Genomic DNA, 56343 nt, shown 5'->3' with positions numbered 1-56343 from the left:
CCGGGCTTGCCTGCACGCTGGGCAGTCCGGTACCGCCGCAGCTTCTCCTCCTCGACGAGCCGACCAATCATCTCGACCTCGACTCGATTGCCGCGATCGAGGCGGCGTTGTTGGCTTATGACGGCGCGCTGCTGGTGGTCAGCCATGACGAAGCCTTTCTCGACGCAATCGGGATCATGCGGCGTGTCGAACTGGCGGCTTGAGCCGTCACACCATGCGAGCGATCGCCAGTACGGCGTCGGCGAAGGCTGCGGGCGCCTCTTGCGGGAGATTGTGGCCGATGCCGCCGCTAATCGAACGGTGCTGGTAGCGGCCGGTAAAGCGCGCCCGGTATGCCGCCGGCTCTGGGTGCGGCGCACCGTTGGCGTCACCCTCCATGGTAATTGTCGGCACCGCGATCGGCGGGGCTGTCGCAAGCGTCGCTTCGGCCGCTTCGTAGCGCCTCTCGCCTTGAACGAGGCCCAGCCGCCAGCGATAATTGTGGATGACAATCGCGACATGGTCGGGATTGTCGAAGCTGCTGGCCGAGCGTTCGAAGACGGGATCGTCGAAATGCCATTGGGGAGAGGCGGTCTGCCAGATCAGCTTGTTGAACGACTTACGGTTCTTCTCATAGCCGATCCGGCCACGCTCGGTCGCGAAGTAGAATTGATACCACCACGCGAGTTCGGCCTTTGGCGGCAAAGGCGCAGCATTGGCCTGCTGGCTGCCGATGAGGTAGCCGCTGACCGAGACGAGGCCCGAACATCGCTCCGGCCAAAGCGCGGCCACGATATCTGCGGTGCGCGCGCCCCAATCGAAACCGCCTAATGTCGCGCGACGAATCTTCAGAGCATCCATCAGCGCGATCACATCGAAGGCGAGCGCTGCTTGTTGGCCGTTGCGGACGGTGTCGACCGAACGGAAGAACGTGCGACCGAACCCCCGTAGATACGGAACGATGACGCGGTGTCCGGCCTTGGCGAGCAGGGGAGCGACCTCAGCAAAGGCGTGAATGTCGTATGGCCAACCGTGGAGGAGGATTACGGGCGCCCCACCTATCGGCCCCATCTCTGCATAGCCGATCGAAAGCGGGCCGGCGTCGATCTCGCGGAGTGGGCCAAAGTCAACGCTGGCGACCGCCAACGTCGCGGCGCGGGTGGCAGTTGAAAGCAAGCCGGACTGGCTCGCACCGACGGCCATGGTGACCACGCCGAGCAGGCTGCGGCGATTGAGCTCGGTCGCCTCCGAGATGGATTGGGTCATGGCGATCACTCCTGAAGACAAGCATTTGGGGGTCGATCTGCTCAATTATCCGAAGGATGATGCTGCCTGGAAATCCGTCGAGCAGCTGAGTGTGTACCACTGATGCAGCTCGTCCATGCGGGCCTTGTCCATCGCGTCGGCCCGTTCGAACGCATCGCTGCCCAGCACTAGCCGCAACGGCGGCGCTGGAAGCGCGGCGAGGGCAAGGATCGCCTTTGCCGCTTTTGCCGGATCGCCCGGCTGATTGCCGTCATAAGCGCGCTGCCGTGCGGCGACGGTTCCGACGGTTTCGGCATAATCGGGAGGACCGTCCTCGATCATCGTTGAGGCGCCGGCGAAATCGGTACGAAAGCCGCCCGGCTCGACGATCGTAACGTGAACGCCGAACGGTCGCAGCTCCTGCGCCAGCACCTCCGAAAAGCCTTCGACGCCGAACTTGGCGGCGGAGTAAGCCCCGCGTCCAATCGCTCCGGCGCGTCCGCCGATCGACGAGATCTGGATGAAACGCCCCGAGCGCCTCTGCCGGAACAGGGGGATGGCCGCCCTGGTCACAATGATCGTGCCGAACAGATTGGTTTCGATCTGCCGACGGAAGCTCTCAAGGCTCGTGTGTTCGATCGGAGCGACGTCACCATAGCCTGCGTTGTTGACGAGGATATCGAGCGCGCCGAACCGCTCGACGGCGAGCGCCACGGCATACGTGGCCGCGTGTTCATCGGTGACGTCGAGGGCCGCTGCCACCATTGTACCAGCAAAACGCTCGGCCAAGTCGGCAAGCTGTTCGGGTGTGCGCGCGGTCGCAACGAGATTATGCCCTGCCTCGAGAACAGCTTCGGCGAGTGCGCGGCCAAGACCGCGTGCGCTGCCGGTAATAAGCCAGGTCTGGGCCATGATTACCTCCGGATGATCTGGAGCTCGCGAGATAGATTAAGGCTATGATCCCGATAAGGGGCACGATACTCATCATTTTATGCCAAGAAGCGGGATAATCAGGGCAGGACGCTTGCGTGAGCTCGAAGCGATCGCCGCCGTCGCGCGCCAACGCAGCTTCCGCCTCGCAGCGCTCGATCTCGGTCTATCCACGACGGCGCTCAGCAGAATCGTTGCAGGCGTCGAGGAACGATTGGGCGTGCAGCTCTTCGCGCGTACGACCCGCAGCGTCGCGCTCACGCCTGCAGGCGAGCGCTTCGTCGCTCGAATGGTACCGGCACTCCGCGAGATCGGCGCGGCGATCGACGATGCCACCGATCAGCGTGATGCCCCATCCGGCACACTGCGGATCAACTGCTCGTCGGGTGCGGCCCGCCGAATCCTGGAACCGCTCGTCCTGCCGTTCTTGGAACGGTATCCCGCGGTGTCGATTGACTTGGTCACCGAGAGCCGGCTCATCGACATAGTCGCTCAGGGGTTCGATGCCGGGATTCGACAGATGGGCTTGGTGCCGACCGGGATGACTGGCGTGCCGATCTCAGGCCCGGTCCACTTCCTCGTCGTGGCGTCACCGGCCTATCTTGCCGGCAGAGAGGCACCGCGTGTTCCGGCCGACCTTCTCGATCATCGGTGTATCCGTATCCAGCTCGCCAATGGTGCCGGCTATCCTTGGGAATTCCAGGAGGGAGCCAGACAATTCGCTATCGACGTACCGGGTGCCCTGACGCTTGACGACCCGGCGCTAATGCGGCGTGCCGCACTTGCCAATGCCGGCCTCGCCTACATGGCGGAGTGGCGCGTCGAGGCCGATATCGCGGCTGGCCGCCTTGTATCGTTGCTGGATCAATGGATGCCGACCGAGGAAGGCCTCTGCCTCTACCACCCAAGCCGGCGGCATCCTTCCGCAGCGCTTCGGGCCTTGATCGAAATGCTGAACCGCAATTGATCGCTGCCGGTGCCAATGGGCGGCTTCGCGCCCCGTGGCAGTCATTCTGCATCCGCCGCAGCGCTCCCAGCACATGACATACCACCCGGCCGGCCTATTCTTGCTTGCGATGCTCGACCGGTCGGCTGACGTATCCGGCGGTCATGCGGGCTCCACGCTCGGAACAGCGGTCGGCTAACTGCGGGGTGTGCGGCTGCAACAGGATGGCGAAGCGAACGGATTCCTCCATCACATCGTCGGTGCGGTCATACCGCATGCTGCTCGCGACATATTCCGGGACCGCTGGCGTTCAAGCTAGATTCTCTCGTGTTGCTCCATAAGTGCATGCGGTGCATCAAGCCCTATTCGTAACCATACCCGCGAATCGGTCACCCAGCGCACCGCTGCCGCGGACTGAACTGTCGGCAGCGGGACGCATTGGCGGGGGCTATTCTTGCTATTGCGCTTTGGCGGTGCGCCGTCTCTCCTCAGGGTCGGCAATATATTCGAGCTTCGAGTTTGCCAGCAACCACGGGGCGGCTCCGTCCTTCTTGGGATTCTCGGTCTGCGAAAGGTTGAAAACTAGATTGACCGTGTCGTCGGGCTGAAGATCGCCGAACATCGGGTCGTCAAGTTTGTCCATGGATTTGAGCGCCTCCATGAACATCCGCGAATGGGTCACTTCGCGGGTGGCAAGGTGGATGAGCGCTTTACGTGTCCCCTCATCAGGCGATTTCGGGATCATCGCCTCATAGCTGGCGAGCGCGCCGGCTTCCGCCGCGATGTCGGCCCGCAGGTCGCGCACCGGGCTGGCACCCTCATCGACATAGGCGCCTGTCCAGGTAGTCCCCTGGCTATCCAACAGGTGCGGCCCCTTGCCCCGGATAGAGAAAAGCGTGCTCTCGAACGCCTTTTCTTCCACGGCGCCGCTGGAATGCGCCTCGATCAGGTGCGCAACAATCTCGAGATGCCCCATCTCCTCGGTGGCGATGTCCATCAGCATGTCACGCAGTTGCGGATCGTCAGTATGCTGGGCCTGGGTAAAATACTGCAGCGACGCCTTCAGTTCTCCGGTCGCTCCACCGAACGCGTCCAGAAGGAACTCGGCAAATTTCGGATCGGGGCTGGTGACGTGGACAGGGTGTAGCAATTCTTTTTTGTGAATGAACATGGCGAAGCTCTCCTGGCTGATGCGCCCCCGCACACCGGCGCGCGGCCGGCAATTTCTTAGCGCGTCGCCCATTCGATAGTTCCCTTCAAAGGACATTTCCGTGGGCGACGCGAGATGAACTGAAGAATGGTGACCTGCTACCCATTTCGGATCGCTGACGATCGGCGTGGTTCTACCGGCACGTGGTAGGGCTGTCGGTGAATCCGGTTGCGAGTGCGCCAAGGTCACTAGCTGGCGCACGATATTATAGCCTGTCCGCCATGCGATGGCCCATCTGACTGCGGCCGGCGACGGGAACAGCTGCTTGATCAAGCCAGTTCAAGCTCGCTGATGGCCCCATCGCAGCCTCATGTGGCCGAACTCGTGCGCGACGCCGAAGCGTCGTGGCTATCGGCGCGCTCGGTCGTCGACGCTGTTGGGCGCACGGTTGCCGAGGGCGAACTGCGACCCGTACATCGCCGAAGTTTGCCTAGGAGAAACGTCCGCTTCTCCTGGCGACCCCATTTGAGAGCGGACAGCCCACCACCGGCCCAGTCGCCGTCACCAGTCCGTACCTGAATGTACGGCAGCTCTCATCGAGCTAATTCGCGGCAGGGAATGGCCGGTTTGTCGGCAGGAGCCGTCGGGCATCGGCGATAGATGGGAGGCATGCGGCGCTTCGCGAAGCGGTCGGCGACGTCGATTGGCTGTCCGTTCAAGATGAGCACGAAGCCGCGGACCCACAAGCGGACGTTCAGACCACTCAGTTCGCTACCCAGTTACGGACGATCGTTCATGTCTGCCGCGACCTCGACCACTCACCGAGATGAACGACGACCCCGAGATTTGCGCCTCGAACACGGCGCCCGGGGAAGATGTGCATGTTAAAACAAGAACTTAGCGCGCGTTGGTCGGGCAAATGAACACCGCGATTGGAACCACCCGTTGCGCCAAGCACCACTCACCGCGTGCCGATGATCGGTCATCCGCATTCTGCGACGCAGCAGACAATATGCTGCATCGCGGCGTTATTCGATCTGACACCAATCGGCAATGCAAGCGTCACAAACCGCGCCTACCCGCCCATCATCAAGCATCGATGCTAACGAGGGCCATCCATGAAGTACCGGTTTGTCGTCATTCTTGCTGCACTGCAATGTGGCGTCTCCCTGCCAGCTGCCGCCCAAACGGAGTCGGCGAACGCCACGCCTGACGCCGCTTCCACGGCTGGCGACACGATCGTGGTTACCGGCACCCGCGAAGTCGGCCGTACACAGTTCGACAGCTTGGCGCCGGTCGACGTGCTGTCAGGCAGCGCGGTCAATCAAGTGGTTTCAGGCGACCTTTCGGACGATCTCGCGCAACTGCTGCCGTCGTTCAACGTCCAGCGGCTACCGGCCGCCGACGGGCAGGCATTTGTGCGGCCCGCGACGCTACGGGGCCTGTCAGCAGACGAGACGCTCGTGCTGGTCAACGGCAAGCGTTACCATCGCTCGGCGCTGCTCGGCACGCGCGGCGCGCAGGCGTCGGACCTGTCGTCGATTCCCAATTTCTCGATCGGCCGGATCGAGGTGCTGCGCGATGGTGCCGCCGCGCAATACGGCTCCGATGCGATCGCCGGCGTCATCAACATCATCCTCGACGACAAGCCGGGGATGCACGCCTTTGGCCAGTTCTCGCGCTATTATGCCGGCGACGGCAACGAATACCAGACCGGCCTGCGCGGTGGGATGGCGCTGGGTGATCGCGGCAGCGTGGTGTTCTCCGGCGAATATGACCATGCCGAGGCGACGTCGCGGACGCGCCAGCGGCCCGACGCCATTGCCTTCCAGGCAGCGCATCCGAACCTCGACGTGCCCAATCCGGTGCAGCGCTGGGGCCAGCCCGATCTCGAGTCCGTCGCAGGCACGGTCAACGCGCATTACCAGCTCACCGATGCGGTCGACCTTTACGGCTTCGTCGTCGCACGCGATGGCGAGGGCGTGACCGATTTCAACTGGCGCAACCCCGACGGCACGGCGAGCGTCTATAGCGCCAGCCCCGCTTTCCCCGGCTTCAGCTTCACCAGCATCTATCCGGCCGGTTTCTCGCCAAAATTCGGCACGCAATATAGCGACCTGCAGAGCACCGTCGGCGCGCGCGGCGACATCACCGACGCTTTTTCCTACGATCTGAGCGCCTCGGAGGGTCGCAGCCGCATCCACTACACGCTCAATCAGTCGCTCAACGCCTCGCTCGGGCCGGCCAGCCCCACTTCCTTCTACCTCGGCCGGCTGGAACAGCGCGAATTCAACTTGAATGCCGATTTCGTCTACAAGCTCGATCTCGGCATGTATCGGCCGGTGAACGTCGCGTTCGGCGCGGAGCGGCGGGTCGAGACCTATGGCATTCGCGCCGGCGACCCTGCCTCCTATGCGATCGGACCGGGTGCGAGCAGCGGCCTTGCCCCCAATTCGAACGGCTTCCCCGGCTTCACGCCGCTCCAGGCCGGTGATTTCGGGCAGCGCAGCTACGCCGGCTATATCGATGTCGAGGTGCAGCCGGTCGAGCAACTGACTCTCGGTGCGGCGGGGCGCTACGAAACCTATTCGGTGTTCGGCGACACGTTCAATTACAAGTTCTCGGGCCGATATGAGCTGACCCACAATTTGGCGCTGCGGGCGACCTATTCCACTGGGTTCCGCGCGCCGACGCCGGGCCAGCTCTATTCGACCAGCACTTCGCAGGGCCTCGACACCAAGACGCTGCAGGTATTCAACAGCGGGCGCCTCGCGTCCAACGATCCGATCGCCGTCGCATTGGGGGCCAAGCCGCTCAAGCCGGAGAAGTCGGACAGCATCACCGCCGGCCTTACGTTCCGCTCAGGTTTCGGCCTGTCGGGCAGCATCGATGCCTATCAGATCAAGCTGCGCGACCGCTTCGGCCAGTCGAATTCGTTCGCGGTGCCGGCATCGCTGCCCAACCCCAATCATTATACCTCGGTCAGCTTCTTCACCAACGACTTCGATACCCGCACACGCGGCATCGATGCGGTGGTGAGCTATACCCACCCGGTCGGCCCCGGCCGCGCGACGGTAAGCCTCGCTTACAATTACAATCAGACCAAGGTGACCAGCGCGCCGAGCGCCAGCATTCCGAGCGACACGCAGCGGATCGTGTTCGAGGAGCGCCTGCCGCAGCACAACGCGACGGGGTCGCTGAACTATGCGATCGGCCCGGTCGGGCTGATGGTACGCGGTCGCTATTACGGGCCGTGGACCGACTCGAGCGGCAACGCGACCGGCGATATCTTCCAGCGGTTCAGCGGCCGCGCCTTCATGGACGTCTCGGCGACCTACCGCTTCGCGGAGCATTTCTCGATCGAAGCGGGCGCCGACAATGTGCTCGATACCTATCCCGACGAGGCGACGTTCCAGGCCAACCGCGGCCTGATCTATTCGCGCAACGCCCCTTATGACACCGACGGTGGCCAGTATTTCGTCCGCCTGAATATGGATTTCTGATGACAGCGTCATTTCAAACGAGGGCCAGCCGCCGTGCCGTGCTGGCGGGGACGGCAGCAATCGCCGGATCCGCCGCACTACCGGTCGGGGCGCAAGTCCCGTCCGGCGCCGGCAAGACGCCCGACGATGCCGCTTATTGGGCCGCCGTTGCCGACCAATATGACGTCGTGCGCGATGTCGTTCAGCTGGAAAACGGCAACTGGGGCATGATGGCGCGCCCGGTGCTGGACGAATATCGCCAGCGCGTCGGCTTCGTGAACCGGCTGAGCAGTTATTATGCGCGCCGCGGCATGATCGACGACATCCGTGCGGTCTATGCGCGTCTCGGCCAGGCGCTGGACGCCGATCCGCACGACCTGGTGATGACGCGCAACGCCACCGAGGCGTTGAAGGGGCTGATCGGCGGCTACAACCGGCTGAAGCCGGGCGATACGGTGCTTTATGCCGATCTGGATTACGACAGCATGCAGGCGTGCATGCGCTCGCTGGCGAAACGGTGCGGCGCCCGCGTCACCACCATCGCCCTGCCCGAACCCGCCACCTATCAGAGACTGATCGATGCCTATGCCAAGGCGTTCGACGCCGATCCGCGCATCCGCCTGGTGCTGCTGACGCACCTCAGCCATCGCACCGGGTTGGTCATTCCGGTGCGCGAGATCGTCGCCATAGCGCGCCGGCGCGGGATCGACGCGATCGTCGACGCCGCGCATAGCTGGGGCCAACTCGATTTCACGCTGCCGTCGATCGATGCCGATTTCGTCGGGCTGAACCTGCACAAATGGATGGGCGCGCCGCTCGGCGTCGGTGCGATGTACGTGCGCCGCTCGCGGTTAGACGCGATCGATCCGGACATCGCCAACGAAGGCACGGCAACCGGCATCCAGGCGCGGGTACATACCGGCACGGTCGATTTCGCCGCGCAGTTGGCCGTCCCCACGGCCCTCGATTTTCAGGAGAGGATCGGCGGCTCGGCGCGCGAGGCGCGGCTGCGCTGGCTGCGCGACCGTTGGGTGGCTAAGACGTGCGACATCGACGGGCTGGATATTCTCACCCCCGACGATCCGCGGCTGCACAGCGGCATGACCTCGTTTCGCATTCGCGGTCTGACCAGCGACGCCGACAATATCCGCGTCGCCAAGGCGCTGCTCGACCGGCACCGCATCTTCACCGTCTATCGCGACGGCGTCGCCAAAGGTTCGTGCGTGCGCGTGACGCCGGCGCTGCACAATAATGCAGACGACGTCGATCGCCTGGCCGAGGCGCTCGCCGATGTCGTCCCTCGACTGCGCGCCTGACCGCTCAGTCCGACGCCTCGAGCAGCGTCTCGACCCGGGCCGGCACCAATGCACTTGCCGGTCCGAGCCGCATCTCGCGGAAATATGCCCTGTCCTCGGCATGGAGGGCGCGAGCGGCGCCCCTAGAATGCGGTTCAGAACCTTGGCCCCAAGCGTCCGCTAAAGCCCAGCGATATCTGGGCCATCCGGTTCTATCTCGATGAGCACAAGCGGTTGCGTGATCTGGCGCTGCTCGATCTCGCCATCGACAGCAAGCCGCGCGGCTGCGACCTCGTGAAAATCAGGATTGACGATGTCGTCTGCGGCGGAAACATTCGCCAGCGCTCAACGGTCATTCAGCAACAGACGGCAGACCGGTGCAATTCGAGATCATGTCTGAAGCACGAAAGAATCTAACAGCTTGGCTCGATGGTCATTTCAATTCAACATCATAGAGCGGCAAGGAGCGGGTGAGAGGTGCCAGCTGGCCCTCCCGATCACTCTCCACCTGTCTCGGTTGATACACCAATGTGTCTGACCACCGTCGAGGCAGCCGCTTATGTTGGGCTAGCCAAGAACACGCTCGAGAAGATGCGCTCGTACGGCGACGGGCCTAAATACATAAAATATCGGCGCTCGGTCCGGTATCGGATCAAATATCTCGATGCTTGGGTTTTGGCTCACATGGCATCCAACACGAGCGAATATGAGCGCCATTGAATCCTGGTAGCTTTTGGCGGCGAGGCCGAGTCACGGCCGCCCCCGCCAAAACGCTACAGCAAACTCCAACGTCAATTGATTGTCCGGCCGTTGTCCGCGAATTTCGGACTCGGGAATTGCCTGCTTAAGCAGCTGGTTGCGTGGCGGAGAGGGTGGGATTCGAACCCACGGTACCCGTAAAGGCACAACGGTTTTCGAGACCGTCCCAATCGACCACTCTGGCACCTCTCCGCAGAGGATGTCGCGCCGCGCCCGAAAAAGGGCGATGGGACGGCGCGTCGGCCCGATTGAGCGGCGGCCTCTAACGCAATCATTGCCCCCTCGCAAGCACCATGCTTGTGCAGCGCAAAACAGCGACTAGATTAGGTGCATGAGTCCCTCCAGCGTGCCCGTTCCGCCGTTCGACGGCAGCGTCCCCCTCCCCTCGATCGCCCATGCCGATTTCGCGATTGGTGACGTCGTGCGTCATCGCCTGTTCGATTTTCGCGGCGTGATCTTCGATGTCGATCCGATCTTTGCCAACACCGATGAATGGTATGAGGCGATCCCGCAGGATCTGCGCCCGCGCAAGGATCAGCCCTTCTACCACCTGCTCGCCGAGAATATGGAATCGAGCTACGTCGCGTATGTCAGCCAGGGCAATCTGATGCTTGACGACAGCGAGGAGCCGATCGACCACCCGGCGATCTCCGGGCTGTTCACCGATTATCGCGACGGTCGCTATACGCTGCGCCGCGAGCACCGGCACTGAGAGTGTCGCCATGCTGAACTCGGTTCAGCATCCATCGCGCACCGCCAACCGTCTCGCGTTGCGGTGATGGAGCACCATGGACCCTGAAACGAGGTCGCCGGTGACGGTTCGATCTCGATGCAGCGACGGTCGTTTCCACCACATCAGGTCTTGCGAACGAACCGGTACCTGCGGCCTCTTAATCCTCCACCGCGATCCGCACGCGAATCCCGTCCAGCGCGGCGCTGAACGGGATCTGGCAGGAAAGCCGCGAATCGGCGTCGCGATCGCTCGACGAATCGAGCAGATCGTTCTCGTCCTCGCTCATCGGCGGCAGTTTGGCCGCAAATTCCGGATCGACATGAACGTGGCAGGTGGCGCAGCTGCAGCAACCGCCGCACAACGCCAGGATTTCGTCGATGCCGTTATCCCGCATCACTTCCATCAGCGACAGACCGGTCTCGCCTTCGACCTCGCGCACTTCCCCTTCACGGGTCGTGACGATAACCTTCGGCATGAACATCTCCTCTGTTCGCTGGACAGCGCCGCCATGCCGTCTCAGCGAGCGCATATCAAGGATCATCGCATGGGCCTGAGCGCCGACCAACTGCGTATCTCGCTCGATGCGATCGCCGCGATCGAGCCGGCGATGGCGGCGGCGCTGGCCCGCGTCGGCTATCCCGAGCCCCGGATTCGCGAGCGCGGCTATGCCACCTTGCTGCGCACGATCGTCGGCCAGCAGGTCAGTGTCGCCGCCGCGCAGTCGATCTGGAACAAGCTCGAGGCGGCGCTCGGCGACCTCACCGATCCCGCCACCGTCGCGGCCGCCGACATCGAAACGCTGCGCGGGCTGGGCCTGTCGCGGCAAAAGGCGAGCTACGCGCTCAGCCTCGCCGACGAAGTGGCCAGCGGCCGGCTCGATCTCGAAAACCTGCCGGCGGATGACGAGGAAGCGATCGCCCAGCTCGTCCACGTCAAGGGGATCGGCCGCTGGTCGGCGGAAATCTACCTGTTGTTCGCCGAAGGGCGCACCGACATCTGGCCGGCCGGCGATCTCGCCGTGCAGATCGAGATCGGCCGCATCATGGGTCATGACGATCGCCCCGGCGAAAAAGCGGTCCGCGACCTCGCCGAGGCCTGGCGCCCGCACCGCGGCGCCGCCGCGATCCTCGCCTGGCATCATTACAAGACCGACATGGACGTGATCTGACGCCGCGCGTCCCCCTCACCGCGCCTTGCGCTCGCGCGCCGGCCCGTGCTGCATTGTCAGGTTGAGCGCCGAGACGACCAGAGACAAATGCGACAGCGCCTGCGGGAAATTGCCGAGCTGCTGCCCATAACCATATTCCTCGGCAAGCAATCCGACATCGTTGGTAAGACCGCACAGCCGCCCGAACAGTTTCTCCGCATCCGCCGCGCGCCCCTGCAGCGCCAGCACGTCGACCAGCCAGAAGCTCGCGGCCAGGAACGCCCCCTCCCCGCCGCCGACTCCGTCGTCGGTTTGCTCGGTCTGGTAGCGTTTGACGAAGCCGTCCTTCATCAGCTCGCGCTCGATCGCGGCGACGGTGCCGATCATGCGGGGATCGTCGGCCTCGATGAAGCCGGTCAACGGCAGCCGCAAGACGGCAGCATCCAGCGCCGGATCGCCATAAGCGCCGGTGAAACTGTTCTGTTCGGCGTCAAATCCCTTGTCGAGCACTTCGGCGCGCACTTGCTCGGCCAGCGCGCGATATTTTTCGGAAGCGTCGGCATCATTGCCCTCGAACCACCGCGCGGCGCGATCGAATGCCACCCAGCACATTGCCTTCGAATAGACATGGCATTTCGGATCGCCCCGGCTTTCCCAGATGCCGGCATCGGGCTTGTCCCAATGTCGTTCGAGATCGCCGACCAGCAACCGGAACAGCGCATCGGCCTCGTCGCTCGGCGCGACGTCGTGATTGGCGGCGACGAACAGCGTGTCGAGCACTTCGCCATAGATATCGAGCTGCAACTGCCCCGCCGCGCCATTGCCGAACCGCACCGGCTTGGCGCCGCCGAACCCGTCGAGCCAGTCGGCTTCCCATTCGATCATCCGCCGGTCGCCGCCCACCGAATAGAAGGGGCGCAGATCGATCGGCTCGCCGGCCACCGCGCGGCGCAGCCAATGCACCCAGGCATCGGCCTCGTCGAACAGCTCGGCGCCGATCAGCGCCAGCAGCGTGAAGGTCGAATCGCGCAGCCAGCAGAACCGGTAATCCCAGTTGCGCGCCCCGCCCGGCCGCTCGGGCAGCGAGGCGGTCGGCGCCGCGACGATCGCGCCGGTCGGCTGGTGGATCAGCGCCTTCAGCGTAATCAGCGATCGCATCGCCTGATCGCGATACTCGCCTTCGTAACAGGCCTTTGCCGCCCACTCTTCCCACCACGCGCAAGTATCGGCCAGCGCCGTTTCCGCGTCGACCGGCTGTGGCGTCTCGCGATAGCTCTCGAACCAGGTCATCACGAACGTCACGCGCTCGCCCTCGCCGATCTCGAAGCGGCTCATGCCCCAGCGATCGTCGAATTCGATCCCGACATCGAAATCGAGCCGTACCGCATTGGGGCCGGCGATCGCCATCGTCAGCCCGTCCTCGCGCCGGATCAATGGATGGACCTGGCCGTAATTGAAGCGGATCGCGAGAGCCGATCGCATCTTCACGCGGCCCGATCGCCCTTCGACGATGCGCACGATATCCGGCGCCTCGCCGCGCATCGGCATGAAATCGGTCACCGCGACCACGCCGCTTTCGGTCGTGAACTCGGTTTCCAGCACCAGCGTGTCGCCAAGGTAGCGCCGCCGTGTCGATGTCACGGCGTCGTCGGGCGCGATCTGCCAGCAGCCATTGTCCTCGTCACCGAGCAGTGCTGCGAAACAGGCTTCGGAATCGAACCGCGGCAGGCACATCCAATCGATCGCGCCCTCGCGGCTGACCAGCGCGGCGGTCTGGCCGTCGCCGATCAGCGCATAATCCTCGATCCGCTTCGCCCCCGTCGCGCTCATGCGGCCGCCCGCCGCCGCGCGATCAGCGCCCCGGCGCCGGCCAGCCCCGCCAGCGCCAGGCCGGCCAGCGTCTTGGGATGCGTCGTCATCCACAATTGCGAGCTGTGCCGCCGCGCGACATCGTCGAAGCGGCCGTGCGCGCCATGGTCGCCGGGCACCGGATGGTAGAGATTGTCGGGCCTGTCGGGCGCCACCGGCTGCTTGCCCTGCTGCCCCGAAACCCCGGTCTTGCCGAGATAATAATCGAGCGCGCGCGAGGCGAACCGGTCGCCCCACACCGCTTCCTGCGTCGGCCAGCCGAGCTTGATGCTCTTGCGCCGGTGATGCGCGGCAAAGTGGATCGCGCGCGCCGCGATCTCGGGCTGATAGGGCGGGCTCGCCGGCTTGGGCTGTTTCGGCATGTTGGTCTTGATCCAGTCGAATTGCGGCGTGTTGACGCCCGGCAGCTGCACCATCGAGACATGCACCTTGCTCTTGGCGTGGACCAGTTCGGCATCGATCGAGTCATGAAATCCCTGGATCGCATGCTTCGCTCCGCAATAGGCCGATTGCAGCGGGATGCCGCGATAGGCGAGCGCCGAGCCGACCAGCACGATCGATCCCGAATCGCGCGGCAGCATCCGTTTCAGCGCGGCGTAGGTGCCGTGCACCTGCCCCAGATAAGTCACCTCGGTGACGCGCTTGTAATCCGCCATCGACATGTCGACGAAGCGCGACAGCACGCCGGCGAAGGCGACGTTGATCCAGATGTCGATCGGCCCGAAGCGATCCTCCACCTTCTGCGCCGCGTCCTCCACCGCCGCCATGTCGGCGACGTCGGCGGGCAGGATCATCGCCTCGCCGCCGGCCTGCTTCACTTCCTGCGCCGCGGCCTTCAGCCCGTCGAGCCCGCGCGCGATCAACGCGATCCTCGCCTTGTCCTTGGCGAACTCGCGCACCACCGCGCGGCCGACGCCGGCCGACGCACCGGTGATGACGACGACGGGCGGCTTGCTGCTCTCGGTCATCATTCCTCTCGTCATTGAAGATGCTGGGATTAACCGGGTCAACCGATCGGATTGCGACATGTTCCGTTGAGGCCGCCGCCCGCGCCTGCTAGGCGATCCGGCCATGGCAGAGACTCAAGCCGCCGCCCCCCGCCCGCAACCCCGGCTGGGCAACCTCCGCATGGTCTGGCATTTCGCCGCCCGCTATCCCGGTCATATCGCCGCCGCTCTCGTCGCGCTGCTGCTCGCGGCGGGCGCGACGCTGTGGATCCCGCGCACCTTCAAGCAGGTGATCGACAACGGCTTCGCCGCGCACGCCACCCATGCCGATATCGGCCGCTATTTCGGCGAGCTGGCGATGGTGGTGATCGTGCTGGCGATCGCCTCTGCCTCGCGCTTCTATTTCGTCTCCTGGCTCGGCGAGCGCACCGTCGCCGACGTGCGCATCGCCGTCGAGCGCAACCTGCTGCGCCTCGCCCCGCGCTGGTTCGAGGAGAACCGCCCGTCCGAAATCGCGGCGCGCCTCACCTCGGATACCGCGGTGGTGGAGATCGTCGTCGGCACCACGCTGTCGGTCGCCATCCGCAACCTCCTGGTCGGCGTCGGCGGCATCGCCTATCTGTTCGCGCTGGCGCCGCGCCTCGCCTTGTGGATGATCATCGGCATCCCCGTCGTCATCATGCCGATTGTCATGCTCGCGCGCCGCGTGCGCACCTATTCGCGCTCGAGCCAGGATCGCATCGCCGATATCGGCGCGATCGCCGCCGAGACGCTGGGCGCGATGAAGATCGTTCAGGCGTTCGGCCAGGAAGACCGCGAGGGCCGTCGCTTCGAAACCGCCGTCAACGCCGGCTTCACCGCCGCCAAGCGCCGTTTCGGGATGCGCGCGCTGCTCACCGCGATCGTCATCGGCCTGATGTTCGGCGCGATCACCCTCATCATGTACGATGCCGTCACGCTGGTCGCGAGCGGCCGGCTGACCGGCGGCGCGCTCACCGCTTTCGTGATGACCGGCGGCATCGTCGCCGGCGCCTTTCAGTCGTTGAGCGACGTCTATGGCGATCTGCTCCGCGCCTCGGGCGCCGCTGGCCGCTTGTCGGAGCTGCTCGCCACCGAGCCGGAGATCGCCGCGCCGGCCAATCCCGTCGCGCTCCCCACGCCGGCGCGCGGCGCGATCGATTTCGATCACGTCACCTTCCATTATCCCACCCGCCCCGATGTCGCCGCGCTGGAGGATTTCTCGCTGGCGATCGCGCCGGGCGAGACGCTCGCCGTGGTCGGCCCCTCGGGCGCCGGCAAGTCGACGCTGTTCCAGCTTGTCGAGCGTTTCTACGATCCGCAGGCCGGCGCCGTCCGGCTTGACGGCGTTGCGCTGCCCGAAGCCGATCCCGCCGACATCCGCGCGCGCATCGCGATGGTGCCGCAGGAAACCGTGATCTTCGCCGCGTCCGCGCGCGACAATCTGCGCTACGGCCGCTGGGACGCCTCGGACGCCGACCTCTGGGCCGCCGCCGAAGCCGCCAACGCCGCCGACTTCCTCCGCGCATTGCCCGAGGGGCTGGACACCTTCCTGGGCGAAGGCGGCGCGCGCCTCTCCGGCGGCCAGCGCCAGCGCCTCGCGATCGCCCGCGCGCTGCTCCGCGATGCGCCGGTGCTCCTGCTCGACGAGGCCACCTCCGCGCTCGACGCCGAGAGCGAGCGGCTGGTGCAGCAGGCGCTCGAACGGCTGATGGACGGCCGCACGACGATCGTCATCGCCCACCGCCTCGCCACCGTCCGCGCCGCCGGCCGCATCATCGTGATGGACGAGGGCCGCATCGTCGAAAGCGGCACCCACACCGATCTGATCGCCCAAGACGGCCTCTACGCCCGCCTCGCCAGCCTGCAATTCAGCGAAGCGGCGTGAGGGGGCGCTACGGTCGACCGAAAACCGCCACCCCTCGCCCGTCATCCCGGACTTGATCCGGGATCCCGCTCCTTCTTTCTATCGCCAGTTGAAAGAAGGCGCCCCCCAGCTCAGGGCCGGGGTGACAATAATTGTAACGTCCGCCATGGGTGGGAAACGGTCTGGCGGCTTTCAGAAATCGCAGCCGGTTAGCTGCCTTTGATGAACATCGCTGCGAGCACTGCGCTTGCCGGTGCGCCGACAAGGAAAGCGATAGACACTAAAGAGCAAACACGCAGCCAATGGCGCAGAGGTAGCGATTTTGCGAGCAAGACGATCAAATTCTCGATCATTATCAAAATCAGCACTGCACTGATGATTGACATGCTCAAATTTGACCACGACGCCATCAACAACGCCACTAGCCAACAGTAAATAAATTCAAGGGTCGCCAACACAATAGCCACGCCGGCCCACGCGCGTTGCGCGACCGAAGGGAAATCGTCGCCGTATGCCACAGTTTAATTGTGCGCGAAGACGGCGGATCACGCAACCAAGCATGTCGCCTTTCAGACGCTTGCGGCAAACCAACGGCGGCAACGACTGGGGCGCTTGCCGTCGGCGGTTCACACCCCTGTTGCGGACGGCGGTATGTCTAGGCATGATATCCACATGCCGAAGCGCCCCAAAACGCCGCAAGAAAAGAAGGCCCTTAGCCTTACCCGCGATCGGCGCAACACTTACGGCAATAACCAGAAGGCGGCACGCAAGGCGATCCCGTTGAGGAAGGCGCTTGAGAATAGGCGCGTTCGCCACAAAGACAACCAGGCGGTGTCGATTGGCTCCCATCTCAATGAGGCTGCGCTCGACATTGCCGAAAGCTCAGCGCGGCACGGCGTCAATCGGCTTAGCGGCTGGAAGAAGTGCGCAGACGAGCCGCTTGGCGAAGTTATCGGACGTGCTCTAAAATCTCGCGAACAGCGCGAGGGGCGGAAGCTTCGCGCTCGCTTCAATTACGATAACGACAGGTAACCCAGCCAAATCGCGAGCCCTTGCCTCCCGGCTAAGTGCCGTCCGCTTTCGGGAACGCTGATGATCCGACTGATCGACTGCAATGTCGGCGTGAGCGGTCATTTGCCAGCCCGCCCCATCAGCGCGCCATCCTCGCCGCTCAGAAGCGCTGTCCCGCAAACACCGGCAGCATGACTCACTTTCGCCGCGGCGCGTAAGAAATCGACCAATGCCAGCCGCATGACCACAAAATCGTCATGCTGAACTTGTTTCAGCATCCATGGCGCGACGACAGCCGGCGCCGTGACGGCGAATCGAGCCTCACCATTTGCCGACGATGATCCTCGCCCAGCGAACCGAACCCGAATTTTCACCATGTTACCGCAGGCGGCGTGTGCGCGACGTGAAGGCGACCGCCCCACCAACGCCCCTTCACCGTTCGCGATAGGCCACGCGCCACATCGTCAACGCGATGCCGCCGGCCAGCGCGGCGGTCAGCAGCGCGGCGCCCAGGATGCGCGGCCAGGTGTCGGCGGTGCCGCGCCCCAGGTCAGCGGCCAGCATCAGCAGGAATCCGATCCCCGCGCCGGACAGCGCCGCCGCCGCCGGCCCGCGCCGCCCGCTCAGGTGCAGGATCAGCCACACCGGCCCGGCGATCGCGGTGATCGCCAGCGCGGCGAAGATGGTGCCGAACAGCAAGGCGACCAGCGCCGCCCGGCCACTCGCCTCGCCGCCGATCGCCACCAGCAGGCACGCCGTCAGTCCGGCCAGCCCGGCGCCACAGGCCAGCGCCAGCCCGACACGATCGACGCTCGTGCGGTAATCCCCCCGATCACTCATCCATTATCTCCCCCGGCCAATCACATAGCATTGTTGCCTGCCCACGCAAAATTGAAACAGAGCGGAAAAAATCTGCGGCAGACGGTGCATTCTGCCGCCGAGGCGCTATGAGGCGTGCATGCCCCGATCGAGACCCCGCCCCGCGATCCGATGAAGCGCTGGACCCAAGCCCGCGCGCGCGCGCTGTTCCGCCATCACGGTCCGCGCTCGCTGATCTTCCGCCGCCGCGTCGCGATGGTCGGCGGCGCGATCAGCATCGGCTTGATCGCCTTGCTGTTCGCCGCGATCTCGGACGACGCCAATCACGCTTTCATCCTGTTCTATCGCGAGCATCCCTATTGGCCGCTCGTCCTCACCCCGTTCGGTTTCGCGATCCTCGTCTGGCTCACGCGCCGCTTCGCGCCGGACGCGCGCGGCTCGGGCATTCCGCAGGTGATCGCGGCGGGCGCCGATCCCGATGGCGCGACGCGCAACCTGATCTCGATCCCCACCGCGATCATCAAGGCGGTCCTCACGTTCGCCAGCCTGCTGGTCGGCGCCTCGGTCGGCCGCGAAGGCCCGACGGTGCAGCTCGCCGCCGCGCTGATGGCCGCCTGGCACAAGGTGCTCAAGGTCGAGCTGCGCGCGTCGATGATCATCGCCGGCGGCGCGGGCGGCGTCGCGGCGGCGTTCAACACGCCGCTCGCCGGCATCGCCTTCGCGATCGAGGAGCTCGCCGCCGCCTACGAACAGCGCATGGCGCTGCTGGTGATGATCGTCATCCTGATCTCGGGTGCGGTCGCCTCGGGTCTTGCCGGCGACTATCTCTATTTCGGCGCGGTCAGCGCCTCGATGGGCGTGCGCCAGGCGATCGTCGTCGCGCCGGTCGCCGGCATCCTCGGCGGGCTTGCCGGCGGGCTGTTCTCGCGGCTCGTGCTCGGTGCCGCGCTGGCCGAGTTCCGCTGGATGGAGGGGCTGCGCCGCCGCCCGATCGTGTTCGCCTTCCTGTGCGGCTGCGTCGTCGCCGGGGTCGGCTGCTACACCGGGCTCACCTGGGGGCCGGGCTATTCGCCCGCGCACGCGATGATCATCGGCGTCGATGCGCCCTTCTGGTTCGGCTTCGCCAAGTTCGCGACCACCGCCGCCACCGCGATCGCCGGCCTGCCCGGCGGCATCTTCGCCCCTAGCCTCGCCGCCGGCGCCGGCTTCGGCAACATGCTGCGCTGGCTGTTCCCCGACGACGCGGCGAGCGCGGTGGTGCTGCTCGGCATGGTCGCTTATTTCACCGGCGTCGTTCGCGCGCCGCTCACCGCGGTGTTCATTCTTACCGAGGCGACCGCGAGCCGCGGCCTGTTGCTGCCGATGATGGCCGCCGCCCTGGTCGCCGATCAATCGAGCCAGTGGGTGTGCAAGGAAAAGCTCTACCACGGCCTGTCGCGCACCTTCTCGACCCGCGCCGCCGAGGCGTGATCGTCCAACCGTCACCCTGAACTCGTTTCAGGGTCCATGGTGCACGATCGGCGCGGGCATGACGGCCGCGCCGGCCACGGATGCTGAACCACATCCAGCATGACGGAAAGCTCGGCGCCCCCCAAAAAAACGGGCATGGCGGGCGGACCCGCCATGCCCCGAGCGCGGTGCGCGACTCGCGTGAAGCGCACCGTCGTCGTCCCTGGGAAGGCAATTCGGCAGGACGACAAAATCCGGGCGATCCGGCGGCTTTTCGAAAACAAATTGCCAAAAAGCTTCCCGATCGGTGATGTGATCGCTATCACTCCTGCGCAGGCGATGCAATCGGCCTTGTTCCGCCCGCCGCGATCGGCAATGGCAACAGCCGCGACCAACATCGCATGAGTAAAGCGAGAGGAGACCCGATGGAGCGCACCAAGTCGGCCGGCGCCGCATTCGCCGCCGTCACCACCCTGTTCTTCGCCTGGGGGTTCATCACCTCCATCGTCGATCCGCTGGTCGCCGCGGTGAAGAGCATCTTCAGCCTCACCAATGTCGAGGCGCAGGTCTCCACCTTCGCTTTCTTCATCGCTTATGGCGTAGTCTCGATCCCCGCCGCGATCCTCGTCTCGCGGCTGCGCGCGGTGCCCTCGATCATCCTCGCGATCGCCATGATGGTCGCCGCCTGCCTCATCATGCTCGCCGGGGCAGACGCTGCCGCCTACACCGGCGTGCTGATCGGCCTGTTCGTGATGGCCAGCGGGATCACCATCCTGCAGGTCGCCGCCAACCCGCTCGCCGCCGCATTGGGCGTGCCGGAGCGCAGCCATTTCCGCCTCACCCTCAGCCAGGCGTTCAACTCGTTCGGCACGGTGCTCGGCCCGCTGCTCGGCGCCAGCCTGCTGCTGCGCGGCATCGACGTGAAGCCGGGCGAAACGCTGACTCCCGCCGCGCGCACCGCCGCCCTCGGCTCGATCAACACCAGCTTCCTGATTATCGCCGTGCTGCTGGCGGTGCTCGGCGGGTTCATCTGGCTGATGCGCCGCCGCATCACCGAGGCCGCGCCGCCGCTCGACGTCGCGCATGGTTTCGGCGAGACCCTGAGCCAGGTGTTCGCGTCGCGCTGGGCGCTGCTCGGCGGCCTCGCCATCTTCCTTTATGTCGGTGCCGAGGTCTCGATCGGCAGCCAGATGGCGCTGTTCCTCAACAGCAAGCCGATCTGGGCCATGCCGCTGCAACAGGCCGGCTTCTACGTCAGTCTCTATTGGGGTGGCGCGATGATCGGGCGGTTCATCGGCTCGGCGCTGCTTACCCAGGTCAAGGCCTATCGCCTGCTCGCGATCAACGCCGCGATCGCCACCCTGCTCTGCCTGTTCGTGGTGCTGACCCGCGGGGTGCCGGCGGGCTGGGCGGCGCTCGGTATCGGTCTGTTCAATTCGATCATGTTCCCGGTGATCTTCACGCTGACGCTCGAGCGCTCGACCGCCAGCACCGAAGCGACCTCGGGCTTCCTGTGCACCTCGATCATCGGCGGCGCGCTGGTGCCGTTGCTGGTCGGCAAGGTCGCCGATATGAGCGATTACGCCACCGCGCTGGCGGTGCCGCTCGCCTGCTACGTCGTGCTGTTCCTGTTCGCGCTCGCCGCCGGCCGCGCGCCGATCCACGCCGCGGGTGTCGACGAGGCCAAGCCGACGCTGCACTGATCGCCCCCGTCATGGCGAGGAGGGCAGCGACGAAGCAATCCGGTGTCTCGCGCGGGACACTGGATTGCTCTGCTCGCCATGACGCGGCTTATTTCAGCGCCCGCACCGCCGGCGTATCGAGGCATTTGAGCAGCGCCGCCCGGTCGATCGCCGGCCCTGCCGGCGGCGGCGCATAGGGCGGCACGGAAACCGGCGCCCCGATCGTCACCGGCGCGAAGCGCTGCGGGTCGAGCCCGGCGCATTTCATCGTCGCATCGAGCAATCTGGGCGGCGTGTCATAGGCTTCGTAGGAAAGGCGGAACGTCCCCCAATGCACGGGAATCGCTCGCGCCGCGCCCAGCCGCTCGAATATCTCCACCGCGTCCACCGGCCCGATATGGCTGCCGATCGCCATCTGCCCCGGCACGAAGCGGAACGCGCCGATCGGCAGCAGCGCCAGCCGGATCGGCCCCAGCGCCCGCGCCTCGTCCACCCAGCTCAGGTCGCCCGCGCCGGTATCGCCCGAATAGAACAGATTGCCGCCCGGCATCGTCACCGCGAAGCCGGACCACAGCGCCCGGTTGCGATCGGTGAACCAGCGGCTCGACCAATGATGGCTGCGCGTCACCACCACATCGACGCCGGGCTTCACCGTCACTCGCCCGCCCCAGTCGAGTGCCTCGGCCGGCACGCCCGCCTCGCCGATCACCGCGTCGTTGCCCAGGCTGGTGACGATCAGCGGCTTGTCGCGTTCCCACAGCCGCTTGAGCGTCGCCAGATCCATGTGATCGTAATGATTGTGGCTCACCAGCACGAGGTCGATCCTGGGCAGGTCGTCGAACCGCACGCCCGGCTCGGTCACGCGCTTGGGGCCCAGGCCGAACGGCCCGGCATTCTCGCTCCACACCGGATCGGTCAGGATGTTGAGGCCCTCAGTCTGCACCAGCACGCTGGCGTGGCCCACCCACGTCACCGTCATCGCCTCGCCCTCGACCCGCGCCGCCGGCTTGCCGGGCGTGACGGGCACCTGCTTTGGCCATTCGGGCCGCTTGTCGCGATTGGTGATGTATCGCCACAGGAAACCGCCGCGGCTGTTTCCGGTCGGCGGCGCGACGGTGTCGTCATGGCCGGGATTGAAAAAGCGCTGGCCGTCGAAATGGTCGCTCACCGGCCCGCGATAATAAACCCGGTCCAGAAACCGCGGGACGATCGTGATCGCCAGGCACGCGGCCACGATCGCAAACAGCAGGATAACCAGAATCCAGCGCACCAATGTCATGAAATGTCCCCGCCCTTGCAGTGTCACTTACGTAGATTGCGCAAGCGATTTGCCAAGGGTTTGGAAAGGACTTGGCGGCTAATCCCTCCCCCATGCCGCCCCGCCCCCTCGATCGTGCCGAGTCGCCGCCCGGCCTGCTTGCGCTGTTCGCGCTCACCGATGCGGACCATCGCGGCGGCGTGCCGGAGGATGGCGGCCCGCTGCATCAGCTCGGCGCGAGCTGGTCGGTCGCGCTGGTCGCGCAGCTCGTTGCGCTGATCGCGGTGATCGGGGGTGCGGCGATCGCCGGCCCCGCCCCGCTCGCGCTGCCGGTCGTGATCGACGCCGGCATCGCCACCGCGATCGGCGTCGCCATCCTCTTCATCCTGCGCCTCGGTGCCGCCCGGCGTTGGCGGCCGCATATCCAGACACGCGCGCTGACGCTGACCAGCGCCGCGCTCGTCGTCAGCCTGTTGTGGCTCGCTCATCTCGCCAGCGGCCTGGCGGACGAGCGCTGGCGCTTCGCCTGCTTCGTCGCAGCGTTCGGGTCGATCGCCGTCACCGCGATCGCGCTCTACGCGGTCCGCGCCGCGATCCTCAGCTTCGCGCTCGGCATCGTCGGCGTCACCATCTCGCTCTCGGGCATCGGCATCGCCAGCAGCATCGCCATCGTGTTCATGCTCGCGCTGGCGATCGTCGCCTATCGCCTCGCGCTGCTCGATCATCGCGCCGCGCGGGCGCGCGCTCATGCCGAAAATGACGGCCGTCTCGCCGCCCGGCTGGTCGAGGAATTCGAGGCGCATGGCTCGGGCTGGTTCTGGCAGACCGACAGGCAGGGCCGCCTCACCTATATTTCGGAAAAGGTCGCCCGCCAGCTTGGCGCCGGCGCCGATCCGATCGGCGCGCCGCTTGCCGCGCTGTTCTGCATGAAGGAATGCGCCAGCCAGCGGACGCTCGGCTTCCACCTCACCTCGCGCACCGCCTTCTCCGATCATTCGGTACAGGCGGCGGGCGCCGGGGAGAGGGATCGCTGGTGGTCGATTTCGGGCCGCCCGGTATTCGACGAACGCGGCAGTTTCCACGGCTTCATCGGCTCGGGCAGCGATCTTACCGAAAAGCGCCGATCGGAAGCAGAGATCACCCGTCTCGCGCTGTTCGACGATCTCACCGGCCTCGCCAACCGCCAGCGGATGAAGCAATCGCTCGATCAGGCGCTGGCGCAGGGTGCCAGCCGCTATACGCCGACCGCGCTGTTCCTGCTCGATCTCGATCGCTTCAAGGCGGTCAATGACACGCTCGGCCACCAGACCGGCGATCTGCTGCTGCAACAGGTCGGCAAACGGTTGCTGCGCGCGGTCGGCGATAACGGCCTGGTCGGCCGGCTCGGCGGCGACGAGTTCGAGGTGGTGTTGCCCGATCGCTCGAACCGCGACCAGTTGAGCGAGCTTGCCAAGCGCATCATCGAGTCGCTGTCGCAGCCCTATTTCATCGATGGCGCGTCGATTTCGATCGGTTGCTCGCTCGGCATCGCGCTGGCGCCCGATGATGGGGAAGATTCCGAATCGCTGGTGCGCAACGCCGATCTCGCGCTCTATGCCGCCAAGGCCGATGGCCGCGGCATCCACCGCTTCTTCCGTTCCGAGCTGCTGCGCGGCGCGCAGACCCGCAAGCAGCTTGAAGACGATCTGCGCCACGCGCTGGCCGCCGATCAGTTCCACGTCGCCTACCAGCCGGTCGTGTCGACCGCCGACGAGCGCATCGTCGGCTATGAAGCCCTGCTGCGCTGGGATCACCCGACACGCGGCAGCGTCTCGCCCGCCGATTTCATCCCGGTCGCCGAGGATTGCGGCCTGGTCGAGGCGATTGGCGAATGGGTGTTGCGCACCGCCTGCATGGAAGCATCGCGCTGGCCCGAGAATGTCCGCGTCGCGGTGAATGTCTCGCCGATCCAGTTCGCCAACCCGGCGCTGCCCGGCATCATCACCAGCGCGCTCGCCAAATCAGGGATCAGTCCGCGCCGGCTCGAGCTGGAGATCACCGAAAGCGTGTTCGTCAACGACGACGCCCAGTCGGAAGCGATGTTCAAGGCATTGAAGCGGCTCGGCGTCCGCCTCGCACTCGATGATTTCGGCACCGGCTATTCCTCGCTCGGTTATTTGAAGAAAGCGCCGTTCGACAAGATCAAGATCGATCAGTCGTTCGTCCGCGGCGCGATCCAGCCCGGCACCCGCAACGCCGCGATCATCAAGGCGATCGTCACGCTCGCCGATACGCTGGGCATGGAAACCACCGCCGAGGGCGTCGAGGTGCAGGACGAGATCGCGCTGATCCGCGAATTGGGCTGCAGCCATATCCAGGGCTATGTCTACGGCAAGGCGGCGCGTTCCGAGGACGTGATCGAGCAACTCCACGCCGCCGGCGGCCACGCCACCGCCAGCGGCTACAAGGTCAGCCGCAGCCCGCGCGTGTCGATGCTGCGCTCGGCCCGGATCGAGATCGGCGGCGAAGTTGGCGAAGTGCGCATTCGCAACATCTCGTCGACGGGCGCGATGATCGACGGCATCGAGATCGACGGCCAGGCGGTCGGCCTCGATCTGCTGATCGAATTGCTCGACGACGAGATGTTTCCGGCCAAGCTGCGATGGGCCAAGGGCGGCAAGGCGGGGATCGAATTCGCCCGCAATTTCAATCTCGAACGTATCAGCCAGCCCGCCTCCCGCTCGATCCGCCGCGCCTCCTGAACCCGCCCACGGTTCTCACCGTCGCGCTTTCCGGCCGGCTAAGGGGAATCGGAGCTCGCCTCACACGCATCGTCACCCTGAACTTGTTTCAGGGTCCATGGTGCTTCATCACCGTCGAGTACGCCGGTCGGCGTTGCACCATGGATGCTGAACCAAGTTCAGCATGACGACTCTTATGGCACGAGCTTCAGAATCAGGTAACTGGTCGCATGACTGAAATGACCCCCATCGAACGCGACACGATCGCGCACATCGGCGACATCCCGATGCTCGAATCCGTGCGGGCCTGGGCGGCGATCAACAGCGGCACTGCCAACTTCGAAGGCCTGGTGCGCACTTCCGAGGCACTTTCGCAGGCTTTCGGCACGCTCCCCGGCACGTTGGAAATGGTCGCGCCAGATCCCGTCGAACGCGTCACGCCCGCCGGCCGCGTCGAGCCGCTCGGCCATGGCAAGCACCTCCATCTCACGGTCCGTCCGGAGGCGCCGGTGCAGATGCTGTTCACCGGCCATATGGACACCGTCTACCCCGTCGATCATCCCTTTCAGGAGCAGCGCTGGATCGACGACAACACGCTGAACGGCCCCGGCGTCGCCGATATGAAGGGCGGCCTCGCGGTCATGCTCGCGGCGCTGAAAGCCGTCGAAACCAGCCCGCTCGCCGCGCGCCTTGGCTATGAAATCGTCATCAATTCCGATGAGGAAACCGGCTCCTTCTCTTCCGCTTCCCTGCTCGCTCGCGCCGCTCGCGGCAAGGTCGCGGCGCTGACCTACGAGCCGGCCTTGCCCGACGGCACGCTCGCCGGCGCGCGCGGCGGCACCGGCAATTTCTCGATCGTCGTCACCGGCAAGAGCGCGCATGCCGGCCGCAATCCCGATGACGGCCGCAACGCGATCGTCGCTGCGGCCGAGATCGCACTGCGCCTCACCGAAGCCCGGTCGCCGACGCTCTCGGTCAATCCCGCCCGGATCGATGGCGGCGGCCCCAACAACGTCGTCCCCGACAATGCCGTGCTCAGGGTCAATTTTCGTCCGCAATCGCAGAACGAAATCGATCGTGCTCAAGCCTATATCGAACGAACCTGTCACACCGTCTCAACCGAACGCGACGTCCAGGTCGCCATTCACGGCGGCTTCAATCGCCCGCCCAAGCCGATCGATCCCGGCGCCGCCGCCTTGTTCGATCTCGTCAAGCGATCGGGCGCGGATCTCGGCCTCGACATTGCCTGGCGCGCGACTGGCGGGGTATGCGACGGCAACAACATCGCCGCCGCCGGCGTGCCGGTGGTCGACACGATGGGCGTGCGCGGCGGCGCGATCCACTCAGCCGACGAGTTCCTCCTCGTCGACAGCCTTGCCGAGCGCGCCGCGCTGTCGGCGCTCACCATCCTTCGCATCGCCGAGAAAGGCCACGCATGACGTTCCGCATCCGCCCCGCCCGTGACGAGGATCTGCAGGCGCTCTACGAAATGGCCAAGCTGACCGGCGGCGGCTTCACCAATCTGCCGCCCGATCGCGATTCGCTGAAGGCCAAGCTCGATCGCAGCCACGCCTGCTTCGATCGCACCGACGATACGCTCGCCGACGATCTGTTCGTCCTGGTGCTGGAGAACACCCAGACGAAGGAGGTTCGCGGCACCTGCCAGATTTTCACCCAGGTCGGCCAGAAATGGCCCTTCTACAGCTATCGCCTCGGCACGCTGACCCAGCATTCCGCGGAGCTGGATCGCACTTTTCGAGCCGATATGTTGAGCTTGTCGACCGATCTTGAAGGATCGAGTGAAGTCGGCGGCCTGTTCCTCCATCCCGGTGAGCGCGCCGGCGGCCTCGGCCTTCTCCTCGCCCGCAGCCGCTATCTGTTCATCCGCGCCCACCGCGCCCGCTTCGCTGATCGCATCCTCGCCGAGCTGCGCGGGGTGATCGACGAGGCCGGTGGTTCGCCTTTCTGGGACGGCCTGGCGGGACGCTTCTTCGGCATGAACTTCCAGGATGCCGACCAGTTCAACGCCACTCATGGCAACCAGTTCATCGCCGATCTGATGCCTAAGCACCCGATCTACACCGCGATGCTCACCGAAAGCGCGCGTCACGTCATCGGCCTGCCCCATCCCTCGGGCCGCGCGGCGATGCGGATGCTCGAAAAGGAAGGTTTCCGCTTCGAAAACTACATCGACATCTTCGATGGCGGCCCGACGATGACCGCGCGCACCGACAATGTCCGCACGATCCGCGAGGCGCACGACGCAACGATCCTCGCCACCGATCACGACGGCGGCGAGGCGTCGCTGGTCGCGACCGGCCACCTGCGCGATTTCCGCTGTGCCTATGGCAATATCCGCCGGCTCGATGGCGATCGCGTGGTGCTCGACGTGCCCTGTGCCAAGGCGCTCGGCATCGGCGACGGCGCGACGATCAGCTACACGGGCCGCGCCTGATGCTTACCGAGATCAATTTCGACGGCCTGGTCGGCCCGAGCCACAATTATGCCGGGCTCAGCCTCGGCAATCTCGCCGCGACCAACAACGCCGGCAAGGTTTCCCGCCCGCGCGCCGCGGCGTTGCAGGGCCTCGCCAAGATGCGCGCCAACGTCCGCCTCGGCCTCGCGCAAGGCATCCTCCTGCCGCCGCCGCGCCCCGATCACCGCTGGCTGGCAAGCCTCGCCACCAGCTATGCCGAGGCGGCGCCGCACCTGCAGGCGCAGGCGCTCTCCGCCTCGTCGATGTGGGCCGCCAATGCCGCGACGGTCTCGCCCGCGCCCGATACGGTCGACGGCCGCTGCCACCTGACGGTCGCCAATCTCGTGACGATGCCGCACCGCAGCCACGAATGGCCCGATACGCTGGCGCAGCTTCGCACCATCTTCGCCGACGCCGCCTTCGCGGTGCACGCCCCCGTCCCCGCCCCGTTCGGCGACGAGGGCGCCGCCAACCACATGCGCCTCGCCCGCGATCACGCCAGCCCCGGGGTCGAGGTGTTCGTCTACGGCGTCTCCGGCGGCCCCTTCCCCGCGCGCCAGCACCGCGAGGCCAGCGAGGCCGTCGCCCGCGCGCACGATCTCGATCCCGCCACCGTGCTGTTCGTCGAGCAGAACCCCGAAGCGATCGCCGCCGGCGCCTTCCACAATGATGTGGTCGCGGTCGCCAACGGCCGCGTGCTGTTCGCGCACGAACAGGCCTTCGCCGACAAGGCCCGCTTCTTCACCGCCCTGCGCGCGCGCCTGCCCGAGGTCGAGATCGTCGAAGTGCCGGCCGATCGTGTCAGCCTGGCCGACGCCGTCTCCTCCTATCTGTTCAACGCGCAATTGGTGACGCTGCCCGATGCCAGCATGGCGCTGATCCTTCCAGGCGAAGCGCGGGACAATCCGCGAGTCTGGGCCTGGCTGCAGGAGCATGTCGCCGGCAACGGCCCGATCCGCCGGCTCGAGGTGGTCGACGTCCGCGAATCGATGGCCAACGGCGGCGGCCCCGCCTGCTTGCGGCTGCGCGTCGTCGCCGATCCCGCGACGATCGATCCGCGTTTCCTGGTCGATGAACCGCGCCTCGACGCGCTTGCCGCGGTCGTCGAGGCGCATTGGCCCGAAACGATCGACGCCACCGCGATTGCCGATCCCGCGCTGGTCGGCGCGATCGAGCGCGCGCATCAGGCGCTGCTCGAGACGATGGATTGTGTCGGGTTATTTGACAGTTAACCACGCTCCTTAACCCGGAAATCGCGGATTTCCGCCGTTGGCGCACGTCTTGCTTAACCATTTGGCATGTTGACCAAGCTCGCTCGCCTGTTCGTCATCAAAACCAAATTCGAAGCCTTCATGGTGATCTACGCACTCGGCCTCGGCGCGGTCGAGCGGGGGGTGCACTATATGCAGCAATATCCGGGGTTCGAGGGCAAGCTGCTGTTCGCGGTCTGCCCGGTCGCGGTGTTCATGGCCGGCGCACGTATCCTCGATTCGGTCGAACGCCGCGCGGCCGAGGAGGTTTAGGCGCCAACGCCCGCCGCTACCGGTTCAAAGCAGCATGAGCAGCGCCGCGCACCCGCCGGCGAACACCGCCGCGGCACCGACGTCGGCAAGACCGATATGATAGCTTTCGCGGCGCCGTTGCCGGCATTCGCACGGCACCTTCACCGCGCCGGCGTCGGGGCAGACGATCCATACGCTACCGCTGTCGTTGCAGCGTGCACAATGCTCACTCCGGGCTCCCAGCGGATGCGCGATCGACGCAATCCGCCGCCCGCCGCTCGCCAGCGCCTTGTGGTCTCCACGAACCACGTCTGCCATAGCCTCTCCTTGGCGATGCCGGTCTGTTGCAGCATCGTTACAGCCAATTTACTGCAAATCGCCGTCGCCCGCAATTAGGACCGAACCGAGACAGAATCGCTGCCCCATCGCGCCGATATTTCACGTCGCCGCAAGAAAATCATTGTCAGCGCCCGCCCTCGCTCGGCATGCTGGCGCCATTATCCGAACGGGAGCCCTTCGTGACGCCATTCCGCCGCTTCGCCCTTGCCGCCGCCGCGTTGGCGGCGACCACCGCCACCGGCGCGCTCGCCCAGGCGCTGACACCGACGCAGACCGAAGCGATCGATACGCTCGTCACCAACACGCTGGCCGATACCGGCGTCCCGTCCGCCTCGATCGCGGTCGTGCAGGGCGGCAAGATCGTTTACGCCAAGGCCTATGGCAAACAGTCCGACGCGATTCCGCAAGCCCGCACCGACGTCCCCTATCAGATCGCCTCGATCTCCAAGCAATTCACCGCCGCCGCGATCCTGCTGCTCGAGGATCAGGGCAAGTTGAGCCTCGACGATACCGTCTCCAAATATATCCCCGGCATCACCGACGGCGACACGATCACCATCCGCCAGTTGCTCAGCCACACCTCGGGACTGCAGGATTACTGGCCGCAGGATTACAGCTTCGCCGCGATGGAACACCCCACGACACCGCAGCAGATCGTCGATCGCTGGGCCAGGAAGCCGCTCGATTTCGCGCCGGGCACGCAATGGCAATATTCGAACACCGGCTATGTCGTCGCCGGGATGATCGTCGAGAAGGTGTCGGGCATGAAGCTGCTCGATTTCCTCCGGAAGAACATCTTCACCCCGCTCGACATGCACCCGATCGATCAGGACAAGGCGATCGGCAAGGGCTACCCCACTCCCTATCACCGCTATGCGCTCGGCCCCGTCCGGCCGGAGGCGCCCGCCGCGCCGGGCTGGCTCTATGCCGCCGGCGAGCTGGCGATGACGCCCACCGACCTCGCCCGATGGGACATCGCCCGGATCGACCGCACATTGCTCCCCGCCGACGACTGGCAGGCGCAGGAAACCCCGATCATCCTCGCCGACGGCAAGGATACCGGCTACGGCCTCGGCGTCGAAATCGGCAAGACCAAGACCGGCGTGCCCTATATCGAGCATAATGGCGAGGCGGTCGGCTTCCTGTCGGAAAACATCGTCTATCCCGATCAGAAAGCCGCCGTGGTCGTGCTGACCAACAGCGATTTCTCCGATGCGGTGTTCACCATGGGCAAGGGCATTTCGGACGTCATCCTGCCGCAACTCGCCGCCACATCCGACGATAGCGAGGCTACGCATACCGCCGAGGCGCGCAAGGTGTTCGACCAGCTCCGCTCCGGCCAGCTCGATCGATCGCTGATGACCGCCGATGCCAATTACTATTTCACCCCGACCGCGCTGGGCGATTATCAATCGAGCCTGTCGAAGCTCGGCGAGCCGACCGCGTTCGAGGCGACCCGCGGCCCACGGCTGCGCGGCGGCTTCGTCAACCGCAACTACAAGGTCACCTATCCGGACCGGACGCTCGAGATTGTCACTTATGCCGAGCCGGGCGACAATGGTCGCTACGAACAATTCCTCGTCATGCCCGCGAGCTGATCCGATGACCGATTTCACCGCGCTTCTCCAGCCCGACAAGGGCCAGCCTGCCCGGACGCTCCACGTCGTCCATCCCGACGCCTGGGCCGACTGGCTCGCCGCCCAGCCCGAGCGTGTCCGCGCGATCGTCGCCGCCAATCGCCTTACCGGCAAGCCCGGCAATGCCGCGATCCTGCCCGGCGACAAGCCCGATGACTGGTCCGCCCTGCTGGTCTGCGACGAGCCCGACGGCTCGCCGTGGAAGATCGCCTCGCGCGCCACCGCGCTGCCCGAAGGCACCTATCGCCTCGCCGCGGGCGATCCCGGCCCGGCCGCGCTCGGCTGGCTGCTCGCGCAGCATCGCTTCACCCGCTACCGCAAGGCCGAGGACGATGCCCCGCGCGTCCTGCTGACGAGCAATCCCGGCGCGATCGAGCCGACCGTCCGCCTTGCCACTGCGACCGCCAAGGTCCGCGATCTGGTCGATACCGGCGCCGGCGACCTCGGTCCCGCCGAGCTCGAGGCCGAGGTCGAGGCCTTGGCCAAGGCGCACCACGCGACGCTCACCGTCACCCGCGGCGACGCGCTCGCGCAGGGCTATCCGATGATCCAGGCGGTCGGTCAGGCTGCGGCCAAGGGCCGCGAGCCGAGGCTGATCGAGCTCGAATGGGGCAAGCCCGATCACCCACGCGTCGCGATCGTCGGCAAGGGCGTGGTGTTCGATTCGGGCGGTCTCGACATCAAGCCCGCCGCCGGGATGCGGCTGATGAAGAAGGATATGGGCGGCGCCGCGCACGCCATCGCGCTGGCCGGCCTCATCATGGCATCGGGCCTCAAGGTCCGCCTCCATCTGCTTGTTCCTGCGGTCGAAAACGCGATCGCCGGTAACGCCTTCCGCCCCGGCGACGTGCTCCGCTCGCGCAAGGGGCTGACGGTCGAAAACACCAATACCGATGCCGAGGGCCGCCTGATCCTCGGCGACGCGCTGACCAGGGCCGGCGAGTCCGATCCCGAGCTGATCCTCGATTTCGCGACGCTCACAGGCGCGGCGCGCGTCGCGCTCGGCCCCGATCTGCCCGCGACCTTCGTCAACGACGACGCGCTCGCCACCGCGCTGATCGACGCCGGCGCTCAAGTCCATGACCCGCTATGGCGGATGCCGCTGTGGGACGGCTATGACGAGATGCTCAAGTCCGACATCGCCGACATGGTCAACGCCCCCGACGGCGGCTTCGCCGGCGCGGTGACGGCGGCCTTGTTCCTCCGCCGTTTCGTGCCGCAGGACACGCTATGGGCGCATCTCGATACCTTCGCCTGGCGCCCGACACCCAAGCCCGCCCGCCCCAAGGGCGGCGACGCCTACGGCCTCCGCGCCGCCTGGGCGATGCTGGAGAAGCGCTACGGATGAGCGCCGCGGCCGAGCCAGACGATCCCGATAAACCGGCCCCTCGTCCCCTCGTCATCCCGTCCTTGAGCCGGGATCCCGCTTCTTCTTCCATCCTCGGCAAGCACGAAAGCGAGACCCGGCCACGGCGCGGTGACGAATACGCGAAGTCCGCTATGGGTGGTTTTGCGATAGGCGGCTCTCGAGCGGAAACTGTGGAAAGCGGTCGCTGATCATGGCAGGTCAGTTTTATGAGCAATCTCCCAGCATGGCCCGCCAAGTTGACGCGGGAACAGCAGAGATCGGTGAAGCAACGCGGCAAGGACTTTGATGCCGCTCTTAAAGCCAAGGCTCGTCACACGGGTTGGCGTTTTGCTCGCGGGGAAATCTTTCGTCAAAAAGGCGATTGGTTCATCAACGTGATGCCGTCGCTCCTTTGGGAGCGCGGCGCGATCGTCCGCATGATGGTCAAACCGATGGCTTTGGACCCATTGTTCTGGGATGTTGTCGGTTTAAGCGGAAACGAAGCACTGCCACTTTCATTTCGTGCGTCGGGTGCATGGGTGCTGCGTCCCCCGTCCATAGACGAACCTATTGCCCTCGTCGCAAGCGAAGTTGAGCTGCTCGCAGCCGAGATTTTGGATTGGAGCAACCGGCGAGCACAGACGGTGCTGCAAAACACCTCTCTGAGGTCGATGCTCGCCGAGTTACCAGATGAGCAAGAACTTCGTGGTCAGCATCGTGCATTGGCTATCTGTCTTAATATCATGATGAATGACTTGGATGCAGCGAATATTCTCTGCGAAGTAAATGATCCTACCCCCCACCCGTTGATGCGTGATGCTGGCGGTTTTACCACTCACAATAGCGATGGTTCAATCTCGACTTTTCTCGAACAAGCGCGCGACTGGATCGCTCGTAAAAGACTAAACGAATTGCGGGCTGTTTAGCCGCGGCTCGCCTGACGATTGGTTCCGGGAGCGCCTTTGAGCGTTGCCTGCGTCGGCAATTGAGGCGAAACCTGCCGAGTCTTCCAATGTTGGAAAATGTTTGAGACACCGTCGCGTCCGCTTGGGCGACCGCTCTTTGATAAATGTATAACCTCGATCGCAAACCTGCCGCCCCGCCGTCGCGCCTTGGGTCCCAACCGGCGCGAGGGTGTCGCGCCACAGTCGCGTGGGTGCAGCGAACACGTCGCTTCGCTGGCGCGTTCCTGGCGCAAGACTCGCAAAACCCCGCCAGGCTCTCCACTTTCTCCACTTCACCCCAGCGCGGCGGCCGCCTCGATGATCGGCACGAACTTCGCCGCGGTCAGGCTCGCGCCGCCGATCAGGCCGCCGTCGACGTCGCTCGCGGCGAAGATGTCGCCCGCGTTCGCGCCCGTCACCGATCCGCCGTAGAGGATGCGGATGCCGCGCGCGGCCTCCCCGCCGACCAGCTGCTTCAGCTTGGCGCGCGCGATCGCGTGCATCGCGTTGATCGCCTCGATCGACGGCGTGCGGCCCGTGCCGATCGCCCAGCGCGGCTCGTAAGCCAGCGTGAACCAGTCGGGTGCCGCCTCGTCGGGCACCGATTTCTCGATCTGCGCCTGGACGACGCGCTCGGCGCGGCCGGCGTCGTGCTCGGCCTCGGTCTCGCCGCAGCAGACGATGACGTGGAGGCCGTGCCGATGCGCGGCGGCGGCCTTGGCCCAGGCGTCCTGGCTGGTCTCGAACTGGTCGGCGCGGCGCTCGCTATGCCCGACGATCACCGTCCGCGCGCCGGCCTCGACCAGCATCGGCGCCGAGATATTCCCGGTATGCGGCCCCGAATCGGCGGCGTGGCAATCCTGCGCGCCGATCACCAGCCCCGGCGATGCCGCCACCGCATCGGCGATCAGCGTGAACGGCGGGCACAAGGCGACATCGACGCCCGGATGCGCCGCCGCCGCCGCGCCGATCGCGCGCACTTCGCCGAGATCGCGCTTCAGCCCGTTCATTTTCCAATTGCCCACCACCAGCTTGCGCCGCGTCATGCCATGCCTTCCCTGATTTATATCGTTGCCGCCTGCTTTAGAGTCGGTTTGGAAGCCGCACCAGCCCGCTCCTCCGCTCAATCAGGATCGTCTCTTGGATCGCCGGGCGGCGCACGCCGGCACCGCAAAAGCGGCAGCCATTCTCAAACCAGGCAGCGCGTGCGCACACGCTTGATGCAACGCGCCCGCCCCCCTAAAGCAGGCGCGCTTTAGTCCTGACAGAACGGGTGCCATGCTTTCCTTCCTCCGTCGTCTCACCCATTCCAAGGTCGGGGTGGTCGTCACCCTGATCGCGCTGGTGCTGATCGCGCTCGCTTTCGCCGCGGGCGGCATCACCAATTTCGGCGGCGGCGGCCCGGCCGCCAGCGGGGACACGATCGCGACGGTCGGCAAGACGACGATCAGCGCCAATGATCTCAAGACCACGGTGCAGGACGAATACAACGCCTATCGCCAGCAGAATCCGCAGCTGACGATGGCCGAATATGTTCAAGGCGGCGGGTTCGATGCCTCGGTCGAGCGCCTGATCAACGCGCTGGCATTCCAAAAATATGCGCAATCGCAGGGCATGGCGGTGAGCAAGAAGGCGATCGACGGCCAGATCGCCAGCAGCCCCGCGCTGCAGGGCCCCAATGGCAAGTTCGATCCCGCGCTCTACCAGCAATTGCTCCAGCAGCAGCGCCTCACCGATGCCGCGGTGCGCACCCAGATCGAGCAGAGCCTCTATGCGCAGATGCTGACCAGCCCGACGGCTGGCGCCAATCAGGTGCCGCCGAAGCTGGCAAAACCCTATGCCTCGCTGCTGCTCGAAAAGCGCACCGGCTCGATCGGCTTCGTGCCGACCTCGCAGATGCCCGCCGGCCCCGCGCCGACCGACAAGGAACTGGCGACCTGGTATCAGCATCATATCGATCGCTACACCGTCCCCGAACGCCGCGTGATCCGCTACGCGATCGTCACGCCCGATGCGGTGAAGGCTGAGGCCGCGCCGACCGACGCCGAGATCGCCCAGGCCTACAAGGCACAGGCCGCGCGTTTCGCGCCGGTCGAGAAGCGCACGGTGAAGCAGGTCGTCATCGCCGATCAAGCCGCTGCCGACGCGCTCGCCAAGAAGGTCAAGGCCGGCACCTCGCTCGACGCCGCCGCCAAGGCCGCCGGGCTCGAAGCCTCGACCGCGAGCGACGTCACCAAGGCCGATTTCGCCAAACAGACCTCGGCCGATCTCGCCAATGCCGCGTTCGCCGCCAAGCAGGGCGATGTGATCGGCCCGATCAAGACCGGCTTCGGCTACAGCGTCGCGCGGGTCGAGAAGATCACCCAGGATCCGGGCAAGACGCTCGCCCAGGCGCACGACGTGCTCGCCAAAGAGATCACGCAGCAGAAGACCAACGATCTGCTCGGCCAGATCCACGACAAGATCGATGACGCGCTGACCAGCGGCGCGACCTTCGACGAAGTCGTCGCCGATCAGAAGCTCAACGCGCAGCAGACCGGCCCGGTCACGCAGCAGGGCATCGACCCGACCGATCCGGCGAGCCGCCCCGATCCCCGGCTCACGCAGATCGTGCAGTCCGGCTTCGACGCGCAGCAGGGCGATACGCCCGAGCTCGTTCAGGTCGGCCAGGACGGCGCGTTCGCGGTCGCCGCGCTGGGCAATGTGATCGCCGCCGCGCCGCAGCCGCTCGACAAGATCAAGGATCGCGTGGCGAAGGATTTCACCACCGATCGCGCCGATCAGGCCGCGCACAAGATCGCCACGGAGATCGTCGCCAAGGTCAATAAGGGCACGCCGATCGCGCAGGCCTTCACCGAAGCCAAGCTGCCGGCGAACCAGGCGATCCAGCCGGTCCATGCGACGCGCGCGCAGCTCGCCGCCAATCCGCAGGGCGCGCCGCCGCCGCTGGCGCTGATGTTCAGCACGCCGGCCAAGCAGGCCAAGCTGCTCGAAGCGCCCAACAACGCCGGCTGGCTGATCGTCTATACCGACACGATCGATCGCGGCGACGCCAGCGACAAGCCCGATGTGGTGAACGCGACGCGCCGCGATCTCGGCCAGTTCGTCGGCCGCGAATATGCCGAGGAATTCGCCGCCGCGGTGCGCAAGGCGGTAGGCGTCACCCGCAATGAGGCGGCGATCGCCAAGGTCCGTCAGCAATTGCTCGGCGCGGCCGGCGATCAGCCCTGACGCGGCGATGATCGAGGGACGCGATGCCGCACTCGCGGCGCTCGCCGACGGGCGCCCGGCACTGGTCTGGCGCCGCGAGGTCGCCGACACCGAAACGCCGGTCGCCGCCGCGCTCAAGCTGATCGAGCCGGGACGCGGCGATTTCCTGCTCGAATCGGTCGAGGGCGGCGCGACCCGCGGCCGCCACAGCCTGATCGGCCTCGCGCCCGATCTCGTGTTCCGCGCCCAGGGCGAAACGGCCGAAATCAATCCCCACTGGCTCACCGATCGCGCCGCCTTCGCGCCGTGCGCCGAGCCGAGCCTCGCTGCGCTGCGCAGCCTCGTCGCGCGCTGCCGGATGGACGTGCCCGAGGCGCTGCCCCGCGCCTTGGCCTGTCTGGTCGGCTATTTCGGCTATGAGACGGTCGGCCTCGTCGAGCAGCTCGATCGTCCCGCCGCCGATCCGCTCGGCCTGCCCGACATGATGTTCGTGCGCCCGACGGTGATCCTGATCTTCGATCGCCTCGCCGATGCGCTGTTCCTCGTCGCGCCGGTCTGGCCCGGCGATGCCGCGCCCAGTGCCTTGGTCGATGCGGCCGCCGATCGTATCGACGCCGTCGCCGCGCGCCTCGCCGCTGCCACGCTCCCGCCGCCGGTCCAGGCGGACGAGGTGCCGGTCGATTACACGCCCACGCTCGATCCCGCGCGCTATCGCGAGATGGTGCTCGCCGCGAAGGATTATATCCTCGCCGGCGACATCTTTCAGGTCGTCCTCGCGCAACGCTTCACCGCGCCGTTCGCGTTGCCGCCATTCGAGCTCTACCGTTCGCTGCGCCGGATCAACCCGTCGCCCTTCCTCTATCACCTCGATCTGCCCGGCTTCGCGCTGACCGGATCAAGCCCCGAGATCCTCGTCCGCGTCCGCGACGGCGAGGTGACGATCCGCCCGATCGCCGGCACCCGCCCGCGCGGCAAAACGGCAGCCGAGGACGAAGCCAATCGCGCCGAGTTGCTCGCCGATCCAAAGGAACGCGCCGAACACCTCATGCTGCTCGATCTCGGCCGCAACGATGTCGGGCGCGCGGCCGCGCCCGGCACGGTGCGCGTCACCGACAGCTATACGGTGGAATTCTACAGCCACGTCATGCACATCGTGTCGAACGTCGTCGGCGGCCTCGCGCCGGGCAAGGATGCGCTCGACGCGCTGTTCGCCGGCTTCCCCGCCGGCACCGTCTCGGGCGCGCCCAAGGTCCGCGCTTGCCAGATCATCGCCGAGCTGGAGCCCGAACAGCGCGGCGCCTATGCCGGCTGCGTCGGCTATTTCTCGCCCGACGGGTCGATGGATTCGTGCATCGTGCTGCGCACCGCTGTGGTCAAGGACGGGGTGATGCACGTGCAGGCCGGCGCCGGCATCGTCGCCGACAGCGATCCCGCCTATGAGCAACGCGAATGCGAGGCCAAGGCGGGCGCGTTGCTCGCCGCTGCCCGCGAAGCCATCGCGCGTGCCGCCGCCCCCGGCTTCGGCCAGTAAGCCGGGGGCGCCTCGCCGCCGTTGAAGCGATCGCCGTTCGCGGCTAGACCCTGCCCCAGCCAGATATGCGGCCGGCGCCACCGTCGCCGCATCCACGCCTGATCGGGGGATTGCCGTTGCGCCTTTTCACGTTGTTCGCCGCGTCGACGGCGCTCGTCCTCGCCACCGCGCCCGCGTTGAGCGCACAGGACAAGGCGGATGACAGCAAGCCCGCGGCAAAGGCCGATCACGAAGGCAAGGACAAGGGCAAGCCCGATCTGCCGCCGCTCCCCGCCGACAAGTCGGTCCGCCAGTCGGCGGTGATCGGCGGCCGCACGATCAGCTACACGGCCACCGTCGGCACGCTGCCGATCTACAATGATGACGGCAAGAAGATCGCCGAGGTGGTCTACACCGCCTACACCGTGCCGGGCAACGATCCGCGCCGCCCCGTCACCTTCGCGTTCAACGGCGGCCCCGGCGCCTCGTCGGTGTTCCTCAACATGGGCGCGATCGGGCCGAAGCAGGTCAGCTTCGGCGAAGACGGCAACGCGCCTTCCGATTCGCCGATCGCGCACGACAATCCGTCGAGCTGGCTCGACATGACCGATCTCGTGTTCATCGATCCGATCGGAACCGGCTTCAGCCGCAGCCTTGAGGACAAGGAGCAGGCCAAGAAGGATTTCTTCAACGCCGATGCCGACATCAAATATCTGTCGCGCGCGGTGTATGACTGGCTGCTCAAGAACCAGCGGATGCGCGCGCGCAAGTTCGTCATCGGCGAAAGCTATGGCGGCTATCGCGTGCCGCGCATCGCCCATGAGCTGCAGACCCAGCTCGGCGTCGGGGTCAACGGCATCTTCATGGTCTCGCCCTATCTCGATCCGCCCTCGACCGCGCACGACAACGGCTTGTCGCCGCTGCCCTGGATGATCGACCTGCCCTCGATGGCGGCCGGTCACCTCGAACGCGAGGGCAAGCTGACCCCCGCGGCGATGAGCCAGGTCGAAGCCTATACGCAGAGCCAGTTCGTCACCGATCTGCTCGCCGGCCGCAGCGATCCCGCCGCGATCGACCGCCTTACCCAACACGTCTCCGATCTCACCGGCCTCGACCCCAAGCTGGTTCGCCGCATGGACGGCCGGATCGACGAGGACACCTATCTGCGCGAAATCCATCGCGACGATCAGAAGATCGGCAGCTATTACGATTCGAACGTCACGTCCTATGACGCTTTCCCCAGTTCGGCGACGCGCAAGTCGGGCGATCCGATCCTGGAGGCTTCGATCGCGCCGTTGACCAGCGCGATGGTCGATTTCGATACCCGCGTCGTCGGCTGGAAGGTCGATGCGCGCTACAATGCGCTATCCTACGCGGTGAACGAGGCATGGGACGATGCCAAGCTCGACGACAAGCCGGTTCAGGCGCTGCGCCAGGCGATCGCCGCCGATCCCAACATGGCGGTGATGATCGCGCACGGATACAATGATCTGTCGTGCCCCTATTTCGGGTCGAAGCTGATCCTCGAGCAGATGCCGCGCTTCGGCAGCGATCAGCGCGTCCAGCTTCAAGTCTATCCCGGTGGCCACATGTTCTATGCGCGGCCAGGCAGCAACGCGTCGTTCAAAGAGGACGCCAGGGCGCTGATCGAGCGCGGCTGAGCGCGCGTCAGATCCCGCCGTCGATAGCCGCGTAGCCGGCCTCGGCCAGCGCGGCGACGAGCGCGGCCACGCACGCATCAACCAGTGCCGCGTCGGTCGCGCGGACGACGAAGTTCGCGCCCACCTTGCCTTCGCGGAAGAACGGGTAGCTGCCGATCGCCACGCCATCATGCGCGCGCTCGACCGCACTCAACAAGTCGGCGACCTCGCTTTCGGCGACCCAGCAGCCGATCGTCCGGCTGACCAGCGGCGCGCCGCCTTCCAGCGTGCCGGTCAGCGCATCGAGCATGCCGGCGGTGATGTGCGGCACGCCGGCCATCACGAAGATCGAGCCGATGCGGATGCCCGGCGCGCCCGACATGCGATTCTCGATGAGGTCGGCGCCCTGCGGCACGCGCGCCATCCGCTTGCGCGCCTCGGTCAGCCCGCCGCGCGTCGCATAATGGCGCTCGAGGATCGCCAGCGCCTGCGGGTGATATTCCACCGGCACGCCCAGCGCCTCGGCGATCGCGTCGACGGTGATGTCGTCATGCGTCGGCCCGATCCCGCCGGTGGTGAACAGGTAATCGTTGCGCGCCCTCAGCGCGTTGACCGCTTCGACGATCGCCTCGGTGCGATCGCCGACGACGCGCACCTCGGCCAGCCGGATGCCCTGGACATTGAGCCACGTCGCGATCTGCGCGACGTTCCTGTCCTGCGTACGGCCGGAAAGGATTTCGTCGCCGATCACGACGAGGGCTGCGGTCCAGATGCGGTCGGCCATGGACCTGCCATACCGCGCCGCTCCCCCCTCGCAAAGCCCGGCCGTGCTCGCTATATCGCGCCCATGACCGATTACGTGACCGTTACCGACGACGCCCCGCTCGCCCGCACCGGCGCGATCAAGCTCCACGACGAGGCGGGGTTCGAGGGCATGCGCCGCGCCGGACGCCTCGCCGCCGAGGTGCTCGACATGGTGGTGCCGCACGTCGTCCCCGGCGTCGAGACGCAGGCGCTCGACGAGATGATCCGCAATTATATCGTCCGCGCCGGCGGCGTGCCCGCGACGCTCGGCTATCGCGGCTACACGCATTCGAGCTGCATCTCGATCAACCATGTCGTGTGCCACGGCATCCCGTCGAACCGGACGCTCAAGGACGGCGACATCGTCAATATCGACGTCACGCCGATCCTCGACGGCTGGCACGGCGATTCGAGCCGGATGTACATCGTCGGCAACGCCAATGTGAAAGCGCGCCGCCTGGTCGACGTCACCTACGAATGCCTGATGATCGGCATCGAGCACGCCAAGCCCGGCAATCATCTCGGTGATATCGGCCATGCGATCCAGCGCCATGCCGAGCAATATCGCTACGGCGTCGTCCGCGATTTCTGCGGCCACGGCCTCGGCCGTCTGTTCCACGACGCGCCTGAGGTGGTCCATGCCGGCCGCCCCGGCACCGGCCCCGAATTGAAGCCCGGCATGTTCTTCACCATCGAACCGATGATCAACATCGGCCGCGCCGACGTGAAGATCCTCGACGACGGCTGGACCGCGGTGACTCGCGACCGCTCGCTCTCGGCGCAGTTCGAACATTCGATCGGCATTACCGAGGACGGCTGCGAGATCTTCACCACCAGCCCCAAGGGCTTCGACAAGCCGCCCTACGCCTGATCGCCCCCGGCGAGGCGCAACGCGCGCGCCGCGATCGCCGTCATCGCCTTGCGACTTTCCGCGCTGGCCGAGAGATTGGACAGCAGCACGGCCGCGCTCCACCGTTCGGGATCGAGATAGGCCATGGTGAACACGCCCGGATCGCCACCCCAATGGTTGATCCGGGGCACCCCATCGAGCGGCGATTGCTGCCAGGCAAGCCCCTGCCCGGTCAGCCAGTCGGGCAACCCCGGCGGCCGCCGCATCGCCAGCATCGCCGCGGCGCTGCCCGCGCTCATCAACCGCTGGCCCCTGGCGGCGCCGCCATTGGCGGCAGCGGCGACGAGGGTCGTCAGGTCACCGATCGACGCCCGAACCATGCCCGCCGGCCAATCGGGAAACCCGACCGGCTGAATCGCCTTCACCACGCCGTCGACGAGATCATAAGGCGTGGCGCGCAGTCGCGCCGGCGTATCCGAGATCGTCCACGCGATGTGGCGCAGCCCGAGCGGCGCGAACAACCGCTCGCGGGTCAGCATTCGCATATCCTTCCCAGCAATCCGCCCGACCAGATAGCCGAGCAGCGCGAACCCGATATTACTGTATTCCCATCGTGTCCCCGGCATGGTCTTGACGTTGCCGTCCCCGGCATAGCGGCCGCCACGCGCCAGATAGTCGCGGAGCAAGGTGCCCAGCGGCATGGTCGCATCGCCGCCGCGCGTGCGGAAATCGATCCTGTAATAGGTCTCGTCGGAAATGCCCGAAACGTGCATCAGCAGGTGCCGGAAGGTGATCGACGCCGCCCCCGCCCCGGCGATCGTGAAATCGAGATGCGGCGCGACCCGCTCGTCCAGCGCGATCCGCTTGCGATCGACCAGCAGCATCACCGCCGCTGCCGTGATCGTCTTGGTGATCGACGCGATGTGGAACATCGTGTCGGTCGTCACCGGCCGCCGACGGGCGAGATCGGCAAAGCCATATCCCCTGGCGAACGTCTCCGCGCCGTCACGCGCCAGCCCCACCGCGAGCCCCGGGATAAGAGCCTCGGCCATCCTCGCCCGGACGAAGGCGTCGAAACCATCGAGCGCCGCCGCGCGCGCGCCAATCGCCGGCCACGCCAGCGCCATCCCCACCGCGCCGACGACGCCGCGCCGCGTCATCTCCGCTCCGCCCCGCCCGTCTGACATAAGCCCTTCCTTCATCTTGCTTGCGCATAATTACGTAGGCACCTACATATGAGTCAACGGCATTTTCGAAGAGGCAATCGATGACCGATTACGTCACGGATCAGGGCGGCGCCGCGCTCGGCGCCCGGCTGCGCCGCCTGAGCGCGCAGATCGACGCCGACGCCGCGAAAATCTATGAGACGGAGGGCGCACGGTTCGAGCAGCGCTGGTTTGGCGTCATCAACCAGCTGGCGCTCAACGGGCCGATGAGCGTCACCAGCCTCGCCGCCGCGCTGGGGATCAGCCATCCCTCGATCAGCGAGACGCGGCAATCGCTGCAACGCGCCGGCATTATCGAGGCCCGCCCCGACCCCGACGATTCGCGCCGCCGCATCCTCAGCCTGTCGCCGGCGGGCGAGGCGCTGATCAGACGGCTGCGCCCGCTATGGCAGGTGTTCGACGCGGTCGCCCGCGATCTCGACGCGGAGGCGGGCAACGTCACCCTGGCCCTCGCCCGGCTCGAGACGGCCCTCGCCCGCAAGTCACTCCACGCCCGCATCATCGAACGCATTGGCGAGACGGCGGCAGACGCAAGCGCCTGATCGCTTACGGCCGCCGCTCGATATTATCCTCCGCCGCTCGCCGCGCCGCGTTCGCGGCGTCGTGCGCGAGGCGGACCGGCAGCGGCAACCGGCGGCCATCGTTGAGCTTCATCACCCACTCGATCGCGCTCGCCAGCGACACGCGATGGCCGGTGCTGACGTAGATCGGATTGGCCCGCGCGCGCATCCTCAGCGCGACGCCGACCTGCTCGCCACGATCGACCAGCGGCGCGATGTCGCCGGGCGCCGGGCCGAGCTCGCCTTCGATCCGCCCGCACAGCAGGCTCTTGGCGCAACCGATCGCCGGAATGTCCGCCACCACGCCGAGATGCGCGGCGATCCCGCATCGCCGCGGATGCGCGATGCCATGGCCGTCGACCAGCAACAGATCGGGCCGCCGCGGCATCGCATCGAGCAGGGTGACGAGCGCCGGCACCTCGCGAAAGCCCAGATAGCCCGGAACATAGGGGATCGGCGGCACCATCGTCAGGCTGGCAGGCGGCAGCGCCGCGCCGCCCGGCCACGCCACCGGCGCCACCGCGGCGTGGATCGGCCCGCGCGTGTCGCGCCACTTCATCGAGGTATCGACCCCGGCAACCGTTGCCACCGGCCCGATCCGGTCCTCATGCTCCACCGCGTCGGCGATCGCGCGCTGCGCGGCCGTCGCGGCCTTGAGGTCGGCGGGCTTCAGCCAGTCGTCGGGAATCGAATGCGCCATCATGCCGTCAACGTCGCGCGCGATGATTTGGATCACCCTTTTTCACTTTCCTACACGGTTGCCGATGTGCGATGGGGAAGCCTTGCCGATCGATCGAGCGCCTTGCCCGGAGCGTTCGGCGCGCCCGACGCGATCCTCAACCGCCCGGTTGACCGTCGCGTTCCGCGCCGACCAACCATTTTGCCGATTTCTCAATCGGCTAGGGGCTATTTTCGACACTTGGACGGACCCGCTGGATCGAGTCAATTTCGTCAACTTCGCTGCTGCCTCGCCGTGCCGAAATTTTGGGCACGAAGCAGGCGATGCCCTGATTTTCGGCATGGGCTCCATCCTTTCGCCACGCATTTCTGCGGGCTTCGGGCTGGCACGCTCCTTGAAAGGTCACTCGCTGCGGGGAATGGGAATTAGATGAAAAAGATCGAAGCAATCATCAAGCCGTTCAAGCTCGATGAAGTGAAGGAAGCGCTGCACGAGGTCGGCGTGTCGGGGATCACCGTCACCGAGGCGAAGGGCTTCGGCCGCCAGAAGGGCCATACCGAGCTCTATCGCGGCGCCGAATATGTCGTCGACTTCCTGCCCAAGGTAAAGCTCGAAGTGGTGGTCGAGGACGGCCTCGCCGAGCGCACTGTCGAGGCGATCGCCGCCGCCGCGCAGACCGGCCGGATCGGCGATGGCAAGATCTTCGTCATTCCGGTCGAAACCGCGCTGCGCATCCGCACCGGCGAACGCGACGACGAGGCGATCTGACGCCGTTTCATCCGCCCTGCCCGTTCAACGAGAACCCCGGCTTCCACCGGGCCAGTCCAAGAGGAAAGTGACGATCATCATGGCGAACAAGGCCGAAGACATCATCAAGAAGATCAAGGACGAGGAGATCGAGTGGGTCGATCTTCGTTTCACCGATCCCAAGGGCAAGTGGCAGCATTTGACCATGGTTTCGAGCGTGATCGACGAAGACGCGCTGACCGATGGCCTGATGTTCGACGGTTCGTCGATCGAAGGCTGGAAGGCGATCAATGAATCGGACATGATCCTGATGCCCGATCTCGACGCGGTCTACACCGATCCCTTCTCGGCCACGCCGATGCTGATCGTGTTCTGCGACGTCGTCGAGCCGGCCACCGGCGAGGGCTATTCGCGCGATCCGCGCACCACCGCCAAGCGCGCCGAGGCGTTCCTCAAGACCACCGGAATCGGCGACACCGCCTATGTCGGCCCCGAGGCCGAATTCTTCATGTTCGACAACGTCCAGTTCGAAACGGGCTACAACACCAGCTATTTCGAGATCGACGACATCGAGCTGCCGACCAATTCGGGCAAGGAATATGAAGGCGGCAATCTCGGCCACCGTCCGCGCGCCAAGGGTGGCTATTTCCCCGTCGCGCCGGTCGATTCCGCGGTCGACATCCGTGGCGAGATGGTCACCACGATGATGGAAATGGGCCTGCCGTGCGACAAGCACCACCATGAGGTGGCCGCCGCGCAGCACGAGCTCGGCCTCACCTTCGGCACGCTGACGCAGACCGCCGACCGCATGCAGATCTACAAATATGTCGTGCACCAGGTCGCGCATGCCTATGGCAAGACGGCGACCTTCATGCCCAAGCCGATCAAGGACGATAACGGCTCGGGCATGCACACGCACATCTCGATCTGGAACGGCAAGGAGCCGCTGTTCGCCGGCAACGGCTATGCGGGCCTGAGCGACACCTGCCTCTATTTCATAGGCGGCGTCATCAAGCACGCCCGCGCCTTGAACGCCTTCACCAACCCGACGACCAACAGCTACAAACGGCTGGTGCCGGGCTTCGAGGCGCCGGTGCTGCTCGCTTATTCGAGCCGCAACCGCTCGGCCTCGTGCCGCATTCCGTACGGCACGGGCGCCAAGGCGAAGCGCGTCGAGTTCCGTTTCCCGGACGCGATGGCCAATCCGTATCTCTGCTATGCCGCGCTGCTGATGGCGGGGCTCGACGGCATCCAGAACAAGATCCATCCCGGCGACGCGATGGACAAGAATCTGTACGATCTGCCGCCGTCCGAGCTGGTCAACGTGCCGACCGTCTGCGGCTCGCTGCGTGAAGCCCTGGTCGCGCTGCAGGAGGATTACGAGTTCCTGCTCAAGGGCGATGTCTTCACCAAGGACCAGATCGACGCTTATGCCGATCTCAAATGGGCCGATGTGATCCGCTTCGAGACCACGCCGAGCCCGGTCGAATACGACATGTACTACAGCGCGTAAGGCGCGGCCACGACCGCGCCGTTGCGCGAAGCGCATACGCGCTGTCGGCCGGCCTCGCGCAGCGAGGACCGACGAGTTACAGGTGCGGAATGCCCCGCATTCCGCAGGCCATGCCGGGGGCATGGCCGGCCTGCAACTGGCTTCGCCGCGACGGAGACATTCAGGAGGGGCGTCCGGCAAAACCGGGCGCCCTTCGCGTCTTCGGTCTGGAACTGTCGCGTCAACCTGTGATATATCTCGATAACACAGCAATGGAGACCGCTCGATGATCCCGCCCAGCCCCTGGTCGCATCAACGCCGCGACAGCATCGCCGACGATGTGGATTTCGAGATCAAGGGCCAGGAGCTGCAGTTCGTCGAGATCGAGCTCGATCCCGGCGAAAGCGCGGTGGCCGAGGCCGGCGCGATGGTCTGGAAGCATGCCGATGTCGACATGACCACGGTGTTCGGAGACGGCCGCGCGGGATCGCAGGGCGGCGGTTTCATGGACAAGCTGGTCGGCGCCGGCAAGCGCCTCGTCACCGGCGAGAGCCTGTTCACCACCGTCTTCACCCATCGCGGCGCCGCGGGCAAGGCGCGGGTCGCCTTCGCCAACCCCGTCCCCGGCGCGATCGTGCCGGTCAAGCTCTCGGAAATCGGCGGCACGCTGATCTGCCAGAAGGATGCCTTTTTGTGTGCCGCCCGTGGTGTCCAGCTCGGCATCTATTTCCAGCAGCGCATCATGACCGGGCTGTTCGGCGGCGAAGGTTTCATCATGCAGCGCCTCGACGGCGACGGCTGGGTGTTCGCCCAGATGGGCGGCGCGATCGTCGAGGGCGAGCTTGCGGCCGGTGAGGAAATCCATGTCGATACCGGCTGCATCGCCGCGTTCACGCCATCGGTCGATTTCGATCTCGTCCGCGCCGGCGGGGTGAAAAGCATGGTGTTCGGCGGCGAAGGCGCGTTCTTCGCGCGCCTGCGCGGCCCCGGCAAGATCTGGATTCAGTCCCTCCCCTTCGCCCGCCTCGCCGGCCGGATGTTGCAGGCGGCCGGCGGCCATGGCGGCAACAAGGGCGAAGGATCGGTGCTCGGTTCGTTCGGCGATCTGGTGATGGGCAACTAACCGATCGCCAGCCGCGCACCGAGCGCGAAGATCAGCGCCGGCGGCATCACCGCCGCGCCGACCTTGAGGAAGCGCCAGAAGGTCACATCCTCGCCCTCACGGCGGATCGCGGTCAGCCACAGAATTGTCGCCAGGCTGCCGGTGATCGACAGGTTGGGGCCCAGATCGACACCGATCAGCGCCACATCGGTGACCAACCGCCCCGGCTGCGCCTGCGCAAGCGCGCCCAACGCAATCAGCCCGGCGGGCAGATTGTTGACGAGGTTGGAGATCAGCGCGAGCCCGCCCCCCAACGCCGCCGCCGCAGAGGTGCTTGGATGCAGCAAAGTCGCCAATACACCAATCAACCCGAGCCGATCGAGCGCCTCTACCTGCACGAACAGCGCGGCGACGAGCGGCAGCACGCCCCACGAAACGCTGCGGATCGCCGTCCACCCACCCGCGCGGTCACGCACCAGCAGCACGCCGGCGGTGACAGCGCCAGCGATCGCGGTAGGCAGGCCGAGCGGGCGACCGAGCGCAGACATCGCCAACAACAGCAGCGCGGTCACGACGATACCGGCGAGTGCGATCCCGGCCCCGGCGCCGAGCGGCGCGTCAACCGTTTCTAGGCGGCATGAACCTGTCAGGTGGCGGCGCATCACCAGCCGCAGCATCACGAACGTGACGATCACCGCCAGCAGCGAGGGCAATGCGAACGCCGCCAGCCAACGCCCGAGCGGCGGCATCGCCCCGCCATAGAGCACCAGATTGGCGGGGTTCGAGATCGGCAGCACGAAGCTCGCCGCGTTCGCGACCATCGCGCAGGCGAACAGCGCCGGCAACGGATCGGCCTCTGCCCTGCGCGCGGCAGCGAATACGGCGGGCGTCAGTACCACCGCGGTCGCGTCGTTGGACATGAACGTCGTCACGCCGACGCCGATCGCATAGACCAGTACGAACAGCCGATGACGCGATCCCCGCGCCCAACGCACGGCATGGTCGGCAAGCCAGTCGAATAATCCCTCGCGTCGGGCCATCTCGGAAAGCAGCATCATGCCGGCGAGGAACAAATAGACGTCGGCGCCGCGCGCGATGGCTTTCGCCGCCGCACCCAGCGGCATCAGTCCCGCAGCGACCAGCGCGACGGCGCCCGCCCCCGCCCACAACGCCTCGGGCAGCCGCCAAGGCCGCGCCAGCATTGCCGCCGTCGCAGCGAGACAGATCGCAATAGTGGCGCAAGCGGCGGCGGTCATGCGGCGCGAACAATCGGCTTGGCCAACCGCTCCAGCAATTGCGCGCCTATGGCAGCAGGACCGTCGCGCCTTCGGTCTCGCCCGCTTCGAGGCGGCGATGCGCCTCGGCGACGTCGTCGAGCGCGAAGGTCTGGCCGATATCCGGCTTGATGGCTCCCTCGGCGAGCATCGCGAACACCCGATCGAGCGATGCCTGGCGCTCCGCGCGCGTCACCGCGTAATCGAACAGCGTCGGGCGCGTGACGAACAACGACCCCTTGCTCGCCAGCGTGGCGAGCGCGACGCCGTCGACCGGCCCGCTGGCGCTGCCGAAGCTGACGATCAGCCCGCGTCGTGCCGCGCTGTCGAGCGATTGTTGCCACGTCGCTTTGCCAACGCCATCGAAGATCACCGGCACGCCGGCCCCGCCGGTAATCTCCCGCACGCGCGCAACAACATCTTCCTCACGATGGCGGATGACATGATCGGCGCCTGCCGCCATGGCCCGCTCCGCCTTGGTCGCACTGCCGACGGTGCCGATCACCGTCGCGCCGATCGCCTTGAGCCAGCCGACCAGCAGATGTCCGACGCCGCCGGCAGCGGCGTGGACGAGCACCGTCTGCCCCGCCTCCACACGCGCGCACCGCTCGACCAGGAATTCGGTCGTCGCACCCTTCAACAACAGCGCCGCAGCCGTCTCGTCGTCGACATCGCCGGGCAATTTTACCAGGCGATCAGCCTTGAGGTTGCGGTGCGTCGCATAGGCGCCGAGTTCAGGCCCGAACGTGCCGACTCGATCGCCGACGTCCAATCCGCTCACCTCCGGCCCCAAGGCTTCGACCACGCCGACGCTCTCCGAGCCGAGCCCGCTCGGCAACGCGATCTTGTAGCTGCCGCGCCGATGATAGATATCGATGAAATTAAGCCCGACCGCAGTCGATCGGATGCGGACCTCTCCCTCGCCAGGCTCGGGCAGGTCGCGCGTAACCCATTCGATTACTTCCGGCCCGCCGGTGCTGCTGATCTCGGCAATCCGCGCCATGTCTATCTCCCGCCTGCCTTGCCGCGCCCGTCGCCGGCCGATCCGAGAACAGCCGTCATTCCTACCGGGTTCCGTCGCCGGGATGGATCAAGGCGCCTGCCGTGTTGCAAGCGGCACGTCGCATACGTCGAGGCCGCCCAACGATACGGTCGGCGGCTTCGGATTTTCCTTTGCCGCAACCATCGCCGCAAAGCGCGGATTATCGGCCGCGCGATATTGATAATGCGGCCGCTCGGCAGCCGGCATGTCGCTCGCCAATCGTACAGAGACGATTGGCGTCGCCTCGCCGGCATCGGCATACATGCCCATCTCGGCGCGGCTACGCGGCAGCGCCGCAAGATAATCCATGCCATCGATCACGCGGCCGACGATCGTGTAATTGCGATCGAGCCGCCGCGCCGACCCGCCCAGCGGCACGAACAACTCGCTGCCGGTCCCCGTGTCGGGCGAGGCATCACGCGCGACGCCCACGGTGCCGTAACAATGCGCAAGCCAGGCATGCGCCCCGTCGGTCGCGACCGGCCAGCCATCTGCAGTGATGCCCGAGACAGTGGAATAGGCATCGGATTTCGCCATCCTCACCGCCGGATCGAACGTCGCGATTTCATATTCCGCAGCGGGCCGCGCGGCGACATCCCGCGGCAGCGGCTTCTTCTCGGTGACGTCGCCCCATTGCACCACCCAATTGTCCTGTACCCGATAAATGCTGGTCCCATCCCACCAATGAGCGAGCGCCAACCGGCCCACGTTCGCAACGTGCTCCGGCGCGTAGCCTGGTGCGAGCCGAATGATTACTTGCCTGCCGCCGGCGAGTGTCATGACCAACAACCGGTCGTCGGGAATCGCCTTCCAATCGGCGGCGACGGGGTCGGATGGCGCCGCGACAGCTGTCGCCCGGTCGGCGGCTAGCATGAGAAAGGCGAGCGAAAGGATCGGCATGATCGAGAGCTTGGCACCCGATCGCGCGACACGCAATCGTCACGGCTTGCCGATCGCGATCGCAACCGCTAGTCGCCGCCGTTCCAGAGCATGCGGAGCGGTGGCCGAGTGGTCGAAGGCGCTCGCCTGGAAAGTGAGTATACGGCAAAACCGTATCGAGGGTTCGAATCCCTCCCGCTCCGCCATTTTGGTCCTTTTTAGGCCTCCCCAAATCCGCAAAAAACCGCTAAAAACCAAGAGAAATCGGTGGTTTTTTGATCCCGCTCGATTTCAAGACATCCGACACCATCCCCACAAAAGTGTGGGGTAAAGTGTGGGGTAAAATTGGAGAGCGACGGTGGGAAAGCTTACGGCAACAAAGATCCGAGCTTTGAGCGAAGCCGGGCGTCATTCTGACGGCGACGGACTTTTTCTGGAAATGAATGGCAAAGCGTCGGGGCGTTGGTTTCTGCGAGTGCAATCCGGTGGGCGCCGCCGCGACATCGGTTTGGGATCACTAAAATCTGTATCGCTTGCCGACGCTCGCGAAGCGGCGTCCATCATCAGAAAGAAGATTGCCCAAGGCATCGACCCGGTTGCCGAACGCAAGCAAGAGCGGCTCGTCATCCCTTCGTTCCGCGAGGCCGCGAAGTCGGTTCACGAAGAACACAAAGAAGGCTGGAAGAACGGCAAACATCAGCAGCAGTGGCTGACCACGCTTGAAACGTACGCTTTTCCATCGCTTGGCGATCTGCCCGTCGACGAGATCGAGGGGCCCGCCATCCGCGACGTGCTCGCGCCCATGTGGTTGAGCAAACCCGAAACCGCGCGGCGGGTCCGGCAGCGCATTGCCGCCGTTCTGGATTGGTCATGTGCCAAGGGGTTTCGTGCCACCGAGGCACCGATGCGGTCGATATCGAAGGGGTTGCCGCGGCAGCCGAAGAAAGACGGTCACTTCGCGGCTATGGCCTATGTCGACGTTCCAGGCTTTGTCGCCGAACTTCGCACCCGCGTGTCGGTCGGTCGGATAGCACTTGAGGTCTTGATTCTGACGGCAGCCCGGTCGGGTGAGGTTCGCGGGGCGACCTGGTCCGAGTTTGATCTCGACAAGCAGCTCTGGACTGTTCCGGCCGAGCGAATGAAGATGGGGCGCACGCATGCCGTTCCTTTGTCGACGGCAGCAATCGACGCGCTGTCGCGTGCGGAGCAGTTTCGTGTGGGTGCGAGTGATCTCGTCTTTCCCGGACAGAACGTGAAACGGCCGATGTCCGATATGACCCTGCTCAAAATCCTTCGCGACATGGATCTGGGCGTCACGGTTCATGGCTTTCGGTCCGCGTTTCGCGACTGGGTTGCCGAACGCACCAACTATCCAGGAGAGGTTGCCGAAGCCGCGCTGGCGCACACCGTCGCTAATAAGGTCGAGGCGGCCTACCGGCGCACCGACTATCTCGATAAGCGGCGGCTGCTCATGCAGGATTGGGGATTGTTTTGCGGAGGCGAAGGCGGTGCCGGGGCAGGCGAGAAGTCATAGCTGAGCCGATGTCGTGACAGCGTCGCAGGATGGGTTCATAGGGACGCGTGTGACGGGAAGAACGCGCTTCAACCGTCTACTGACGGCTCAGTCGATACATCCCATTTTCAAGTTAGGCACTCGAGCGAAAGGGGACGACCATGGCAACCGTGTATGACGTTCCTTTGACCGAGCGTGATCTGAAGGCAAAGCCGCGGCCTGATGTGGCCCGCAAGAAGCTGCGCGACCAGATCAACGCCAAATACGAGAACACGCTCCGCTATCTTGGGCGTTGAGCCCCTTACACCAGCTGTACGAACGCCTCATCCATTTCCTTGAGGATTGGCCAGAGGGCTGATCCTCTCGGGAGTGCGATAGCCGTTCTCGCGCCAAGGCGGGGCGAGAACGTGACGGATGCGTCAGCAATCCTCGCTTTGGTAAAACATCGGGTTCTTCAACCACTCGAGGATGGCGGACTCTCGCCAGCCCGCGCAGCGCTCCGCGATCCGTACCTGTCGAGGGAACGTCCCCGCCTCGATCTTGCGGTACAGCGTCGAGCGGCTCAGCCCGGTGCGATCGAGCACCGTGTTCAGCCGGAGGATGCGGTCGGGGGTATCGGTCATGGCATGATCCAATCTGGTCTGTGGTGAGGTCCGACAGGCAGAATTGGCTCGCTTGCTTCGAGCGCAAGAGGGCGGAGTCTGAGTGGCACCAGACGAGTATCGATGTGCATTACAGGCGCACCCTTGGCTTCCAGGATCAGAACGAATCTGGCGTCTCCCGCCGTTGGCGTGACCGCGCTCTACGTCGCATCCGCGCCGCCGGGCCGCTGACGCGTCCCGGTCCATTCGGATGAGGATCGCATGACGCTGTGGCCGGTGCTGCGCCCCGGCATGCGGACACCCGCGTCGGCGGGTGGCGTCTGGCGCTGACCGCGCGTCGATCTGGCGAGGTGGGCGTCGCTACCCGTTAGGCCCGCCGCGGCGTGCCGCAACCCGCTACGCGGGTCCTCCTCTTCGTTACGGCCCTTTGGGTGCTGCCCGCCGCTCGTGCGGGCCTGCCGGTCCGCTCCTGCCGCCCACCCCGCCATTCCGGCGCCGGTTGCGGTGGTTGGGAGTAAGGAAGATGGAAAAGAGCGAGCGGCAGAGCCTCTATGCCGAAGTGACCGCGCGGGTGATCGCCGAGCTGGAAGAAGGGCGGTTGCCTTGGGTGCAGCCTTGGGACGCGGCGGCATGTCCGTGCGCGATGCCGGCCAATGCGGTGACCGGGCGGCGCTATTCGGGGATCAATGTCCTGATCCTGTGGGCGGGCGTGATCAGTGGCGGATTTCGCTCGCAGCGCTGGCTGACCTACCGACAGGCGCAGGCGGCGGGCGGCAACGTCCGCAAGGGGGAGCGGGGGACGACGGTCTGCTATGCGGATCGCTTTACGCCCAAGGACGAGGTTGAACGCGCGCGCGACGAGGATCGCGAGGCGCGGCAGCTGGCGTTCTTGAAGCGGTTCACCGTGTTCAATGTTGCGCAGTGCGAGGGTCTGCCCGAGCGGTTGACCGAGCTGCCCGAGCTGCCCGAGCTTCCGGCCGAGGCTGATATCCTGCCGGACGTGCAGACGCTGATCGAAGCGAGCGGCGCAGATTTTAGGATCGGCGGCGGCGAGGCCTATTATTCGCCGGGTGGCGACTATGTCGCGGTGCCGCCGCAAGCAGCGTTCGGCGAGCCGATCAACTGGTATCGCACCGCGCTTCACGAGCTTGGCCATTGGACCGGACATGCAACCCGGCTCGACCGTGACCAACGCGGACGGTTCGGCAGCGCCGATTATGCGCGTGAGGAGCTTGTGGCGGAGATGGCGAGCGCGTTCGCTTGCGCGTCGCTGGCGATCCGGCCGACCGTGCGGCATGCCGATTACATCGCCAGCTGGCTGAAGGTGCTGCGCGACGACGAGCGCGCGATTTTCCGCGCAGCGAGCGCGGCCAGCAAGGCGGCGGATTACCTGCTCGCGTTCGCACCGGAGGCGGGAGCGTGAGCGGGTGGGCGGGTAATGCCCGCGTTCGCCGCCGGCTGGTCACGGCGCTGGCGCAGCTGCCCGAGCATCAGCGCGTGATCTACGTTGCGCTTGCCCGCGATGGGCTGACCTACGACGTGCTCGCCGAACGGCTTGGCGTCGGGGTGGACGAGATCGAGCGCGACTTCGCTGCCGCGCTGGCGACTCGCCGACGCGATCGACAAGCCAGCGACGCCGTGGCGGTACCGGCTGTTTCGCTTGATCACGTCGAAAGGGTCAAAATGACTGTAACCGCCTCGCCGGCGCTGCCGGCGAGGCTGTTCGCTGCGCTATCATGCCGTTAGGATCATTGCCAATGCGCACCGATCTCGATCATCTGCCGCCCGCAAAACAGCGCGAGCTCGAGCGCGTCGTCGAACTCCTGTTCGAAGAATTCGAAGACGCGACCAAGCTGGCGACCGGCAAGCGCAAGGCCGGTCGCATTCTCAAGATCATTCTGTTCGGCAGCTATGCGCGCGGCGGCTGGGTCGACGAGCCGCATACCGAAAAGGGCTATCAGTCCGACTACGACCTGCTGATCATCGTCAACCAGGATGAGCTCACCGATCGAGCGACCTATTGGTACCGCGCAGACGAGCGGCTGATGCGCGAGATGACGATCACCAAGACACTGCGCACGCCGGTCAACTTCATCGTCCACACATTGCAGGAAGTGAATGACGCGCTCGCGCATGGCCGGTTCTTCTTCATGGACATCGCGCGCGATGGCGTCGCGCTCTACCAAGCCGACGACAAGCCGCTGCATAGCCCGCGGCCGAAGACGCCCGAGCAGGCGCTGGAGATGGCGCGGGAGTATTTCGAGGAATGGTTTCCCGCGGCGATGAAGCGCTATGAGGGCGCGCGCTTCTATCTCTCGCGGGGCCACCTGAAAGACGCCGCTTTCGATCTGCACCAAGCTGTCGAACGGCTCTATCACTGCGTCCTGCTCGTCAGCACCTTCTACACGCCGCACGTTCACAACATCGGCTTCCTGCGCACCCAGGCCGACAAGCTCGACGCGCGGCTGGTGCACGTCTGGCCGCGCACGACACGCCAAGATCGGGCGCGGTTCGAGAAGCTCAAGGACGCCTATGTGAAGGCGCGCTACTCCAAACACTATCGCATCACCGAGGAAGAGCTGGCGTGGCTCGGCGAGCGTGTCGAGGAGCTCGGTCGCGCGGTGCAGGAAGTATGTGCCGAACGCATCGACGCGCTCAGGAATGCCGCTGGCACGTAAGCCCGCCCGCTGTTGCCGACCTGGGCCGATTCTTCCTAAGCCGCACCACCAACAAAGGAGGTTTTATGAACAACACCGATCTCGCCGAGCATCTCGCCACCGCCCACGGCATCACCAAGGCCGATGCCCGCAAATATGTCGACGGCGTCTTCGCCGCGATCGCCGATGCCGCCGCCAAGGGGGACGAGGTTGCGCTCAACGGGTTCGGCAAGTTCAAGGTGAAGGACACGCCGGCGCGCCAGGGCCGCAATCCCTCGACCGGCGAAGCGATCCAGATCGCCGCGTCGAAGAAGCTCGCATTCACGCCCGCCAAGGCGGTCAAGGATAAGCTCAACGGCTGATGGGGCTGGACTCGGTCCGCGCGTTTCTCGACGCGCGAGCACCCGACATCGCCGTTATCGAGCAGGCTTCGAGCACGGCGACCGTGCTCGAAGCCGCCGCCACGCTCGGCGTCGCGCCTGGGCAGATCGCCAAGACGCTGTCGCTGCGCGTCGGCGAGCGTGTGTTGCTGATCGTCACAGCGGGTGACGCGCGGCTCGACAACCGCAAAGTCAAGGACACGCTCGGCGGCCGGCCGCGCATGCTCGGCGTTGAAGAGGTCGAGCAACTGACCGGTCACCCGGTCGGCGGCGTATGTCCGTTCGGTTTGGCGAGCCCGCTTCCGATCTATTGCGACTTGTCGCTACAGCGGTTCGACGAGGTCTATCCCGCCGCTGGCAGCCGCACCGCGTCGGTGCGGCTCACGCCTGATCGGCTTGGTCGAACTTGTCAGTGCGGAATGGGCCGATCTTTGCTCGAACGCCGAGTAGCCGGGCGCGGCTAATCGACTGCATCGAACGCGCGTCGACCACGCCGTCGCCACAGTATCAGCAACTGATCCCGTTCGGCGCTGCGCAGCTTCGCCGCCGCCTCATCGAGTAGTCCGAAGATCACGGCGCGATCATCGTCAGTCAGCTCGACCAGCCCGGCTTTGGCGACGAGGC

At 65.8% G+C, this 56343-nt stretch carries 54 protein-coding genes, 2 tRNA genes and 2 pseudogenes (1 of these 58 only partly in view); 38 read left to right on the top strand and 20 right to left on the bottom strand.

Annotated features, from left to right (window positions below):
* Positions 1-203, top strand: partial view of an ABC-F family ATP-binding cassette domain-containing protein gene (locus K7G81_RS17025; RefSeq protein WP_223032026.1) — the final stretch only. The gene continues 1384 nt to the left of window position 1, outside the view; 203 of the gene's 1587 nt are visible here — the last part of the coding sequence; its start codon lies beyond the left edge, outside the window; it ends in the stop codon at positions 201-203.
* A 4-nt stretch (positions 204-207) separates the two neighbouring features.
* Here K7G81_RS17025 and K7G81_RS17020 read toward each other — a convergent pair whose 3' ends face one another.
* Positions 208-1245, bottom strand: a complete 1038-nt coding sequence (locus K7G81_RS17020; protein ID WP_255587250.1) for an alpha/beta fold hydrolase — start codon at positions 1243-1245, stop codon at positions 208-210.
* 45 nt (positions 1246-1290) lie between these two features.
* Positions 1291-2136, bottom strand: coding sequence for an oxidoreductase (locus tag K7G81_RS17015; RefSeq protein WP_223032025.1), 846 nt, complete (start codon positions 2134-2136; stop codon positions 1291-1293).
* A gap of 112 nt (positions 2137-2248) precedes the next feature.
* Here K7G81_RS17015 and K7G81_RS17010 point away from each other — a divergent pair, with 112 nt between their 5' ends.
* Entirely contained in the window at positions 2249-3121 is an 873-nt protein-coding gene (locus K7G81_RS17010) for a LysR family transcriptional regulator (protein WP_369412142.1), read from the top strand.
* A 436-nt stretch (positions 3122-3557) separates the two neighbouring features.
* Here the strand turns inward: K7G81_RS17010 and K7G81_RS17005 are convergent, their stop codons facing one another.
* Positions 3558-4343, bottom strand: coding sequence for a manganese catalase family protein (locus K7G81_RS17005; RefSeq protein ID WP_223032023.1), 786 nt, complete (start codon positions 4341-4343; stop codon positions 3558-3560).
* A gap of 1148 nt (positions 4344-5491) precedes the next feature.
* Between K7G81_RS17005 and K7G81_RS17000 the strand changes: the two genes are divergently transcribed.
* From K7G81_RS17000 to K7G81_RS16985, 4 genes and pseudogenes are all read left to right on the top strand, one after another.
* On the top strand, positions 5492-7753 hold the full coding sequence (locus tag K7G81_RS17000; RefSeq protein ID WP_369412141.1) for a TonB-dependent receptor plug domain-containing protein: 2262 nt from the start codon (positions 5492-5494) through the stop codon (positions 7751-7753).
* Entirely contained in the window at positions 7753-9048 is a 1296-nt protein-coding gene (locus K7G81_RS16995; protein ID WP_223032021.1) for an aminotransferase class V-fold PLP-dependent enzyme, read from the top strand. The genes K7G81_RS17000 and K7G81_RS16995 overlap by 1 nt, the downstream gene beginning before the upstream one ends.
* 126 nt (positions 9049-9174) lie before the next feature.
* A pseudogene (locus tag K7G81_RS18130) lies at positions 9175-9458 on the top strand (integrase); the annotation flags it as partial.
* Between the two features lie 97 nt (positions 9459-9555).
* Positions 9556-9747 (top strand): helix-turn-helix transcriptional regulator, encoded by a 192-nt coding sequence (locus K7G81_RS16985; protein WP_223032020.1) that lies wholly within the window; start codon positions 9556-9558, stop codon positions 9745-9747.
* A gap of 141 nt (positions 9748-9888) precedes the next feature.
* Here the strand turns inward: K7G81_RS16985 and K7G81_RS16980 are convergent.
* Positions 9889-9978, bottom strand: a tRNA-Ser gene (locus K7G81_RS16980).
* Positions 9979-10117: 139 nt separating this feature from the next.
* Between K7G81_RS16980 and hspQ the strand changes: the two genes are divergently transcribed.
* Positions 10118-10498: a heat shock protein HspQ gene (gene hspQ, locus K7G81_RS16975; protein ID WP_223032019.1), complete on the top strand. Its 381-nt coding sequence runs from the start codon at positions 10118-10120 to the stop codon at positions 10496-10498.
* 178 nt (positions 10499-10676) lie between these two features.
* Here hspQ and K7G81_RS16970 read toward each other — a convergent pair whose 3' ends face one another.
* Positions 10677-10994 carry a 2Fe-2S iron-sulfur cluster-binding protein gene (locus K7G81_RS16970; protein ID WP_223032031.1) on the bottom strand — a complete coding sequence of 106 codons (318 nt, stop codon included), beginning with the start codon at positions 10992-10994 and terminating at the stop codon, positions 10677-10679.
* A 69-nt stretch (positions 10995-11063) separates the two neighbouring features.
* On the opposite strand from K7G81_RS16970, the gene K7G81_RS16965 reads away from it, so the two are divergent.
* Positions 11064-11687 carry a DNA-3-methyladenine glycosylase family protein gene (locus tag K7G81_RS16965; RefSeq protein WP_223032018.1) on the top strand — a complete coding sequence of 208 codons (624 nt, stop codon included), beginning with the start codon at positions 11064-11066 and terminating at the stop codon, positions 11685-11687.
* A gap of 15 nt (positions 11688-11702) precedes the next feature.
* Here K7G81_RS16965 and K7G81_RS16960 read toward each other — a convergent pair whose 3' ends face one another.
* The gene (locus K7G81_RS16960; protein ID WP_223032017.1) at positions 11703-13496 is read right to left on the bottom strand and encodes a glycoside hydrolase family 15 protein; all 1794 of its coding nucleotides are present in this window, start codon (positions 13494-13496) and stop codon (positions 11703-11705) included.
* Positions 13493-14503 (bottom strand): SDR family oxidoreductase, encoded by a 1011-nt coding sequence (locus tag K7G81_RS16955; protein ID WP_223032016.1) that lies wholly within the window; start codon positions 14501-14503, stop codon positions 13493-13495. The genes K7G81_RS16960 and K7G81_RS16955 overlap by 4 nt, the downstream gene beginning before the upstream one ends.
* Positions 14504-14606: 103 nt before the next feature.
* On the opposite strand from K7G81_RS16955, the gene K7G81_RS16950 reads away from it, so the two are divergent.
* The 3 genes from K7G81_RS16950 (at position 14607) to K7G81_RS16940 (ending at position 17399) form a co-directional block, all read left to right on the top strand.
* A complete protein-coding gene (locus K7G81_RS16950; RefSeq protein ID WP_223032015.1) occupies positions 14607-16388 on the top strand; it encodes an ABC transporter transmembrane domain-containing protein in 1782 nt (593 codons plus the stop codon).
* Positions 16389-16589: 201 nt separating this feature from the next.
* Positions 16590-16802, top strand: coding sequence for a hypothetical protein (locus K7G81_RS16945; protein WP_223032014.1), 213 nt, complete (start codon positions 16590-16592; stop codon positions 16800-16802).
* Positions 16803-17039: 237 nt separating this feature from the next.
* On the top strand, positions 17040-17399 hold the full coding sequence (locus K7G81_RS16940; RefSeq protein ID WP_223032013.1) for a hypothetical protein: 360 nt from the start codon (positions 17040-17042) through the stop codon (positions 17397-17399).
* 98 nt (positions 17400-17497) lie between these two features.
* Here K7G81_RS16940 and K7G81_RS16935 read toward each other — a convergent pair whose 3' ends face one another.
* A complete protein-coding gene (locus K7G81_RS16935; protein ID WP_223032012.1) occupies positions 17498-17656 on the bottom strand; it encodes a hypothetical protein in 159 nt (52 codons plus the stop codon).
* Between the two features lie 154 nt (positions 17657-17810).
* Positions 17811-18218, bottom strand: a complete 408-nt coding sequence (locus K7G81_RS16930) for a hypothetical protein (RefSeq protein ID WP_223032011.1) — start codon at positions 18216-18218, stop codon at positions 17811-17813.
* 150 nt (positions 18219-18368) lie between these two features.
* On the opposite strand from K7G81_RS16930, the gene K7G81_RS16925 reads away from it, so the two are divergent.
* The 3 genes from K7G81_RS16925 to K7G81_RS16915 all read left to right on the top strand — a co-directional run bounded on the left by K7G81_RS16925 (position 18369) and on the right by K7G81_RS16915 (position 21349).
* Positions 18369-19667 carry a chloride channel protein gene (locus tag K7G81_RS16925; RefSeq protein ID WP_223032010.1) on the top strand — a complete coding sequence of 433 codons (1299 nt, stop codon included), beginning with the start codon at positions 18369-18371 and terminating at the stop codon, positions 19665-19667.
* Between the two features lie 180 nt (positions 19668-19847).
* On the top strand, positions 19848-20051 hold the full coding sequence (locus K7G81_RS16920; RefSeq protein ID WP_223032009.1) for a hypothetical protein: 204 nt from the start codon (positions 19848-19850) through the stop codon (positions 20049-20051).
* A 20-nt stretch (positions 20052-20071) separates the two neighbouring features.
* A complete protein-coding gene (locus tag K7G81_RS16915) occupies positions 20072-21349 on the top strand; it encodes a sugar MFS transporter (RefSeq protein WP_223032008.1) in 1278 nt (425 codons plus the stop codon).
* An 88-nt stretch (positions 21350-21437) separates the two neighbouring features.
* Here the strand turns inward: K7G81_RS16915 and K7G81_RS16910 are convergent, their stop codons facing one another.
* Positions 21438-22607, bottom strand: a complete 1170-nt coding sequence (locus K7G81_RS16910) for an MBL fold metallo-hydrolase (RefSeq protein WP_223032007.1) — start codon at positions 22605-22607, stop codon at positions 21438-21440.
* Positions 22608-22699: 92 nt separating this feature from the next.
* Here K7G81_RS16910 and K7G81_RS16905 point away from each other — a divergent pair, with 92 nt between their 5' ends.
* The 5 genes from K7G81_RS16905 to K7G81_RS16885 all read left to right on the top strand — a co-directional run bounded on the left by K7G81_RS16905 (position 22700) and on the right by K7G81_RS16885 (position 29305).
* Positions 22700-25327, top strand: coding sequence for an EAL domain-containing protein (locus K7G81_RS16905; protein WP_223032006.1), 2628 nt, complete (start codon positions 22700-22702; stop codon positions 25325-25327).
* A gap of 209 nt (positions 25328-25536) precedes the next feature.
* Positions 25537-26745: a hydrolase gene (locus tag K7G81_RS16900; protein ID WP_223032005.1), complete on the top strand. Its 1209-nt coding sequence runs from the start codon at positions 25537-25539 to the stop codon at positions 26743-26745.
* Complete coding sequence (locus K7G81_RS16895) at positions 26742-27761, top strand: arginine N-succinyltransferase (RefSeq protein ID WP_223032004.1); 1020 nt, start codon at positions 26742-26744, stop codon at positions 27759-27761. The genes K7G81_RS16900 and K7G81_RS16895 overlap by 4 nt, the downstream gene beginning before the upstream one ends.
* A complete protein-coding gene (locus K7G81_RS16890) occupies positions 27758-29014 on the top strand; it encodes an N-succinylarginine dihydrolase (RefSeq protein WP_223032030.1) in 1257 nt (418 codons plus the stop codon). Before K7G81_RS16895 ends, K7G81_RS16890 begins: the two co-directional genes overlap by 4 nt.
* Positions 29015-29080: 66 nt before the next feature.
* A complete protein-coding gene (locus K7G81_RS16885) occupies positions 29081-29305 on the top strand; it encodes a hypothetical protein (protein WP_223032003.1) in 225 nt (74 codons plus the stop codon).
* Positions 29306-29329: 24 nt separating this feature from the next.
* Here K7G81_RS16885 and K7G81_RS16880 read toward each other — a convergent pair whose 3' ends face one another.
* Positions 29330-29602 carry a hypothetical protein gene (locus K7G81_RS16880; protein WP_223032002.1) on the bottom strand — a complete coding sequence of 91 codons (273 nt, stop codon included), beginning with the start codon at positions 29600-29602 and terminating at the stop codon, positions 29330-29332.
* Positions 29603-29802: 200 nt separating this feature from the next.
* Between K7G81_RS16880 and K7G81_RS16875 the strand changes: the two genes are divergently transcribed.
* From K7G81_RS16875 to K7G81_RS16865, 3 genes are all read left to right on the top strand, one after another.
* Positions 29803-31221, top strand: coding sequence for a serine hydrolase domain-containing protein (locus K7G81_RS16875; RefSeq protein WP_369412139.1), 1419 nt, complete (start codon positions 29803-29805; stop codon positions 31219-31221).
* 4 nt (positions 31222-31225) lie between these two features.
* Complete coding sequence (locus K7G81_RS16870) at positions 31226-32608, top strand: leucyl aminopeptidase family protein (protein ID WP_223032000.1); 1383 nt, start codon at positions 31226-31228, stop codon at positions 32606-32608.
* A 281-nt stretch (positions 32609-32889) separates the two neighbouring features.
* Positions 32890-33534, top strand: a complete 645-nt coding sequence (locus K7G81_RS16865) for a hypothetical protein (RefSeq protein ID WP_223031999.1) — start codon at positions 32890-32892, stop codon at positions 33532-33534.
* Between the two features lie 311 nt (positions 33535-33845).
* Here the strand turns inward: K7G81_RS16865 and tpiA are convergent, their stop codons facing one another.
* Complete coding sequence (gene tpiA / locus K7G81_RS16860) at positions 33846-34598, bottom strand: triose-phosphate isomerase (protein ID WP_223031998.1); 753 nt, start codon at positions 34596-34598, stop codon at positions 33846-33848.
* A 232-nt stretch (positions 34599-34830) separates the two neighbouring features.
* Between tpiA and K7G81_RS16855 the strand changes: the two genes are divergently transcribed.
* From K7G81_RS16855 to K7G81_RS16845, 3 genes are all read left to right on the top strand, one after another.
* On the top strand, positions 34831-36783 hold the full coding sequence (locus K7G81_RS16855; protein WP_223031997.1) for a peptidylprolyl isomerase: 1953 nt from the start codon (positions 34831-34833) through the stop codon (positions 36781-36783).
* A gap of 7 nt (positions 36784-36790) precedes the next feature.
* The gene (trpE, locus tag K7G81_RS16850; RefSeq protein WP_223031996.1) at positions 36791-38293 is read left to right on the top strand and encodes an anthranilate synthase component I; all 1503 of its coding nucleotides are present in this window, start codon (positions 36791-36793) and stop codon (positions 38291-38293) included.
* Between the two features lie 116 nt (positions 38294-38409).
* Positions 38410-39933, top strand: coding sequence for a S10 family peptidase (locus K7G81_RS16845; RefSeq protein WP_255587238.1), 1524 nt, complete (start codon positions 38410-38412; stop codon positions 39931-39933).
* A gap of 7 nt (positions 39934-39940) precedes the next feature.
* Here the strand turns inward: K7G81_RS16845 and K7G81_RS16840 are convergent, their stop codons facing one another.
* Entirely contained in the window at positions 39941-40696 is a 756-nt protein-coding gene (locus K7G81_RS16840) for a competence/damage-inducible protein A (RefSeq protein ID WP_223031994.1), read from the bottom strand.
* Positions 40697-40759: 63 nt separating this feature from the next.
* Here K7G81_RS16840 and map point away from each other — a divergent pair, with 63 nt between their 5' ends.
* Positions 40760-41587, top strand: coding sequence for a type I methionyl aminopeptidase (map, locus tag K7G81_RS16835; protein WP_223031993.1), 828 nt, complete (start codon positions 40760-40762; stop codon positions 41585-41587).
* On the opposite strand, the gene K7G81_RS16830 is transcribed toward map, so the two are convergent.
* On the bottom strand, positions 41578-42753 hold the full coding sequence (locus tag K7G81_RS16830; RefSeq protein WP_223031992.1) for a serine hydrolase domain-containing protein: 1176 nt from the start codon (positions 42751-42753) through the stop codon (positions 41578-41580). The two genes, map and K7G81_RS16830, sit on opposite strands and share 10 nt — an antisense overlap.
* Positions 42754-42833: 80 nt before the next feature.
* Between K7G81_RS16830 and K7G81_RS16825 the strand changes: the two genes are divergently transcribed.
* A complete protein-coding gene (locus tag K7G81_RS16825; RefSeq protein WP_223031991.1) occupies positions 42834-43334 on the top strand; it encodes a MarR family winged helix-turn-helix transcriptional regulator in 501 nt (166 codons plus the stop codon).
* Between the two features lie 4 nt (positions 43335-43338).
* Here the strand turns inward: K7G81_RS16825 and K7G81_RS16820 are convergent, their stop codons facing one another.
* Complete coding sequence (locus K7G81_RS16820; RefSeq protein ID WP_369412138.1) at positions 43339-44088, bottom strand: endonuclease V; 750 nt, start codon at positions 44086-44088, stop codon at positions 43339-43341.
* A gap of 372 nt (positions 44089-44460) precedes the next feature.
* On the opposite strand from K7G81_RS16820, the gene K7G81_RS16815 reads away from it, so the two are divergent.
* From K7G81_RS16815 to K7G81_RS16805, 3 genes are all read left to right on the top strand, one after another.
* Entirely contained in the window at positions 44461-44799 is a 339-nt protein-coding gene (locus tag K7G81_RS16815; protein WP_223031990.1) for a P-II family nitrogen regulator, read from the top strand.
* Positions 44800-44878: 79 nt separating this feature from the next.
* Entirely contained in the window at positions 44879-46291 is a 1413-nt protein-coding gene (gene glnA / locus K7G81_RS16810; protein ID WP_223032028.1) for a type I glutamate--ammonia ligase, read from the top strand.
* A 265-nt stretch (positions 46292-46556) separates the two neighbouring features.
* Positions 46557-47393, top strand: a complete 837-nt coding sequence (locus K7G81_RS16805) for an AIM24 family protein (RefSeq protein ID WP_223031989.1) — start codon at positions 46557-46559, stop codon at positions 47391-47393.
* Here K7G81_RS16805 and K7G81_RS16800 read toward each other — a convergent pair.
* The 3 genes from K7G81_RS16800 to K7G81_RS16790 form a co-directional block, all read right to left on the bottom strand.
* The gene (locus tag K7G81_RS16800; protein WP_223031988.1) at positions 47390-48628 is read right to left on the bottom strand and encodes an arsenic transporter; all 1239 of its coding nucleotides are present in this window, start codon (positions 48626-48628) and stop codon (positions 47390-47392) included. The two genes, K7G81_RS16805 and K7G81_RS16800, sit on opposite strands and share 4 nt — an antisense overlap.
* A 46-nt stretch (positions 48629-48674) precedes the next feature.
* The gene (locus K7G81_RS16795; protein ID WP_223031987.1) at positions 48675-49649 is read right to left on the bottom strand and encodes a quinone oxidoreductase family protein; all 975 of its coding nucleotides are present in this window, start codon (positions 49647-49649) and stop codon (positions 48675-48677) included.
* Between the two features lie 87 nt (positions 49650-49736).
* Complete coding sequence (locus tag K7G81_RS16790; protein WP_223031986.1) at positions 49737-50588, bottom strand: peptidylprolyl isomerase; 852 nt, start codon at positions 50586-50588, stop codon at positions 49737-49739.
* Positions 50589-50682: 94 nt separating this feature from the next.
* Here K7G81_RS16790 and K7G81_RS16785 point away from each other — a divergent pair.
* From K7G81_RS16785 to K7G81_RS17910, 3 genes are all read left to right on the top strand, one after another.
* Positions 50683-50773: transfer RNA gene (locus K7G81_RS16785), tRNA-Ser, on the top strand.
* 152 nt (positions 50774-50925) lie between these two features.
* On the top strand, positions 50926-52101 hold the full coding sequence (locus K7G81_RS16780) for a tyrosine-type recombinase/integrase (RefSeq protein WP_223031985.1): 1176 nt from the start codon (positions 50926-50928) through the stop codon (positions 52099-52101).
* 140 nt (positions 52102-52241) lie between these two features.
* A complete protein-coding gene (locus K7G81_RS17910; RefSeq protein WP_255587234.1) occupies positions 52242-52376 on the top strand; it encodes a hypothetical protein in 135 nt (44 codons plus the stop codon).
* Positions 52377-52499: 123 nt separating this feature from the next.
* Here K7G81_RS17910 and K7G81_RS16775 read toward each other — a convergent pair whose 3' ends face one another.
* Positions 52500-52703, bottom strand: a complete 204-nt coding sequence (locus K7G81_RS16775; RefSeq protein WP_223031984.1) for a helix-turn-helix transcriptional regulator — start codon at positions 52701-52703, stop codon at positions 52500-52502.
* Positions 52704-53205: 502 nt separating this feature from the next.
* Between K7G81_RS16775 and K7G81_RS16770 the strand changes: the two genes are divergently transcribed.
* From K7G81_RS16770 to K7G81_RS16750, 5 genes and pseudogenes are all read left to right on the top strand, one after another.
* Entirely contained in the window at positions 53206-54105 is a 900-nt protein-coding gene (locus K7G81_RS16770) for an ArdC family protein (protein ID WP_223031983.1), read from the top strand.
* Entirely contained in the window at positions 54102-54428 is a 327-nt protein-coding gene (locus tag K7G81_RS16765) for a sigma factor-like helix-turn-helix DNA-binding protein (RefSeq protein WP_223031982.1), read from the top strand. The genes K7G81_RS16770 and K7G81_RS16765 overlap by 4 nt, the downstream gene beginning before the upstream one ends.
* An 11-nt stretch (positions 54429-54439) precedes the next feature.
* Positions 54440-55360 carry a HEPN domain-containing protein gene (locus K7G81_RS16760; protein WP_223031981.1) on the top strand — a complete coding sequence of 307 codons (921 nt, stop codon included), beginning with the start codon at positions 54440-54442 and terminating at the stop codon, positions 55358-55360.
* 65 nt (positions 55361-55425) lie between these two features.
* A complete protein-coding gene (locus K7G81_RS16755) occupies positions 55426-55701 on the top strand; it encodes an HU family DNA-binding protein (protein ID WP_223031980.1) in 276 nt (91 codons plus the stop codon).
* Positions 55701-56169: pseudogene (locus tag K7G81_RS16750) on the top strand (YbaK/EbsC family protein). The gene K7G81_RS16755 and the pseudogene K7G81_RS16750 overlap by 1 nt, the downstream one beginning before the upstream one ends.
* A gap of 10 nt (positions 56170-56179) precedes the next feature.
* Here K7G81_RS16750 and K7G81_RS16745 read toward each other — a convergent pair.
* On the bottom strand, positions 56180-56343 hold a 164-nt coding region (locus K7G81_RS16745), incomplete at its 5' end, for a conjugal transfer protein TraD (RefSeq protein WP_223032027.1).

Origin of the sequence: Hephaestia mangrovi, from assembly GCF_019880555.1 — a bacterium.
GTDB classification, from domain to species: Bacteria; Pseudomonadota; Alphaproteobacteria; order Sphingomonadales; family Sphingomonadaceae; genus Sphingomonas; species Sphingomonas mangrovi.
This window is presented reverse-complemented; position numbering and strand designations above follow the sequence as displayed.

Bases quoted from the DNA above. Each gene is read 5' to 3' on its own strand.
- K7G81_RS17020 (WP_255587250.1), bottom strand. From the start codon at position 1,245: ATGACCCAATCCATCTCGGAGGCGACCGAGCTCAATCGCCGCAGCCTG.
- K7G81_RS17015 (WP_223032025.1), bottom strand. From the start codon at position 2,136: ATGGCCCAGACCTGGCTTATTACCGGCAGCGCACGCGGTCTTGGCCGC.
- K7G81_RS17005 (WP_223032023.1), bottom strand. From the start codon at position 4,343: ATGGGCGACGCGCTAAGAAATTGCCGGCCGCGCGCCGGTGTGCGGGGG.
- K7G81_RS16995 (WP_223032021.1), top strand. From the start codon at position 7,753: ATGACAGCGTCATTTCAAACGAGGGCCAGCCGCCGTGCCGTGCTGGCG.
- K7G81_RS16985 (WP_223032020.1), top strand. From the start codon at position 9,556: ATGTGTCTGACCACCGTCGAGGCAGCCGCTTATGTTGGGCTAGCCAAG.
- hspQ (WP_223032019.1), top strand. From the start codon at position 10,118: ATGAGTCCCTCCAGCGTGCCCGTTCCGCCGTTCGACGGCAGCGTCCCC.
- K7G81_RS16970 (WP_223032031.1), bottom strand. From the start codon at position 10,994: ATGCCGAAGGTTATCGTCACGACCCGTGAAGGGGAAGTGCGCGAGGTC.
- K7G81_RS16965 (WP_223032018.1), top strand. From the start codon at position 11,064: ATGGGCCTGAGCGCCGACCAACTGCGTATCTCGCTCGATGCGATCGCC.
- K7G81_RS16960 (WP_223032017.1), bottom strand. From the start codon at position 13,496: ATGAGCGCGACGGGGGCGAAGCGGATCGAGGATTATGCGCTGATCGGC.
- K7G81_RS16955 (WP_223032016.1), bottom strand. From the start codon at position 14,503: ATGACCGAGAGCAGCAAGCCGCCCGTCGTCGTCATCACCGGTGCGTCG.
- K7G81_RS16950 (WP_223032015.1), top strand. From the start codon at position 14,607: ATGGCAGAGACTCAAGCCGCCGCCCCCCGCCCGCAACCCCGGCTGGGC.
- K7G81_RS16945 (WP_223032014.1), top strand. From the start codon at position 16,590: ATGAACATCGCTGCGAGCACTGCGCTTGCCGGTGCGCCGACAAGGAAA.
- K7G81_RS16940 (WP_223032013.1), top strand. From the start codon at position 17,040: ATGCCGAAGCGCCCCAAAACGCCGCAAGAAAAGAAGGCCCTTAGCCTT.
- K7G81_RS16935 (WP_223032012.1), bottom strand. From the start codon at position 17,656: ATGCTGAAACAAGTTCAGCATGACGATTTTGTGGTCATGCGGCTGGCA.
- K7G81_RS16930 (WP_223032011.1), bottom strand. From the start codon at position 18,218: ATGAGTGATCGGGGGGATTACCGCACGAGCGTCGATCGTGTCGGGCTG.
- K7G81_RS16925 (WP_223032010.1), top strand. From the start codon at position 18,369: ATGAAGCGCTGGACCCAAGCCCGCGCGCGCGCGCTGTTCCGCCATCAC.
- K7G81_RS16915 (WP_223032008.1), top strand. From the start codon at position 20,072: ATGGAGCGCACCAAGTCGGCCGGCGCCGCATTCGCCGCCGTCACCACC.
- K7G81_RS16910 (WP_223032007.1), bottom strand. From the start codon at position 22,607: ATGACATTGGTGCGCTGGATTCTGGTTATCCTGCTGTTTGCGATCGTG.
- K7G81_RS16905 (WP_223032006.1), top strand. From the start codon at position 22,700: ATGCCGCCCCGCCCCCTCGATCGTGCCGAGTCGCCGCCCGGCCTGCTT.
- K7G81_RS16900 (WP_223032005.1), top strand. From the start codon at position 25,537: ATGACTGAAATGACCCCCATCGAACGCGACACGATCGCGCACATCGGC.
- K7G81_RS16895 (WP_223032004.1), top strand. From the start codon at position 26,742: ATGACGTTCCGCATCCGCCCCGCCCGTGACGAGGATCTGCAGGCGCTC.
- K7G81_RS16885 (WP_223032003.1), top strand. From the start codon at position 29,081: ATGTTGACCAAGCTCGCTCGCCTGTTCGTCATCAAAACCAAATTCGAA.
- K7G81_RS16880 (WP_223032002.1), bottom strand. From the start codon at position 29,602: ATGGCAGACGTGGTTCGTGGAGACCACAAGGCGCTGGCGAGCGGCGGG.
- K7G81_RS16870 (WP_223032000.1), top strand. From the start codon at position 31,226: ATGACCGATTTCACCGCGCTTCTCCAGCCCGACAAGGGCCAGCCTGCC.
- tpiA (WP_223031998.1), bottom strand. From the start codon at position 34,598: ATGACGCGGCGCAAGCTGGTGGTGGGCAATTGGAAAATGAACGGGCTG.
- K7G81_RS16855 (WP_223031997.1), top strand. From the start codon at position 34,831: ATGCTTTCCTTCCTCCGTCGTCTCACCCATTCCAAGGTCGGGGTGGTC.
- trpE (WP_223031996.1), top strand. From the start codon at position 36,791: ATGATCGAGGGACGCGATGCCGCACTCGCGGCGCTCGCCGACGGGCGC.
- K7G81_RS16840 (WP_223031994.1), bottom strand. From the start codon at position 40,696: ATGGCCGACCGCATCTGGACCGCAGCCCTCGTCGTGATCGGCGACGAA.
- map (WP_223031993.1), top strand. From the start codon at position 40,760: ATGACCGATTACGTGACCGTTACCGACGACGCCCCGCTCGCCCGCACC.
- K7G81_RS16830 (WP_223031992.1), bottom strand. From the start codon at position 42,753: ATGTCAGACGGGCGGGGCGGAGCGGAGATGACGCGGCGCGGCGTCGTC.
- K7G81_RS16825 (WP_223031991.1), top strand. From the start codon at position 42,834: ATGACCGATTACGTCACGGATCAGGGCGGCGCCGCGCTCGGCGCCCGG.
- K7G81_RS16815 (WP_223031990.1), top strand. From the start codon at position 44,461: ATGAAAAAGATCGAAGCAATCATCAAGCCGTTCAAGCTCGATGAAGTG.
- glnA (WP_223032028.1), top strand. From the start codon at position 44,879: ATGGCGAACAAGGCCGAAGACATCATCAAGAAGATCAAGGACGAGGAG.
- K7G81_RS16805 (WP_223031989.1), top strand. From the start codon at position 46,557: ATGATCCCGCCCAGCCCCTGGTCGCATCAACGCCGCGACAGCATCGCC.
- K7G81_RS16800 (WP_223031988.1), bottom strand. From the start codon at position 48,628: ATGACCGCCGCCGCTTGCGCCACTATTGCGATCTGTCTCGCTGCGACG.
- K7G81_RS16795 (WP_223031987.1), bottom strand. From the start codon at position 49,649: ATGGCGCGGATTGCCGAGATCAGCAGCACCGGCGGGCCGGAAGTAATC.
- K7G81_RS16790 (WP_223031986.1), bottom strand. From the start codon at position 50,588: ATGCCGATCCTTTCGCTCGCCTTTCTCATGCTAGCCGCCGACCGGGCG.
- K7G81_RS17910 (WP_255587234.1), top strand. From the start codon at position 52,242: ATGGCAACCGTGTATGACGTTCCTTTGACCGAGCGTGATCTGAAGGCA.
- K7G81_RS16775 (WP_223031984.1), bottom strand. From the start codon at position 52,703: ATGACCGATACCCCCGACCGCATCCTCCGGCTGAACACGGTGCTCGAT.
- K7G81_RS16770 (WP_223031983.1), top strand. From the start codon at position 53,206: ATGGAAAAGAGCGAGCGGCAGAGCCTCTATGCCGAAGTGACCGCGCGG.
- K7G81_RS16760 (WP_223031981.1), top strand. From the start codon at position 54,440: ATGCGCACCGATCTCGATCATCTGCCGCCCGCAAAACAGCGCGAGCTC.
- K7G81_RS16755 (WP_223031980.1), top strand. From the start codon at position 55,426: ATGAACAACACCGATCTCGCCGAGCATCTCGCCACCGCCCACGGCATC.